Genomic DNA, 54,295 nt, shown 5'->3' on the forward strand with positions numbered 1-54,295 from the left:
TTTTGGTGACCCCGATTGGATTCGAACCAATAACCTGCCCCTTAGGAGGGGGCTGCTCTATCCAGTTGAGCCACGGGACCGCCGTGTCCTGATTAGAATACCTTTAGGCAGTTGTCATGACCCGATCTATCAAATCGCGACAGATGCTTGATACCGGGGTCTGACCTGCGCTACGTTAAGTCAACAATTCAGGATTACCATAGTGACAAGACCAAAGCAGCGCCCGCTGACGCTCCGCGATGTATCTGATGCCTGTGGCGTTTCTGAAATGACCGTCAGCCGGGTTTTGCGAAAACGCGGTGATGTGTCCGAGGCGACGCGCGATCGCGTGCTCGCGGCGGCAAAGTCGCTTGGGTATGTGCCCAATCAGATTGCAGGATCGCTGGCCTCGCAGCGTGTCAATCTGGTTGCGGTCATTATACCATCGCTCAGCAACATGGTTTTTCCCGAAGTCCTGAATGGCGTCAATCAGGTGTTTGAGGACACCCCGTTGCAACCTGTCGTCGGCGTCACTGACTATATGCCGGAAAAAGAAGAACGCGTGCTTTATGAGATGTTATCCTGGCGGCCTTCCGGCGTGATCATTGCTGGCTTGGAGCATTCTGACGCGACCCGTGCGATGCTGCGAAATGCGGGGATTCCAGTGGTCGAGATTATGGATGTCGATGGTACGCCGGTTGACGCTATGGTGGGTATTTCCCATCGGCGGGCGGGCCGTCAGATGGCGGATGCGATCCTGAAAGAAGGGTATGAACGTATTGGGTTCATGGGCACCAAAATGCCGCTGGACCACCGTGCGCGCAAGCGGTTCGAAGGGTTCACGGAAGGCCTTGCCAAGGCTGGCATCGAGATCGAGGACCGTGTCTTTTATTCTGGCGGCTCAGCGCTCGCCAAAGGCCGAGAGATGACCCAGGAAATGCTCGAACGATCGCCTGACCTGGATTTTCTTTATTATTCAAATGACATGATCGGCGCGGGTGGATTGTTATATCTGCTTGATCAGGGCATCGATATTCCTGAGCAAATCGGGCTTGCTGGCTTTAATGGCGTGGAATTGTTGCAAGGCCTGCCCCGGCAATTGGCCACGATGGATGCCTGCCGGATCGAGATTGGTCAGACCGCTGCACATATCATTCTCAACAGCACCTCCGATACCCCTGATCCTGACTTTGCCAATCAGGTGACCTTGAAACCAACCCTATCATTCGGGGATACTCTGCGCCGCAACCGCAGAAAATGACACCAGCGATACTGAGTAACAGAGACGCGCGGCGGATATTTCTGGACCGGCATCATCTGTCCGAGACGCCACAGGGCCCCGCCTCCGGGTCTGAATTGCTGAGCCTAATCAAATCTCTTGGATTTGTTCAACTTGACAGCATCAACACCGTCGCCCGCGCCCACGATCTGATCCTGTTTTCAAGACGCCCGCGATATCGGCCAAAAGCGTTAAAAACGCTTTATGAACGGGACGGGACGCTTTTTGAGCATTGGACCCATGATGCGGCCGTGATCCCGCTTGCGTTCTACCCAAACTGGCATCTGCGCCGACAGCGCGATGCGGAACGGCTCAAAGCGCGCTGGCAGCACGATCGACGTGCAGGGTTCGAGGCGCAATTCCAAACAATCCTTGATCAGATCCGCGAGTATGGCCCAGTCAGCTCTTCGGACGTTGGCAAAGGCGAAGCCCGTGGATCAGGGGGATGGTGGGACTGGCATCCCTCCAAAACCGCGCTGGAATATCTGTGGCGCAGCGGTGCGTTGTGTGTGGTCGGGCGGGAAGGCTTCCAGAAACGCTATGATCTGACTGAACGGGTTTTGGAGGCGCGTCTGCGTGATTCATCCCAGGCACCTGATGTCGAACAAACGATTAACTGGTGTTGTGATCAGGCATTGGCGCGTCTTGGTTTTGCGACGCACGGGGAATTGGCCGCCTTTTGGGCGCATATCACGCCTGCAGAGGCGCGTGATTGGTGTGAAGCCGAAAAGCGCGCTGGCCGACTTGAGCAGATAATGATTACCGGCGCGGACGGCAGGATGAAAATCAGCTACGCCCGTCCGGGAATTGACGAAGACCCTGCTATTGAAGTGGCACCAACCAACCGCTTGCGGGTGCTCAGCCCCTTTGATCCCGCACTGCGGGACCGCAAACGCGCCGAACGGCTGTTTGGTTTTAACTACCGGGTTGAGATGTTCGTCCCCGCTCCGCAACGGACCTTTGGCTATTATGTCTTTCCCATCTTGCAAGGTGACAGGCTGATTGCGCGCGTGGATATGAAAGCTTTCCGCGACGCGGATACATTACGTGTAAAAGCTCTTTGGCCAGAGCCAAAAGTTCGATGGAGCAATGCAAAACAACGCGCGTTCGAGGCGGAGCTGGGGCGGCTGACCCATTTGGCCGGCGTCAACGAGCTTGCATTTGACGACGGGTGGTTGCGCGATCCTGCCTAGCGCAGAACCAGCTCGGACAAATCCGCTGCCGCTTGCCTGAAAAGATCTAGGTGTTGCTCCAAATCCGATAGCGTCACCCGTTGGGTCGGGGCATGAACCGACAGCGTCGACATCAGCCGGCCATGATTATCGTGGATTGGGACCGCAATTGCGACCATACCATCCATAAATTCCTCATTATCAGTTGAGTAGCCCCGCTCGCGGGTCAGTTCAATTTCTTCCAGAAGCGCCTGCGGATCAGTCATGGATTTCGTCGTATGCTGGTCCAGAATTGCCGCCGACAAGTACTTTGCCAAATGACGGGGGTCGAGTGACGACAGGTACATTTTTCCGCTGGCAGTACAGTGGAACGGTACCGTCGTTCCAATAGGCAACTGAATACGCAGCGGCCATTTCGTCTCAACACGGTCAAGATAGACCATACCATCCCGGTCTGGCGTTGCGATATTGCAGGTTTCGCCCACATCTTCGGTCAGCGCATTCAGAACGGCCAATCGCACAGTCCTCACCCGAGAAGAAGACAGCACGTTGACTGACATCTTCCGCAGTCGTTGTCCGGCCGAATAAGATCGCCCGTCAATATCCCGCTGCAAAAAACCTTCTTCTTCGAGGCGATGAAACAACCTGTGTATTGTCGGTTTAGGCAGCCCCAGAACTTCGTTTGCGGCGGTCGGGGTTAGTGGTACCCCGACCCTCGCAATTTCTTCCAGCAGAAACAGCAACCTCAGATTTGTCGGTATTGTGGTATCTGACCTGCCGGCATCTGCCATGTTCCTACACCTTCGAAATAAGTCACTGCAGCAGCCATAAGGCCAATTGCGGTGTCAACGCCACTAAAAACCACACACTGATCAGGGCGATGAGATATGGCACAATATATCGAAGCAGGCGGAAATACGGCACGCCTGTTACGCCACTTGCCACATAAAGGTTCAAACCATAGGGCGGTGTAATGAAACCAATAGACGCACCAACAAGGAAAATCACCGCAAAGTGGATCGGATCAACACCGACTGATGCAGCGATTGGCGCAAGGATCGGTGCCAGAATGATCGTCACTGGAAGGCTTTCCAGGATCATCCCAGCTACAAAAACAATCGCCATCGACGTGAACAGCACGGCATAATACCCACCCATTCCGGTTACGAAATCGCCGATGAATTCCTTGGCACCCAATGCTGACATAACTTGCTGCATCGCGACTGAAACCGCGATAAGAGGAACCAGAATGCCGGTGATCTGTGCGGATCGGGTCACAATTTTGGGCACCTGAAGCAGCGTGAACCCCTCAACCACAAACATGGACATCATGTTTTTTTCAGTCACAGGCGTGTCTTTGTCGCCTCCCATTATTTTGTTGAGCGGATGGCAGATCATACCGACGATGATACAGAAACCCACTGTTACCCCGGCCGCCTCCGTCGGAGAGAATTTGCCCGAATAAATGCCCCAAAGCACCAGACCGATCGCAAAGAAGCCCAACCAGGCACCGATTGCCGTTTTGATGACACGAGAGATGGACAGTTTGATCAGATAACCCCAGCCATTCAATGTGCAGATGATAAACGCCGCCGTCATCATCGCCAGAACCATCAGGCTACCCGGAACGATGCCCGCAACGAACAGTTCCGAAATTGAGAGGTTCATCAAGAACCCATAAACAATGAAGATGATCGACGGTGGGATGATGATCCCTACCGTACCGCCCGCCGCAGCGGTTGCCGCAGAGAACCTTTCGTCATAGCCACCTTTGACCATTTCAGGGTGCAACATTGAACCGATGGTTGCCGTCGTGGCCGAGTTGGACCCTGAGATCGCAGCGAACAATCCGCAGGCGGCAATTGCGGCCATGGCAAGCCCACCACGCAGCCATCCGAGACATGCATAGGCAAAGTCCGATAATCGTCTGGCGATTCCGGATTGGTTAATCAAATCCCCGGTCAGGATGAACAATGGCATCGCAAGAAGGGCAAAGCCCTTGTTGAACACATTCAGCAATTCGTTGCCTGTGTTGTCTAATTGCAGCCCGATCACAAAACTACAGCCAATCACCCAGTAAAAGATGACCAACAGCACTGGCGTGCCAAGCATAAAGACAACCGTTACGCCCAGGGAAATTAGGGTAATCCACGATGCATCAGACATCACGCTTCTCCGCCAATGACAGCTTGTTTAATGATTTCCTGACCGGTCCGGTAATTGTGCCAGTCTTCCAGCCAGTTGCCGACAACGCGGCCTGACATCAGGGTAAAGGCCAGTGGCACGGTCACGTAGAACCACCACTTCATGGTATCATCCACGCCGTCGACGAGTTGGAAGTTGTCGGCGGAATAGGCTGTGAACCGCAAGGATGTGGTAATCGCGATCCAGCAAAAGCCCAGCCATAACAGCGCATCCATTGTCAGCGCGGCCATCTGCGCAGGAGGAGACATCTTGCTGCGAAATTCGCTAAAGCTAAGGTGGGTGCGCAGTTTGACGTTATAAGAGCATCCGAACCACGCCATGATCATAAACAGGAACGGTGGCACTGTGGTTGATCCCGCCCATTGGCGCGAAAACCAAAAGCGGTCGATCACGCCCCAAAAGATGATGCCAGCGATCATCAGATAGGCGACAACCGAAATGCCCCGCTCAAGATGGCGATCAACAAACGGTAGTGCCTTGTAAAAAAGGTTTGCCAGAATGCCGCCGATAACGGTGGCAAAAAAGCTGAACAGCCACATCCCATCCGCGTTAAAAGCGTCCTTCATTTTCCATGCGCTGCCGGAAAACAATGCAGAAAACACTTCTGCTACTTCGGCCCATATCGACATCAAGGCATCCCCCCTTGTTTGAAACGGCTCGTTTCTAGACCCCATGCTGCGCTATCTGCAGCTGTTGGTCGATCCGAAAAGCGTTTTTTGATAAAGAAAAGCCGACCCGCCTGCGCAGGTCGACCTTTGATTTACGAAGCTTCTATCAGCTTTTCCACCAGCGGCGGGGCTCAACGTTTTCTGCCAGCGTATCTTTCGGAATCTGCCGTGCGATGTCGTAGATTTCCTGATATGTGTCGCGGCCACCGGACCAAGCGTTAAGCCGCTCGCGCCAGTCTTCCCACAGCTGTGGCTGGAATTCTGGCGAACACATTTCCTCGGCCATTTTGATCTGGTCATCGGCAAGGAATGCGTTGCGAACCCCGTTTTGTGCAAAGATCGTTCCGGGCAATTGTGGATCAGAATGTCCAACGGTGTTAACCAGCGCCGCTTCGTTCGCCGCTTGCACGTGAACCTGCGCCAGATAGGACGATTCCATCACCGCATCCTGCAAGGCACCATCAAGGCTGTCGAACGCCTTGACAGACATCGCCGTATGCTCAGTGCCGCAGAAGAATTTCAGGTCAACCGACTGTGAAACCACTGGCGACATATTCGCATAAGCAACTGCAGATGCCCATGTTTCCGCACCATCAATGAGGCCCTGCTTCAAGCCATCAAGTGTTTCTTCCCACGCCACCGGCACTGGGTTCAGGTTCAGCGCTTCCATCGCGATGCGGCCCAGTTGAGTCCCTGTAACGCGGTTCTTGGTCCCAAACATTTCCTCAAGAGTCGTGATGGTTGGCGCATCCTTATACTTCAGGCCCATCTGGATGCCGCGCAGTTCGCAATGGCTGAACAGGAATTTCAGGCCGTGGCGCTTTTCGTAGGGGTCCCGCAACAAAGGGACTGATTCGGGAGAATAGAGGAAGTGATACTGGGCCGCGCGTGACGGGAACATGTAGGCATAGTCCAACACGTTCAGATACGGTGCACCACCCGCAGAGTTCTGCGTAGACGCAGCATAGATATCGACAATGCCCTGCTGCGTTTTTTCAACGCAAGACGTCTGGCCACAGATCTGGTTATCGCCGATGAACTCAACCCGGATTTCGCCGTCTGTGCGGCTTTCCAGATCGCGGGCAAATTCCAATGCGCCAGCGCGTTCAATCAACAGGTTACGGGCGTTAAAGCCGGACGCACCGAATTTGAAAGTGAACTTCGCTTCCTTGGCGAAACGCTTTTCATAAGTCGATTCCGCAGCGCTTGCGAGATTTGCAAGGCTCATCGCCCCACCAAAACCGCCCGCAGCCAGCAAGGTCGAACTCATTCCATAACGCCCTGCGACCCGGAATAGATCGCGGCGTGAAATGCCTTTCAGTTTCCGTTGTAAACTCATTTTGGTTCCTCCCAGTTGAGTAGTTTTTTAATTAATGAGACTTATTGTTTCAAAAAAGACTAGTATGGTTTTGTGCTTCTGTATAGAATTTTCTGCAAGCAACCGGGGGAAAGTTGAAATGGAAGCAGATTTCATCGTTATTGGCGCAGGTTCTGCAGGATGTGTTGTAGCAAACCGGCTCAGCGCAGATCCAAAAAACAAGGTGATTCTATTGGAAGCGGGGGGTCGCGATCTGAACCCGTGGATCCATATTCCAGTTGGATATTTCAAAACGATCCACAATCCAAAGGTTGACTGGTGTTATAAAACCGAACCTGATCCGGGGCTGAACGGTCGATCAATTGAGTGGCCCCGCGGCAAGGTTCTGGGCGGATCATCTTCGCTGAACGGATTGCTCTATGTGCGTGGGCAACCACAAGACTATGACCGCTGGCGTCAGATGGGGAATACGGGATGGGGATGGGACGATGTGTTGCCCCTGTTCAAACGTGCGGAAAAGAACGAACGCGGGGCTGATGAGTTTCATGGCGATCAAGGGCCGCTTTCCGTCAGCAACATGCGCATCCAGCGGCCGATCACCGATGCCTGGGTCGCAGCTGCACAAGCGGCGGGGTATAAATTCAATCCCGATTACAATGGTGCAGATCAGGAAGGCGTTGGTTTCTTTCAACTGACCTCAAAGAACGGACGCCGGTGCAGCGCCGCTGTGGCCTATCTTAATCCGGTAAAAAGCCGTGAGAACCTCAAGATTATCACCCACGCCCAAGTGGACAAGCTGGTCATCAAAGACAAACAGGCAACTGCAGTGACCTACACTGACCAAAGTGGCAACGTCCAAACGATTAAGGCCGGACGCGAGATCATCTTGTGTGGCGGTGCGATCAATTCACCGCAGCTCTTGATGTTATCGGGAATTGGCGAAGCGGCCCAATTGGCAGAACATGGCATTGAGGTGCAACAGGACCTCAAAGGCGTTGGCAAGAACATGCAGGACCACCTGCAAGCGCGATTGGTCTATAAGTGTAATGAGCCGACGTTGAATGATGAAGTCAGCAGCCTATATGGCCAGGCCCGGATTGCCCTGAAGTACGCGATGTTCCGGTCTGGACCGATGACCATGGCGGCCAGCCTCGCCACTGGCTTTATGAAAACCCGAGATGAACTGGAGACCCCTGACATTCAGTTTCATGTGCAGCCACTGTCTGCGGAAAACCCTGGCAAGGGTGCGGACAAGTTTTCGGCCTTTACCATGTCGGTTTGTCAGTTGCGTCCAGAAAGCCGGGGTGAAATCAGGTTGGGCAGTGCCGAACCGCGCACATATCCAAAGATAATTCCAAATTACCTCGCCACCGAAACGGATTGCCGCACCGTTGTGGCGGGCGTCAATATCGCGCGAAAAATTGCACGGCATGCGCCTCTGACGTCAAAGATTTCACAGGAATACCGTCCGCATGCGAGCCTTGACATGGATGACTACGACGCGACGCTTGACTGGGCGCGGAACAATACGGCGTCGATTTATCACCCGACGGGGACCTGTAAAATGGGTCAGGGCAAGGATGCGGTTGTTGATGCGCGTTTGCGGGTTCATGGCATCGCGGGCTTACGTGTGGCCGATTGCTCAATCATGCCCGAGATCGTTTCAGGCAACACAAATGCGCCAGCGATCATGATAGGAGAGAAAGCCAGCGATCTGATTCTGGAAGACTTGCGGGGCTAAAAGACACGGGGCCGTAGACCAGCGTGGAACCAACTGAGGTACGTAAATATCGAATAGACGGGCCGCCCCGTTGCTTGCTCAATATCCGGTGCATATGGGACCATATTGGTGCATTCCAAAACGATTGCACCCACATTTGGGTGGTCCGCAATTAATTGCAGGGCTGCACGTACCATGTCCTGTCTGGCAGCAGGAACATCCAAAGTTGTCAGATTGCCAAGGATGGATTTGGAAAAGCTGCTGCCATCGGTCCCTTGCACAGGACAGTGTGGTGGGACGCCTGCGGCCTCCAGATGTGCGGGCGTTAGTGTTGCAGCCGAGATTGTCAAAATACCGACCATCTGATCGGGTGGCAGCATCGCCTGCACCTGAGCGACCTGTTCAAGCGCTGACGCAGCAACCGGGACCTTGAGTGCTGTCGCCAGTCTCGGGCGGATCAAAGCTAGAAATCCACAGGTAGTGGCAATGCCGGTGCAGCCCGAAGCAACCAGATCACGACCTGTTTCAATAAAGGCCTGCACAAATGGTTCGACGTCATCGCATACAATCGCGCTGGGTGTAGCACCGGGAACCACCGCATACCGCACTGGGAACGGCCAACTGTCCGGGTTCCCGACATCCCCAAGGATACGCGGAAACAGCGTATCCAGCATCAGTATACCCAATCTGGCGTGATCCTCTTGGCCCATCGCACTATCCATCCCTTGCTCAGTCAGCCTGCCGTTGATTGAGAGCCGCATCAAGCGCTACAATCCCTACGATAACAATTTACAAACATTTTGTTGACGATTTGTATTTTTGTGCAAGTATACTGGAAAGGAATCAAGCTGTGACACACCCAATAGATATACTGGCGGCCCCATGACGCGACACGTCGTTGTCATTGGTGCGGGAATTGTTGGAGTTTCCACTGCCATTTGGCTGCGCAGGGCAGGTGCAGATGTTACCCTGGTTGAGCGCGCAAAGCCAGGATCCGGAACATCGCATGGCAATGCAGGCGTGCTTGCCGCCTGTTCGATGGTGCCCGTTACGGCCCCCGGCCTGGCCCGAAAAGCGCCCGGTATGCTTTTGGACCGTGATTTCCCGTTGTTCCTGCGCTGGTCCTATCTGCCCCGACTTCTGCCGTGGCTCCGGCGTTACATGAGCAACGCGAACGATGCCGACACCCGCCGGATCGCCAAGGGATTGATCCCGATTGTTTCGGACAGTGTCGAGCAACACAAAAGCCTATGTAATGAATTGGGGCTGGGGGATTGGGTCACTGAAAGCGACTATTGCTTTGCTTACCATGACCGTGCCGCATTTGATGCGGAAAGCTACACTTGGGCGCTTCGGTCTGATGCGGGGTTTGTCCCTGAGATCATCGAAGGAGGCGCAGTGCATGAATACGAACCATCCTTTGGGCCTGACATCACTTTTGTGGCCTGCATGAAAGAACATGGATTTATCCGTGATCCCGGCGGCTATGTTCAGGCACTGGCAAAGGCGTTCACCGAACGTGGTGGAAAGATCATGCAGACGGAAGTAGAGGATTTCGATCTGAGCAGTGGCTCGGTCAAGGGCGTGCACACAACACAAGGTACAATTGCCTGCGATGATGTAGTGCTTGCCACGGGTGTCTGGTCAAGACCGATGATGCAAAAACTTGGGCTGAACGTGCCCTTGGAGGCGGAGCGTGGATATCACATCGTGTTTGAAGGGGCATCGGGCGGTCCTTCACGCCCGTTCATGATCGCCAGTGGAAAATTCGTCGCGACACCTATGGCACAAGGTTTGCGGTGCGCCGGTATTGTCGAATTTGGCGGGTTGGATGCAGGCCCTTCAAAGGCACCGCTTGACCTGTTGCGCAGACAAGTAAAACGGACCTTTCCACGACTGACAGCAAGCAATGAAATTGAATGGCTGGGGCATCGACCCGCCCCCAGTGACAGCCTTCCCCTGATCGGGGAAGTTGGACAATCTCGGGTCTTCACTGCTTTCGGGCATCACCACATCGGGTTGACGGGCGGGCCAAAAACGGGCCGACTGGTCGCCGGATTGATCACGGGTCAGCCAACCAACACCGACCTGACCGCGTATCACCCGCAACGCTTTGGCGCTGCATAAAACCAACTGGGAGAAGATCAATGAAACGAACTGCAAAACTAATGACGGGTGTGGCAACGGCGGCACTTGCATTCACAACCGCACTTCCTGCATTCGCGGCCGAAAAGTGGGACATGCCAATGGCGTATTCGGCATCCAACTTTCACTCTGAGAACGGTGTGACATTTGCCCAATGCGTCACCGATGGCACAAGCGGCGAAATTGAGATTACGGTTCATCCCGGCGGATCGCTCTTTGCTGGTGCGGATATCAAACGGGCCATCCAGACCGGTCAGGTACAGATTGGCGAGCGGCTGTTGTCTGGCCACCAGAACGAAAGCGCCGTCTTCGGCTTTGACAGCATCCCGTTCCTTGCGCCGTCTTTCGATGACAGCGGTAAACTTTGGGAAGCAGCCAAGCCCAAAGTCGAAGCGGTATTGGAGGAGCAGAACCTGCACCTTCTTTATAACGTGCCATGGCCGCCACAAGGCCTCTACTTCAAGAAAGAAGTGAATTCGGTCGCAGATATGGCAGGCGTAAAATTCCGGTCCTACAACAACACTACTGCCCGTCTGGCGGAATTAACCGGCATGGCCCCCGTTACGATTGAGGCTGCAGAAGTCAGTCAGGCCTTTGCCACTGGGGTTGCGGAATCGATGATTTCATCAGGTGCCACAGGATACGATCAAAAAGTCTGGGAAAGCCTGACGCATTATTATGAAGTCGATGCATGGTTGCCACGTAACTATGTGATGGTGAATGCCGATGTCTGGAGCGGTGTTTCTGACGCCAACAAACAGATCATCAATACCTGCGCCACTGAGGCCGAAGCACGCGGCTTGCAAGCCTCCAAGGACTACACCCAGTTCACCTATGACGGTCTGCGCGAAGGTGGCATGGCAGTTGGTCCCGCCAGCGAAGAGCTGATGTCTGGCCTGCGCGAAGTAGGCGCGACCATGACGGCAGAATGGCTTGAAGCCGCCGGAGACGACGGCAAAGCGATTGTCGATGACTTCCAAGCGATGAAGTAATCCCAGAACAAGATGGCGGCGCGGATCACAGCGCCGCCATTTTCAATTGATCCATGCGGGGGCGGGACGATGACAATGCTGCGCAAATTTCTTGATTTTATCTATGTTGCTGCGGGGGCCGTCGCGGCGCTTTGTCTGGTCACCATTCTGCTGCTGATCGTTGCACAAATGGTCGCGCGCTGGACGGGTGCCGTCTTTCCGGGTGCGGCAAGTTATGCGGGCTATGCCATGGCCGGTGCCAGTTTCCTTGCCTTTGCCAACGCATTGAACCGGGGCGCGCACATCCGCGTTTCGATCTTGCTTAATTCACTTTCAGTCGGGCCAAAACGCTTGCTTGAAATCTGGTGCTTTGGCCTTGCGGCGGCAATTTCGGCCTATTTCACCTACTACGCCTATTGGTTTGTCTATTGGTCGTGGAAATTCAAAGAGATCAGCCAGGATCAAGATGCGACGCAACTCTGGATACCGCAATCTGTCATGGTCCTTGGTGGTGCAATCCTGACAGTCGCCCTGATCGACAATCTTGTTTCCGTCATCGTCAAAGGGGATCACCGGATCACCCGGGACATTGTCGATCAAAGTTTTGGGGAATGATGCCATGACCGAGATTTATGCCATCATCCTTTTCCTCTTTGTCCTTTTCTTCCTGCTTGGCACCGGCGTCTGGGTCGGGCTTGCCTTGATGGGTGTTGCCTGGGTCGGGATGGAGCTTTTTACCACACGCCCTGTCGGTGACGCCATGATCACCACGATCTGGGCGTCCTCCTCGAGCTGGACGTTAACTGCGCTGCCGCTGTTCATCTGGATGGGTGAGATCCTGTACCGCACACGATTGAGCGAGGACATGTTCAAGGGGCTATCCCCTTGGCTGGCGCGGTTGCCGGGTGGCCTGGTGCATACCAATATTGTCGGCTGCACCGTGTTCGCCGCCGTCTCTGGCTCATCCGCCGCGACGTTGACCACCGTTGGCAAGATGTCGATTCCTGAGCTGCGCAGCCGGAATTACCCCGAAAAAATGATCATTGGCACGCTTGCCGGTGCGGCGACCCTGGGTCTGATGATCCCACCGTCGCTGGCACTGATTGTCTATGGCGTCACGGTGAATGAAAGCATCACCAAACTGTTCTTTGCCGGCGTGATACCGGGTCTCGTGCTGGCGGCGATGTTCATGGGCTACCTCGCCATTTACAGTTGGACCTCCAAGGATTGGAAACCCCTTGTTGAACCGGCCATGTCATTCGCCGAAAAGCTGCGAAATTCGCGGTTCCTGATACCGGTTTTCGCCCTGATTACCGTTGTCATCGGGTCTATGTACCTTGGCTTTGCCACCGCAACCGAGGCCGCTGCAATTGGTGTAATCGGTTCATTGACGCTCGCGCTCTTTCAGGGGTCACTGAACTGGCTCAGTTTCCGCGACAGCCTGATGGGTGCGATGCGCACCTCTGCGATGATTGCGCTGATTCTGGCGGGTGCTGCGTTTTTGAAACTTTCAATGGGGTTCACCGGACTGCCCCGCGCGTTGGCGGAAATGATCGCAGAGATGGGTCTGACCCGGTTTCAGCTGCTGATGGCTTTGCTGGTGTTCTACATCGTGCTGGGCATGTTTTTGGATGGAATTTCTGTGATCGTGCTGACAATTGCAGTGGTGGAGCCCTTGGTGCGCGACGCCGGTATCGACCTGATCTGGTTCGGTATTTTTGTTGTGATCGTAATCGAAATGGCTCAAATCACGCCGCCGATTGGGTTCAACCTCTTTGTGCTGCAAGGCATGACAGATCACGAGATGGGCTATATCACCCGCGCCGCACTCCCAATGTTTGCGATCATGGTGCTGATGGTGTTCCTGCTGATCTGGTTCCCGGAAATTGCGACTTGGTTGCCCGACAACCTGCGCAAGGGGCCGGTGTAAGGGTGACAAGCAATGCATCGCTTCCTTTGGCTTGCGTCCACCCATGCGCGACTGTGCCTGATCGTGGGCCTGGCGGCGGGGCTGCTTTTGCCGGGACTGGCGCGCGCACTGGTGCCTTGGTTGCCGCATATGGTGGCGGCGCTGCTGACCATCACGGCGCTGCGCATCGGACACCGCGCCGCAATGGGGGCGGCACGCGATCTGCGCTGGGGACTGGCCGCCGTAGCGGTATTGCAATTGGCGGTGCCTTTGGTGCTGCTTTTCGTGCTGACAGTGTTTGGGTTGCAGGATACCCCTGCGGCCCTCGTCATCGTTCTGGCCAGCGCCGCGCCTGCCATCACTGGCAGCGTCAATCTGGCGCTCATCTTACGGCTGGATGGCGGACGCATGATGCAAATTCTGGTTCTTGGGACGGCGGCGTTCCCGCTGACCATTCTGCCAGTTCTGACAGTGCTCCCACAGCTTGGCCCCGCTTCCGAAGTGATCTTGTCTGCGCTGAAATTGCTGGGCGTCATATTGATTTCGACAACATTGGGGTTCTGCCTGCGCGCGTGGATATTTTCCCGGCCCACCGAGGGGCAAGTAAGGGCGCTGGATGGGGCATCCGTTTTGGCGTTTTCCTTTATCGTTGTTGGACTGATGGCAGCCCTCAACCCGGCGCTGCGCAGCGACCCTTTGTCAGTTGCCAAATGGGCAGTACTTGCTTTTGCAATCAGCTATGTTCTGCAGGGGCTTACGTTAGTCGTCCTGCGCCGCACGGCCTTGCGTCCGATCGCGGGCCCGCTGGCAATCGGTGCTGGCAATCGCAATATTGCACTGTTCCTTGTGGCACTTCCTGCGGATGTTCTGGCCCCTCTGATGGTATTTATTGGATGTTGGCAATTGCCAATGTACCTGACACCGATCCTGTTACCTCGTCTTTATGCAAAGGCTCTATCCAATGACTGATTGGCCAAAAATTCGCACTGTGGGGCTGTCTGGCATCCTGGTCAGTTTCGCAGATAAACTGTCCGAACCTGCCAACCGTGCCGCACTGGCATTTCGTGCGGCAGTAGATGGCCAGAACTGGTCCGAGGTGTCAGAAACCAGCACATCCCTTGTCTCGGCATTTTTGCAGGTTGACCTTGCCGCCACACCGTTTGGGGCGATGAAAGAGCGCCTCATCGAGCTTATCAGGCAACAAAACTGGTTTGCAGCGCCACTGCCCGAAGGGCGTACATTATGGCATGTGCCGACGGTTTATGGCACTGATCTCGCCCCACAATTGGAGGAGGCCGCCGAGGTCGCAGGCGTTGACCCTGACACGGCGATCAAACAGCTTTCCCAAGCCCGCGTCCGGGTGCTGACCATCGGCTTTGCGCCCGGCCAGCCTTATTTGGGCGAGTTGAGCGAGACGTGGAACATTCCCAGACAACAAAAACTGACCCAAGCCGTGCCAGCAGGCGCGCTGGTTGTGGCGGTGCGTCAACTTGTTGTGTTTACCAACGTGACACCAACAGGCTGGCGGCACGTTGGGCAGACCGCGTTCAGAACATTTCGACCTGACGCCGCGTGCCCTTTTGCCCTGTCGCCTGGTGACGAAATGACGTTTCCGGCAATATCTGAGGCAGCGCTGAAAGATATCAAAGACAAGGATACATCCGGCAATGGCGGTGCCGAGATGGAGGTTCTGACATGACCGCAACATTGACGATCCTTCAGGCTGGCCCGTCCCTCAGTTTGCAAGATCTTGGGCGGCCCGGATATCTCGCTCAGGGGCTAACGCGCGGAGGAGCTTCTGATCCGACAGCACTTTATGAAGGGGCCGCTTTGCTGCGACAAGCAGTTGGTGGTGCCGCAATTGAGATGGCCGGTACCGGCGGCAGTTTCAGGTCCGACACCGACATTCGCATCGCCATAACGGGGGCCAAGATGGCGGCCAATATTGACGGTGAATCGCTGATCTGGAACGCTAGCCACATGTTGCCCGCCGGGGCCACCCTGACGATTGGCGGCGCACAGAACGGCAGTTATGGCTACCTGCATGTTGGCGGTGGATTTGCCACCGAGCCACAGATGGGTTCCCGCGCCAGCCACCTAAGCGCGGGATTGGGTCAAGCGCTCAAGAGCGGTGATACCCTGCCTGTAGGCAAGGACGGCGGCAAAGATATCGGTATGACAATACCTGCCGACACCCGCTTTGGCGGTGGGATTGTCAGGGTTGTTGCATCAATGCAAACGGAGGCGTTCGCGCCGGAAACCCGGGAAAGGTTCATCCAGACCCCGTTCAAACGGGACAGCCGTGCCAACCGCATGGGGGTCCGCATGGACCATGACGGAACGGGGTTTTCAACCGACGGGCAGCTTAGCATCGTATCGGAAGTGATTGTGCCGGGTGACATCCAGATCACCGGTGATGGTGCCCCGTTTGTGCTGATGTGCGAATGCCAGACCACGGGGGGCTATCCGCGTATCGGCACGGTGATCCCCTGCGACCTGCCGCGCATCGCGCAGGCGCAGACCGGGGCGGCGATCCGCTTTGAATTCATTGAGATGGATCAGGCGGTCGCGTTGCAATCCCGCTATCTCAAGGAGCTTAAGAGCCTTGCGTCGTCTGTAGTGCCATTGGTCCGTGACCCGGCAAACATTCGTGATCTGCTTAGCTATCAATTGGTTGGTGGCGCTGTCTCTGCTGATGCGGACCCATTCCAAGAGGAGTATTGAAATGACTTATGTGGACCTGAATGCCGACATGGGAGAAAGCTTTGGCCCATGGAAGATGGGTGACGATGCCGCCCTGTTGGATATTGTGACGTCGGCCAATATCGCCTGTGGCGGACATGCGGGCGACGCGGATGTGATGGCCGCCACCATGACGCTTGCGCATCAAAACGGGGTGGGGATTGGCGCGCATCCGGGATTTATGGATCTGGCTGGATTTGGGCGCAACCGGATGTCGGTGCCGCGCGCGACGTTGCAAAACCAAATCCGCTATCAGGTTGCCGCAAGCATTGGCATGGCAAAATCGGTGGGTGCAAAAGTGCGGCATTTGAAACTTCATGGTGCGATTGGCAACATGACATCCGAAGATGAAACCATGGCGCGCGACCTGTACGAAGCGGCGCTGAGCGTGGACCCAGACCTGATCATCATGGTTCTTGCGGCCACGGCACAACAGCGCGCCGCGCAATCATTGGGATGTGCATGGGCCAGCGAAATATTCGCCGACCGAGCCTATAACGATGATGCAACATTGGTGGACAGATCAAAGCCCGGTGCGGTGATCCATGATGCAACACTTGCCGGAAAACGCATGGTCGAAATGGTAAAGGCGCGCGCGATCATCACGGAAAGCGGCAAGCATATTCCCACACCGATTGACACGATTTGCATGCACGGGGACACGCCCGAAGCGGTACAAATCGCCGGGTCCGTGCGCAAGGATCTTGAGGCGGCAGGGATCAAAGTGCGCCAGTTCGAGGGGCACTGAACCGGCAGTTACCCTTTACGCAATGCGCAGTTGCGCTGACTGCCTAAAGGCTCTCTTCAAGAGCTGCGAGAATCGCGTCACCCATCTGGCTTGTGCTGATTGGTGTGCCGCCTTCTTCGCCCATCAAATCTGCGGTGCGGGCACCATCTGACAAGACTTTCTCTATCGCTGCTTCGACCCGTGCCGCTTCGTCACCCTGGTCAAAGGAATAGCGCAACGCCATGGCAAAGCTGAGAATACAGGCGATCGGGTTCGCCTTTCCCTGACCCGCGATATCAGGTGCTGAACCGTGCACAGGTTCATAGAGCGCCTTGGGCCGTCCGTCTGCATTTGGCGCGCCGAGACTCGCAGAGGGCAGCATGCCCAGCGATCCGGTCAGCATCGCCGCGCAATCGGACAGAATATCGCCAAAAAGATTGTCGGTCAGGATTACATCAAATTGCTTGGGCGCACGCACCAGCTGCATCGCACCGTTGTCGGCATACATATGGCTCAACTCAACATCAGGATAGTCCGCATCGTGCACGCGCTGTACAACCTCGCGCCACAATATCCCTGATTCCATCACATTCGCTTTTTCCATTGAGCAGACTTTGTTGCCGCGACGGCGCGCCAGTTCAAAGGCTGATCGAGCAACGCGGTCAATCTCGGATTCTGTATAGCGCTGGGTGTTGATGCCAACCCGTTCGTTACCTTCTTCAAATATGCCCCGCGGTTCGCCGAAATAAACGCCAGAGGTGAGTTCACGCACGATCATGATATCAAGACCGGCAACGATATCCTTTTTGAGCGATGAGAAATCGGCAAGTGCGTCGAAACATTGGGCAGGGCGCAAGTTTGAAAAGAGGTCCATCTCTTTGCGCAGGCGCAGCAATCCGCGTTCTGGTTTTACACTGAAATCCAGCGCGTCATATTTGGGTCCACCGACAGCGCCCAGCAATACCGCATCTGCGGCCAATGCCTTGGCCATTGTGTCATCGTGAAGCGGCGTGCCGTGCTTGTCATAGGCAGCGCCACCAACCAGATCATGTTCGATGTTGAACGGCAGATCGCGCTTTTCGCCAAACCAGCCGATCACGCGTGTGACCTGTTCCATGACTTCGGGTCCGATGCCGTCACCGGCGAGGATAAGCAAGGTTGGGTTGGCCATGGGTCGCTCCTGAAAAAACTATCAGATGCGGCGTAGCGTGGCGGGGCCAGAGGGTCAAGAACGCCTAGGGTTTCTTGAGAGCGACCCAGACCAGACTGTGACGGCTGGCCGCCTGATTTACCGGAGCAACCTGCGCGTCGACGATGGCCCAGTCGCGAGATGGCAAAACATAATCGACGCGCATTTTTCCGGTCTGGGGCCATGCAACTGTTGTCGAGGCAGGTGCAGGGTCCTGAAGGGCAGGATGATTGAGTATGTTCTGGATCGCTATGGACCGGCCGTCGCCACGATTCGGATCAAGGTTCGCATCTCCCATCAGGATAAATGCCTCATTTGGAGCAGGGCCAAATGCCCCACCGAGATAATGGGACCAAAACGCGACTTCATCGTGATTTCGTCGCCCATTGCGGTCTTCTGGCCCGTCAAAGACGGGTGGCGAAGCATGAAAGGTCAAAATGTGAATTCGTCCCATTTCAGGATGGTCAATGGGCAGCACCCAAATTCCGTTTGTTGACAAGCGTTGGATCTCATGTGCGGCCACGCTTGGAAATGGGCCAGATTGTGTCATCGGAAACAGGTTGTCGGGAAGTTCTTTCCACAGGATTGTGGAATAATCCTTTACCATGGAGGTGTTGATCGAATGCTGTGACAGGACAGCCATGCTGCCTTGTCCAAAGAAGCGTCCGTACCCCTGTGCATCACCAGGGCCGCTCAGATCGCCATCACCGTCAAGATCGATATCCGTTTGCAGTCCCGCATTGGGCGGTGCCGCGAAATGATATGGGTAGTCCAGCCCACGCTCCTTGAGTCCGTTGGCGAATGCGCTAAGAGCTGCGTTTTCTAAGTCGTAATCAAACCCCTGCAAGGCAATCACGTCAGGCCTCGCTGCGATGATCGTATCCATCACTGCCAGTATCTGAACATCGGATCCTTTGAGAATATCGCGCAGCAGTAATCCCGGACCTTTGCGCGACAATTCAGTATTAAATGTCGCAACGCGCAGTGTTTCTGCAATGGCAGGCAAAGCAGTCGACATCGCGACTGCGACAGCGATCAAGCGGTTTGAAAACCATCCTCGCCTTCGGCGCTTGCATAGGCGCGGCGGCGTTTGTCTTCGATCATGTCTGCAATTTTCGCCATGGCGATGCCCCGCATGATCATGCTTGCAGGAAGGAAGGCCCATGCGGTTATTGTCCAGATCAGTGTTTGCGGATTGCTCAGTGTGATTGGGTCTACCAGATCAGAGGCCGCTTTGACCACAGCGGGAATAATGAAGGGCAGCAGAAAGCCAAGCGCGATGTTAATGCGGGCGTCACGCTGCAATCGATACAAGACATCGCCGCCACCGGTTGGATCAAACAACGGCAGGTTGACCCACACGTTAAAGGCACCGCGACGTGTTGGCCAACCAAGGATGCGGACCAAGACCAAAAAGGCAGTCATAGCCGTCAGTGAAATGAGGTAAGCCAGACCTGCAGACGTTCGCACCGAACGGACGATAGCCAGATCCGACCCTTCCGGTAACATCAGGACGACAAGCCGGACTGGAGAATAGGGGAAATCAATCGCATTGCCCACAATCGTTCCGATAGAGGTCAACGCGCCGGTCATCAACGTTGGCTCCGTCTGGCCCTTGATGATCGCGGACAGCATGACCACAGTCAAAAACAATGCGGTAAAACGCAGGCGGTTAAAGGGCGGGGCGTCTCGGAATTCAACAATGCTGGGAAGCGTGGAGTTGTATTCAACGAAGGTCAAAAAGGCGGCGAGGAGTGCAACCAATACAGTTACTTGGCTTGAATCAGAGGCAACATCGGGCAGCATGAGTGCCGGCGTTGCAATAAGCAGAGCAACCAAAAGGCCACGCAAAGTGGCACCTGTCATCCGTCCAATCAAATCTCTGCCCTTCCAAACTGGCCAGCCACGATGCTTTGTCGCGCGCTTGTTCCAACTTGTTGCATCCGGGTCCCGGAGCGCTGCCTCATTCTTGCCCAATTTGTGCCTTCTTTCGCCTTATTCCTCAAGACCGTTCGTTAAGAAGACTTAAGAGGTGCGGCATTTTGAAGGCGAGGGTGGTGCGTTCTTGCATCATCTTGGTGTCAAGAAAGTGGCACATTCAACATCTTGTGGGTGTACTCACTGCACCCACAAGACGCGCGAAACCTGCGCGTGAGGCTATAGGATTTGGTTGAGCGAAGCTCTTCCGTGCGGTCAGACCCAGGGCCGACTTTGTGCCGCTGCGGCCTCGAACGTGTCGATGGAAGCCACCTTTTCCATGGTCAGACCGATATCGTCCAAGCCATTCATCAAGCAGTGCTTTTTGAACGCGTCGACCTCGAACGCAAAGATGTCGCCATCGGACGTTGTGACGGTCTGCGTTTCAAGATCGACTGTGATCCGGGCGTTAGCGCCTTTCTCAGCGTCCTTCATCACTAGATCAACCTGATCTTGTGGCAGGGCAATCGGCAGGATGCCGTTCTTAAAACAGTTGTTGTAAAAGATGTCAGCAAAGCTGGGGGCGATCACGCAGCGGATGCCGAAATCCTTGATCGCCCAAGGCGCGTGTTCGCGTGATGATCCGCAACCAAAGTTGTCGCCAGCGACCAAAATCTCAGCTTCGCGATATTGTGGCTTGTTCAAGACAAAATCGGGCAGTTCATCGCCATTGTCATCATAGCGCATTTCGTCAAACAGATTTACGCCCAAGCCAGAACGCTTGATCGTTTTCAGAAATTGTTTGGGAATGATCATATCGGTGTCGATGTTGATCATCGGCATTGGCGCAGCAATGCCGGTAAGTGTGTCGAACTTGTCCATTACATCATCTCCCGAACGTCTGTGAGCTTGCCTGTGATTGCTGCTGCTGCTGCCATTGCGGGTGACATCAGATGTGTGCGTCCGCCCCGGCCTTGACGGCCTTCAAAGTTGCGGTTGGACGTTGCCGCACAGCGTTCGCCGGGCGACAGTTGGTCAGGGTTCATTGCAAGACACATGGAACAGCCCGCCAGACGCCATTCAAAACCGGCGTCTTTGAAGATATCAGCAAGGCCTTCCTCTTCGGCCTGCGCACGCACAAGGCCAGAGCCGGGCACGATCATCGCGCGCAGCCCTTCTTTGACTTTCTTGCCCTTCAGGATCGCAGCGGCGGCCCGCAGATCCTCGATACGGCCATTGGTGCAGGACCCGATGAACACAGTGTCGATTTCGACATCGGTCAATGGCGTCCCCGCCGTCAGGCCCATGTAATCAAGTGATCGTTGCGCAGCGTCGACCTTGCCGCCTTTAAAGTCAGATGCGGCCGGTACATTCGCCGTAATGGGCAACACATCTTCGGGTGAGGTGCCCCATGTGACCACTGGCGCGATGTCCTCGCCTTTGAGGGTGACAACCTTGTCCCAGTGCGCATCGTCATCAGAATAAAGGGTTTTCCACCAGTTAAGCGCGGCCTCCCATTGGGCACCTTTCGGGGCGTGGGGGCGGCCTTTGCAATATTCAAACGTTTTTTCATCCGGTGCGATCAGGCCTGCGCGCGCGCCGCCTTCGATTGCCATGTTGCAGACGGTCATCCGCCCTTCCATGCTCAGATCGCGGATCGCTTCGCCACAATATTCGATGACATAGCCGGTGCCGCCTGCGGTGCCGGTCTCGCCTATCACCGAAAGGGTGATGTCCTTGGCTGTCACGCCGGGGCGCAGTTTGCCAGTGATCTCGACTTTCATGTTCTTGCCCTTGCGCTGGATCAGCGTTTGGGTGGCCAGAACGTGTTCAACCTCTGACGTGCCGATGCCATGCGCCAAAGCACCAAACGCACCATGGGTCGCGGTGTGGCTGTCGCCGCACACAACGGTCATGCCCGGCAGGGTCCAGCCCTGTTCCGGTCCCACGATATGCACGATGCCCTGACGAACGTCGGACACAGGATAATAATGCAGGCCGAATTCTTTGGCATTGGTATCCAGCGCCTCGACCTGAATACGGCTGTCTTCGGTCATGGTTTTCGCATTGGCGCGGTCCAGCGTGGTTGGCACATTGTGGTCCGGCACGGCGATGGTTTTGTCCGGCGCACGCACGGTGCGGCCGGTCATCCGCAGCCCTTCAAAAGCTTGCGGGCTGGTAACTTCGTGCACCAAATGGCGGTCAATATAAAGCAGGCATGTGCCGTCCTCGGCCTCGTGTGCGACGTGCGCATCCCAGATTTTATCGTATAGCGTCTTGGGGGACATGGTGGTCCTCTCCCGTATGAGTTTGAATGGGGTGGTGGCGATGTCGGGCCGCTTTTAAAGGCAGGCACGCACAGTATGGGTTGCCCCAAAGAAGCGTTCGCGCAGCCGCGCGCGGTCGTCCAGATCAAACACCTGTATCATGTGCCAAGGGAATACAGCGCCAGTTTGAGTCTATCAAGGGCTGAATGACAGGCATGGCGGGCCGCGCGCACGTGCTGATTGCTTGCCGCCTGAGCACCATTGTGCAATTTTGGCGCAGTTCCCAGTTAGGCACCGCGATGAATCCCGACATAGACCCGTTTACAGAGTTCTTGGCCTCACTGCAGGCGCAGTTTTCAGGCGTCACGGTATTCGTACAAAGCATCGTGACGCCAGGATGGCGGCAAAACCAGATTATCATCCTGATTGTGCTTGCCTCGATTGCATGGGTGCTGCACCGGGTGTCTGGTAACCTGCTTGAAAACTATGTGCGGTCCCGCGAGGGCTGGGCGAAATGGAAGCTGCGCATGGTCGTGCAGGTCAAGCGGCGTCTTGGCCTGATGTGGTTCGCTTTGATGGCCGGTTCGATTTATCTGGTCATGCAGAATATTACCTGGCCATCACGGTCCTATTTGATCGGATTGGCGGCGACCTTGGCGGCGGTTTGGGTCGGCATTGCCTTTGCCGCGCGGCTTGTGCGCAACCGATTTATGCGGCGCATGGTGATGTGGGGATTGTGGATATATGCCACATTCTATTTCCTGAACATCGCCGATGAGGTTTCCGCGTTTTTGGATCGTTTGGCGATTGAGGTCGGTGATTTCCGCCTGTCGATTCTCACGATCATCACCGCTGCAGTGGTCATCGGTGTGCTCTTTACCGGTGCAAGGCTTGTCAGCACAACCACATCGGCCCGTATTCGCAAGAATGAAGACATCAGCCCTTCGATGCAGGTGTTGGCCGTCAAAGGTGTGCAAGTTCTGCTTTATGGCTTTGCCTTTTTCATGGGCGTCAAGGCGGTCGGTATTGATCTGACGGGACTTGCGGTTCTGTCAGGTGCGATTGGTGTCGGCCTTGGCTTTGGTCTGCAAAAGGTGGTGTCAAACCTCGTTTCAGGCGTCATCATCCTGATCGACAAATCGATCAAGCCCGGTGATGTGATCAGCCTTGGCGATACCTTTGGATGGATACAGACCCTGGGTGCGCGGTATGCGTCTGTGGTGACGCGGGATGGCAAGGAATACCTTATTCCTAACGAAGATTTGATCACCGGACAGGTGGTCAACTGGTCGCATTCCAATGATTTTGTCCGCCTCGATATCTATTTTGGCACGGCTTATGGGGATGATCCGCATATTGTGCGCAAACTTGCGATTGATGCCGCCAAAGGCGTTGACCGGGTGCTGAGTTTCAAGGCTCCGGTCTGTCACATTGTGGGGTTTGGCGACAGCAGTGTGGATTACATCCTGCGGTTCTGGATCAAAGACCCTACCGGAGGTCTGACCAACATTCGCGGAAACGTCTATCTGGCCCTTTGGGACACCTTCAAAGAGCACGATATCTCAATCCCATTCCCACAGCGCGAGGTTTTAATGTTGGAAGATAGCAAATTGGCGCTGTCGCGACGTGCCCCTATTCCCGCGCCTGAATAGCGGTTCCAAAGTCGGATTTGCCCTGTTGGGATCGCGCCCTATCTTTTCATCACGCATTGGGGCAAAAGGTGAGAAATGACGGTGGACCGACCAGTTGTCCTGATTTTGGGAAGCGGGCCAAATGTGACCGCAGCGGCACACTGGCCTGACGCATGGTTCGATCACATCGTTGCCATAAACAATGCGTGGCGCGTGCGCCCGGATTGGAACGCCCTCGTCTTTCCCGAAGATTTCCCGCCAAGCCGGCTGCCAAAAAATGTCGACGGGGTCCAAACCTTGGTTGAGGCATCTGATTTTGTACCCGCGCAAAATAAATTCGGAGGATTCGTACATGCGGGGGCAACGATGGCCTTTACCACGGCGTATTGGGCGCTTGCCACGTTGCGGCCAAAAGTGATGGCTTTCATGGGCTGCGATATGGTGTATCCGACCAACGGTCCCACACATTTTTATGGCTCAGGAACGGCAGATCCTTTGCGCCAGGACATCACGCTAGCGGATCTGGGTGCAAAATCGGCGCGCCTTGCTGTTATTGCTGCAGAACGAGATTGTGCCTGTGTAAATCTGTCCAAAGATGAGTCTGCACTGCTTTTCCCCCGCGCCGAGCCGGATGGCCTGCGCAGGTGGATTGTCAGCCTTGATCTTGATCGCGCCAGATATCGGGCAATACGTGAGAAAGAAGATGCACTGGGCTATCAGACGCCGACGGGTCGATATGCCCATTACGAGGACAAGGTTGATCGTGACGCCATGTCAGATATTGATTTGCGTTGGCGGGAACTCTTTTCACAGCAATTCCCAAACTGATCCGCTGTGGCGCAAAAGCGCCTACAGATTTTCGGCCACGGGTCGTCATTGAATTGTCAAACTTGGATGGCTAGTTTAGAGGCATCCTTCAGACCAGAGTCTGAACCTATCCCTAGCGCCAAGGGTCCGACGGCGCGACATAAGGAGGACGATGTCCTGTCAATCCAAGTTAACGCAGTCTCCACTGCGGACACCGGCGCAGCGCTGATGGCTGCTTTAGGTGATACATCCACCAGCGATGCGCTGCTGGCGAGCATTCTCAAAACTCTTGACGAAGACAAGGCCGAAGACATTGTGCAGATTGATCTGCGCGGAAAAACGGCCATTGGCGACTATATGGTCATTTGTTCGGGGCGTTCGACCCGACAAGTGTCGTCCATCGCCGAAAAATTGGCGCAGCACGTCAAGGACGAGTTTGATCGCGTTCCGAAGACAGAAGGCAAAGATGTGGGCGATTGGGTGCTGATCGACACAGGCGATGTCATTGTCCATGTTTTCCGGCCGGAAGTGCGCGAATTCTATCAATTGGAAAAGATGTGGTTGGGCGGCGATACACCCCCAGCCCCCAACTGATCTAAGAGCGGGTTGGCGCAATGCGCGTCCACGTTTGTGCAGTGGGTCGGCTGAGGGCCGGCCCTGAGAAATCCTTGATCGACGATTATCTGACGCGGTTCGACCGCACCGGGCGTGGCCTTGGCCTTGGCCCGGTACGTGTTGTTGAAGTAGAGGATAAAAAGGGTGGTGGCATGGCTGCCGAGGCGGCGCTACTTGATCGCGCCATTCCGGACGGGTCGCTGATCTGCGTATTGGATGAACGTGGCACGGTCGAAAAGTCGCCGGATTTCGCGGCCCGGCTTGGTGGTTGGCGCGATGCGGGCCGAGGTGATTTGGCATTTGTCATCGGCGGTGCCGATGGCATCGACACCGCGTTGCGGCACCGTGCCGATCATGCGCTGTCCTTTGGCAAAATGGTTTGGCCGCACATGCTGGTGCGCGTCATGCTGTCCGAACAATTGTACCGCGCCGCATCAATCTTGTCGGGCGGTCCGTACCACCGCACTTAGATCAGCGTAGCTTGATCTTCTTGATCGGGGATGACCAGCCACCGATGGTATCGCTCGCCTGTATGCCGACTTCTGTCACATCGGCGGGGATGCGAATACCGGAAAGCGACCGCGTGAAGGGTTGTTCATTGACATGTGGATGGGCCAGATTGCGCACGCCCAATTCCTTGCCGTTGTTGTCCAGGATACGCCAGGCGTTTGCATAGTCGTCCCAGCCCGTGTCTTTGTGGGACAGGGTGACATCAAATTTCCATACATCACCGGCTTTTGAGACATTCACGTTGCTCACGACCGGCGCATCCGCCAAAGCGGGTGTTGTCAGGATCGCAAGTGTCGCAACAAGACGTTTCAGCATGATTCCACCGATTGAACGAAAAGCACATATACACCAAGTTGCTATTTTTCCAATAGAATTTCGCGCGATTGTGATGCGAACTCTCTGCGCCATATGACAAACAGTGTTACAAAAGCACCGATAATCAAGGGTACTGCACCTGCGAGCCATGCAACGCTGGCCAAGGCAAAATAAAGCGATCTGAGGCCACGGTTGAAGCTTCGGGCGGCTGTGATGTTCAGTTCAGCAGCCTTTGACGCCATTTTTGCTGAGTCCGGATGATTTGGATCATTGGGGACCGCTGCCATGACAACAGAGCAATAACCGAATAGCCGGTTTGACCATGCGAATTTCAAGAATGCATTTGTCAGAAATATCGCAACAACAAACAGTTTTATTTCCCAAACGATGGCGGGATGCATTTCAAAAGTCAGATCCTCGGCAACCCCTGCCAATTGTTCTGCGTTGCCGATGAGTGCGAGCGTCCCCCCGATCGCGATAACGCTGGTTGAGGCAAAGAATGAGGTGCCTTGGCGCAGCGCAGCAACTGTTTGGGCGTCAAAAATGCGTGGTTCACGGGTGATCATCTGACGCATCCATTCACGACGGTATTCGGCCATGATTTTGGACACAGATGGCTTTGACGCCGCAGAGTGTTCGACACGCCACCCAACAAAGGCCCAAAGGACAAAAATGATTCCGACGGCGGCGAAATCAAGCGGGTGAAAGAGTGCAATGCGGTCCAACCAGATCATGCTATGCTCTTACTCTGACAGGTTTGATCTTGCCAGTCTGATAAATTGGTAATATTAGTTTACCAAAATGGAGGTTTGCCATGGAAATGCCGATTCCCAATGCTGATATTCTTGCGCGAAAAGCACGGGTGGTTGCACGGTTGCAAGAGGTGTTGCCGATTGATGCAGTGATCCATGACGAACGCGAGACACGCGCTTATGAATGCGACGCCCTAACGGCCTATCGGTGCCCGCCAATGGTCGCCGTTCTGCCCAGTACCACAGCAGAAGTTTCGGACGTCCTGCGCATCTGTTTTCAAGAAGGCGTGCCAGTGGTTCCGCGCGGGTCAGGGACATCGTTGGCCGGAGGCGCATTGCCCACGGCAGATTGCTTGATTCTGGGTGTGGCGCGGATGAATGACGTTCTGGAAACGGATTACGACAATCGGATTATTCGCGTTCAAACCGGGCGGACCAACCTCAGCGTGACCGGGGCCGTAGAAGAGAACGGGTTTTTCTATGCACCTGATCCATCAAGCCAGCTGGCCTGTGCAATTGCCGGCAATATTGCGATGAATTCGGGTGGTGCGCATTGTCTGAAATACGGTGTGACGACGAACAACCTGATGGGCGTCACCATGGTAATGATGGACGGCGAAGTCATTGAGGTTGGTGGGGGGCATCTGGATGCCGGTGGTCTGGACCTATTGGGACTGATCTGTGGATCAGAGGGACAATTGGGCGTCGTAACCGAAGCAACCCTGCGGATTTTGCCCAAGCCCGAAGGTGCGCGGCCGGTGCTGATGGGATTTGATGACAACGAAGTTGCCGGGGCCTGTGTGTCCGACATCATCAAGGCCGGTGTTTTACCCGTTGCGATCGAATTTATGGACCGTCCGTGTATCGAGGCAACAGAAGCGTTTGCCAAGGCCGGCTATCCAATGTGTGAAGCGCTGTTGATCGTCGAGGTCGAAGGATCGGATGCAGAGATTGATCATCAGCTATCGCTTATCATGGACATCGCACGTCGGCATAACCCGGTTGAACTGCGCGAAAGTAAATCTGCCGAAGAAAGCGCCAAAATATGGCTGGGCCGCAAGTCTGCCTTTGGGGCAATGGGCCAGATAAACGATTACATGTGTCTGGATGGTACGATTCCTGTGTCGTCGCTGCCGATGGTACTGCGGCGGATCGGTGAGATGTCAGAGCAGTATGGGCTGAAGGTTGGCAATGTTTTTCATGCGGGCGATGGAAACATGCATCCGCTAATTCTGTTTGATGCAAACAAACCCGGTGATCTGGAGCTTTGCGAGGCATTTGGGGCGGACATTCTGAAGCTTTGCGTTGAAGCAGGGGGCTGTCTGACGGGTGAACATGGTGTCGGCATCGAAAAGCGCGATTTGATGCACGTGCAATATGCGGCCCCGGATTTGGAGGCGCAGATGGCGGTGAAAGATGTGTTTGACCCGGCATGGTTACTGAACCCGGCCAAAGTATTTCCATTGGACGCGTCTGAGCATCGGCGGAGTTTGGCGGCATTGGCTGCTGAGTGATCGTGCTGCCGCCCCAGTAGCAAATGGATGAGAGCCGCAGCCTGTAATTCCCTGACAAATTTTTAAGGCCAAATAGACCTATGAAACCTTCGAACGAAAATGAATTGGCGCAAATGGTTGCGGAGGCTGGTGGACCGCTCAGCATCCGTGGTGGCGGTACCAGAGGTATGGCCGGGTCAGGTGAGGTGATGAGTGTGGCTGGCCTGTCAGGCATCACACTTTACGAACCGGGAGCCTTGACGATGGTCGCGCAGGCAGGGACCCCAGTTGCGGATATCGAAAAGGCTTTAGCCAAGGAAAATCAGCGTTTGGCCTTTGAACCAATGGATCATCGTGGCCTTTTGGGAACCAAGGGAAAGCCAACGATTGGCGGCGTCTTCGCAGCAAATGTCAGTGGGCCAAGGCGTATCGCCGTGGGTGCCGCGCGCGATTTCCTGCTGGGGGTCCGGTTTGTTGATGGCCGGGGTAATGTGATCAAGAACGGGGGCCGGGTGATGAAAAATGTCACGGGCTATGATCTGGTCAAGCTTATGGCCGGATCATTCGGGACTTTGGGTGTACTCAGTGAGGTGTCGCTAAAAGTGTTGCCCCGGCCAGAAACCGAGGCAACTCTGGTCCTTCATGGATTGTCGGATGTAAACGCAGTGCAGGCCTTGTCGCAGGCGATGGGCAGCCCGTTCGAGGTCACCGGGGCTGCGCATGACCCGACAACGACCCGAACCATGTTGCGGATCGAGGGGTTCGAAGCATCGGTGGCGTACCGTATAGATAGATTGCGTGACCTTTTATCCGCACATGATGCTCTGACTGAAGTGCTGGCCGCAGAAGCGACAAATAAGTTGTGGGCCAATTTGCGCGATGTGAACGCGTTTCAGCAAGCTCAGGGCGATGTATGGCGCGTGTCATGCAAGCCATCTGACGCCCCCTCTCTGGCCAGCCGCGCAGAAGCAGAAGCACATTATTTTGACTGGGCCGGTGGCCTGATCTGGTTGCGCATGGCACCGGAAAGCGACCTTCGGGAAAGGCTGGGCAAATTTGGTGGTCACGCAACCTTGGTCAGAGGGACAGCAGAGACGTGTCAGAGGTTGGGCGTCTTCCAACCGGAAGCAGCGGGTGTCGCAAGGATCGCTGCCGGGTTGCGGGCTCGATTTGACCCGAAGAGCCTGTTCAATGCGGGCTTAATGGATGCCGCAGCATGACAGTCACTCTGATTGCGTTCTGCACTGTTGTCTTAAGTTTAAGGTCTAAAGGTAAACTTGTTCATCACAATCGGACCGCTTTTTCTTGTGTAGGTCTTTGACCCAACCACCCCGGAGAGACCATGCAAACGACTTTTACCCCAACGCAGCTGAAAGACCCGGCAATTAAGCGCAGCAACGAGATTTTGCGATCCTGCGTGCATTGCGGGTTTTGCACGGCGACGTGCCCCACCTATCAGGTGTTGGGCGATGAATTGGACAGTCCGCGGGGTCGGATTTATCTGATCAAGGACATGCTGGAAAATGACCGTGACCCGGATGCCAAGACGGTCAAACATATCGACCGCTGCCTGTCGTGTCTGGCCTGCATGACCACCTGCCCCTCTGGTGTGCACTATATGCATTTGGTGGACCATGCGCGTGATTATATTGAACGCAGGTACAAACGGCCCTTTAGTGACCGCGCCCTGCGATGGATTTTGGCGCGCATTTTGCCATATCCGATGCGGTTTCGGGTCGCTTTGTTAGGGGCCAAGATTGGCCGCCCCTTTGCGCGTTTGATGCCTGATGCAAGGTTGCGCGCAATGCTGGAAATGGCCCCAAAAGTCATTCCCCCCGTCAGCCGCAATGACGATCCACAGACGTTTGCCTCATCAGGTGTTCGCAAAAAACGGATCGCGCTGATGACGGGGTGCGCACAAAAGGCGCTGAACACCGATATTAATGATGCCACGATCAGATTGCTGACACGGCTTGGTTGCGAGGTGGTCGTGGCGAAGGGGGCAGGGTGCTGTGGTGCTTTGACCCACCATATGGGCAAGACCAGCGAAAGCCATGAAACAGCAGCCAAAAACATCAGGGCATGGTGTGCAGAGATGGACAATGGCGGACTTGACGCAATTGTGATCAACACGTCTGGTTGTGGCACCACGGTCAAGGATTACGGGCATATGTTCCGAAATGAACCTTTGGCCAAGGACGCAGCGCGTGTTTCGGCGATTGCAAAAGATGTTTCAGAAGTTCTGATGGATTTAGAGGCACCAAAAGCCAGCAACGCCCACGACGGCATGGTTGTGGCTTACCATGCCGCATGTTCGTTGCAGCATGGCCAACAAATCAAGACCTACCCCAAAGATCTCTTGCGAAATGCAGGGTTTACTGTGGTTGAACCCAGTGATTCCCATCTGTGCTGTGGGTCGGCGGGGACCTATAATTTGATGCAGCCGGACATTTCCAAAAAGCTGAAGGAGCGCAAAGTGCGCACGCTTGAGGCAAAGAACCCTGATGTGATTGCGGCAGGCAATATCGGCTGTATGATGCAGATCGGATCGGCGGCATCAGTACCGATTGTTCACACGGTTGAATTGCTGGATTGGGCGGCAGGGGGGCCAAAACCACCCGCACTTGACGGTGCAAACACGGCCGATACGGATATCCCCCGTTTGCGTTAGTAAATCGCCCTAATTTCGCCGTAACTCACCTATAGGGCCTATTTAAATGAAATTGTGAGGTGATGAGTTGCGGCGTTGGATGGCTCTTTCTTTGATGGCAACGGTCATTACGACCGTCGCAATCGCGCAAGATGCGAATTTGCGGCGGCTTGATTCAGGCATCGAGGCCCACGCGTGGGAGGCTGTTGGCAGGCTGGATATTGCCGGATCGGGCTTTTGTACCGGTTCCCTGATTGCGCCACGACTTGTCTTAACCGCCGCGCACTGTCTTTTTGACAGCGAAACAAGACAACAAATTGATCATAGCGACGTGCAATTCCTTGCCGGTTGGCGAAATGGCCGCGCGGGTGCCTACCGTGATGTTCGCCGCGCTGTGGTTCACCCGGATTATGTTTATGACGGTGCAGTATCTGCTGAACGGGTGCGTAATGATCTGGCATTGCTCGAACTCGAGCGACCGATCCAAAACACCACAATTGTGCCATTTGCGACCGCAGCCCTTCCGCGGCCGGGTGATCCAGTTGGCGTTGTGAGCTATGCCCGCGACCGTTCAGAAGCGCCGTCATTGCAAGAAGTCTGCACCGTTCTGGCCAAACAGGAAGGAATGTTGGTGACGTCCTGTTCAGTTGATTTTGGATCAAGTGGTGCACCGATTTTTACCTTCCAATATGGCGAGCCGCAGATCGTTTCGGTCGTGTCGGCCAAGGCCATTGTGGACGGAAAAGACGTATCACTGGGAACTGACCTCGCAGCACCATTGGCATTGCTGCAAGCAGAATTGATTGCCGGCAAAGGTGTATTTCTAGAGCCCGGTCCAGGCAGTAAGCGGATAGTTGTGGGGCAAACTGGCCGCGATACGGGCGCGAAATTTGTAAAGCCATGAGGATGCTGAAACGCATAACGGCCACACTGGCGCTCAGCACCATTCTGCTTGTGCCCCCCGGTTTGGCTGAATCGACCAAGCTGCGAAAACTGGGTACGCAGAATGACGCGCTGGCGTGGCAATCAATTGGACGCCTCGACATCGGTAAAGACGGTTATTGCACCGGCACGTTGATTGCTCCTGATTTGGTACTGACCGCGGCGCATTGTGTTTATCAAAGATCAGATGGCGCGCTGGTCAAAGCCGAGAAGCTCACTTTTCAGGCCGGGCTCACAAACGGCCAGGCGGCAGCACGTCGCGTTGTTGCGCAGATTGAGGCCCATCAGGGCTATGACCCTCATTCCGACTATAGCCTGGAAAATGTCCGCCATGATATCGCGCTCGTCCGATTGACCGATCCGATCCCGACACATGAGCTTGACCCCTTTGCAGTATTTTCGAGTTCTCTGCCCCGCGGGTCAGTGAGCGTTGTCTCTTATGGGCAAGGACGGTCTGACGCATTGTCGCGGCAGGACCAATGTGAGGTCCTTGGCCGCCAGCAGGGGTTGATCGCGTTCGACTGCGATGTGACCCACGGGTCCAGCGGCGCGCCTGTGTTCACCCATCTCAATGGTCGCGGTCAGATTGTGTCGGTCATTTCGGGTGGTGGCATTGTTGACGGCAAAAACATTACCCTTGGCATGGAATTGCCGCCGCTGATATCTGATCTAAAGCGGCAGATGTATGCCAATAAATCGGCCCCTGTTGCGCAAGTGCGCCGGCTGGGCGCAGGCCAAAAACGATCCTCAACCGGTGCGAAATTCGTCACCGCGAAAGGGTCTTGAAACCACCGACCATCCTTCCCACATCAATGGTGTCAAGGTGCCTGTTGAGGGCCTTGGCGGAACAAAACCGGGTCTGTCCAATGGTGGAAGGCCTATATGTTTGATCGCTCAAAGATGAGGATGACACTATGCGTAGTTTTGATTTTGCACCACTTTACCGTTCCAGCGTTGGCTTTGACCAAATCGCCAATATGATGGACCGGGTGTTGACCAATGACGGTGCCACACCAAGCTATCCCCCTTACAATATCGAAAAACTTGATGACGATGCTTACCGCATCTCTATCGCCGTCGCTGGATTTTCGGATGCGGATCTGTCCGTTGAAGTGCGTGAAAAGGCGCTGATCGTTTCAGCCCGGAAGACGGAAGAAGCAGAAGGGCGCAAATACCTGCACCGTGGTATCGCCACCCGCGCCTTTGAACGCCGTTTCCACCTTGCTGACCACGTCCATGTGACAGGTGCCGCGCATGCGGACGGCATGTTGCACATTGAACTGGAGCGGCAGGTGCCAGAGGCTTTGAAGCCCCGCCAGATTCAGATCGCATCAGACAACAAAGCGATCGAAAAAGATGTGGTTGATGCCAAATCTGTTAACTAAGGTCTGATCCCCCTCAGATCTTTAAGGCCCGGAGTGTTGCTTCGGGCCTTTTCGTTTTAATTCAGGTTCCTGATCGGTCATTGGCACTGCGACCTAGACCCTACCATCAGACCCGCTAGAAGGGGCATGACATTGCCAAAGGCATCCCGCACATGAACCCTGTTACCCTCAAGGCGCTGACGGACATCGCTGATCTTGGCGTGGATACGATTATTGACGTGCGTGCCCCCTCCGAATTTGCAGAGGACCATGTGCCAGGTGCGATCAATCTGCCGGTCTTGTCCGATGACGAGCGTGCCGAAGTTGGCACGGTCTATGCACAGGTGTCGCCGTTCAGTGCGCGCAAGATTGGCGGGGCGATGCTGGCCCAGAACACTGCCCACCACCTGCGCGGCCCACTTGCTGAGAAACAAGGGGACTGGCAACCACTGATCTATTGTTGGCGGGGCGGTCAGCGGTCCGGTGCTTTTGCAACCATTCTGACACAGGTGGGGTGGCGGGTCTCGCTGCTCGCCGGTGGCTATCGCAGTTATCGGCGTCTGGTTGTTGGCATGCTTTATGACACGCCTTTGCCACACCGGATTACTTTGATCCAAGGGGGGACAGGGACAGCCAAAACACGTCTGTTGCACCATCTCGAACAAGCGGGTGCGCAGATGCTTGATCTGGAAGGCCTCGCACAGCACCGAGGCTCTCTTTTCGGTGCAGTGGCCGGCGGGCAGCCCACGCAAAAGATGTTTGAATCGCGTCTGGCGGCGGCGTTGAACACATTTGACCCGACCAAGATGACTTGGATCGAAGCGGAAAGCAGCAAGGTTGGGGCGCGGTCTGTCCCACCCTCATTGTGGACAGCGATGTGCGCGGCACCTCGGGTCGAAATCCGTGCACCGTTGCCTGCACGCGCTGCTTACCTTTGCAGGGCATATGCTGACCTGACCGAAGACAGGGCCAATTTGCATGAGCAGATTGACCGCCTGCGCCCGTATCACGCAGGCGATACGATTGCACAATGGCAGGCATATGCGGATGCAGGGGATTGGCACAAACTGGCGGAAAACCTGATCGCAGATCACTACGACCCGCGCTACGCGAGATCTGCGGTGCGGCTTCAAAATTACACCCAGGTGATTGACCTGCTAGATTTGGACGATGAAACACTTGCGATTACCGCAGCCCGGTTGACGCCCGAGCTTAAATAAGAGTGACGGTGCCCACACCTGATTCAAGTCGCCCGATAATATGCCCGTCGCAGCCCATTTCTGCTAATGCCGCGACGGCGCGTTCAGCGTCCTTCCGGGGCATCGCCGCCAACAATCCACCAGCCGTTTGCGGATCAAAGAGAAGCGCATCCTCAATGCCTGCAACTGCGGCATCCGCGCGGTTTGACGGCATCAGCGTCGATGCCACGCCACGGTCGGAAAGTGTGCGCGCGCCGGGATAGATCGGGATTGCGGATTGCCAAAGCTCTGCGTCAAGTTCCGAGGCAAGGCAGATCGCACGCACATGCCCGGCAAGGCCAAAACCCGTCACATCCGTCATTGCATGGGCCTGACGCAACACTTCTGCTTCGCGGTGCTGAGGGCGTTCCATGATTTGTAATGCTTTTGCAACGATGCGCCCCTCGGCGCTGCCCTGCATGTGTGCTGCCATGATGACCCCTGACCCAATCGGCCGGGTGAGCACCAGCACATCACCTGTCTGCGCGCCAGCGACGGTAATTGGCATTGTTGGGCAGGTCCCGGTGACCGTGAATCCGATGGTCATTTCCGCGCCCATCGTCGTATGCCCGCCGACCAGTTGCGCCCCGGCAGTGTGGAATACCTCGGTCGCGGATTGGGTTATTTCACGCAGGGTCCGGGCCTGTAATGCGGCAGACATGCGCGGCAAAATCAAGCTGGCCAATGCCACTTGTGGTTTGGCACCCATTGCCCAGACATCGCCAAGCGCATGCACCGCAGCGATCCGCGTCATCTGTACCGGGTCATGCACGATGCTGCGCAGGTGGTCGGTGCTCATCACTTGAAACCCACCGCCCGGGGTCCGCAAAATAGCGGCATCATCGCCGGCCCCGGCCACAACATCACCGCTAATCTTGGGCAGATCACATAGCGCATCCGACAACACGCCACCGCCAACCTTGGCCCCACACCCGCCGCACAGCGGCTTGTCGGCCAATATTTCTTGCACGCCGCTTGCCACCTGTGTCGGAGCAGGCTGCGCTTTCATCACTTGCAAATGTTCCAGACGGTCCATAAACGCCTGATCAATCCGGTTCTTCCAACGCCACAAAAGCGGTCCTGCGAATGCCAACCCGTATTTTTCAGCCATTGCCGACTTGCCGCCCAGCGAAATCAGCTTGAGATAATTTTTCTGCGGTTTGAAGGTGCGCGTGCGGCCACCCGATAGCGCGGCCCGCAAGTTGGCGTGCAGTATCGGTGCAGCGCGTACGGCGAATACGCCTGCTTTGGGCCGGGGGGCAAAGGGCATATGGGCGCAATCCCCGACAGCAAAGAGCGTGTTGTCGCCAGCGATGCTCAGATCAGGTCCGACTTCAATAAACCCATCTTTTTGCGGCAAGTCGGTCTGGGTGATCCATTCATGTGGAAAGGCACCTGCGGCCCCGACGCAAAACCGGGCTGAGACCGGGTCCTGTTCATTCAGCAAAACCTGTTGCGCTTCAATCCGTTCAATGCGGGCATTCAAGCGCAAGCCAATGCCGAGATCGGTCATCGCTGATAACAGCATTGACCGGGCGTGGGGCCCGACGCCTGATATCTGTGGCCCTGCTTCGATGACCGTAACCTGCGGCGATACACCTGCCTGCGTCATGGCAAAGGCCATCGCCATTGCCAGTTCGCAACCCGCCACACCACCGCCAATTACTGCGACCTTTGGCTCTGCCTTGCCAAAAGTAACTTGATCCAGGAAATCCCGCCAGCGGGCTGCATAGACATCAAGCGGCTTTGCCCCCACGGCATGATCCGCAAATCCGGGCAAATCCATCTGTGCTGTAATACCAATGTCTATGGAGGCGATGTCGTAGGCAACTGGCCCGCGGCCGTCGACGATGATCTCATGTGCTTGCCGGTCTATGGCTGTCGCTTTGCTCAGGATCAGTCGCGCACCGGCATGACGGCACAGGCGGACCAGATCAATTTCCAGATCATCACGCCCGTAATGCCCAGCCACATGACCCGGCAACATGCCTGTATAGGGTGCAGTTGGACCGGGATTGATCACCGTTAATCGCGCCCCCGGCAATGGATTCATCCCCCAGGCCTTGAGCACCAGCGCGTGTGCATGCCCGCCGCCAACCAGCACAAGGTCGCGTGTCAAAGGGACGTCATTTAGCATGGACAAGTCTTTCTCTTCTTCTTGAAGCTGAACATCATGGGTGCCTGACACGAAAGCCTCTGATTTCGCAGATAGAACATGTGTGGCACAGCCGTTCTATAGGCTAACAGCCCGACATGGCACCTGCTAATGAAAATCCCGCGACTTTGGAATGACACGCACGTCGCGTGGATGCCTGCGCCCACCGACCTGACCTGCAATGGGATGTGTCGGGTGATCGCCGCGTGCATCCGGCGGCGGCATTGCATCCTCAGACAGAGCATCCAAACGGTCTGTCCGGTTCTCCAATTGATCAGCAACAACATGAATGACGCGCCCATCACTTTGCACGCGCCCGTGGACCACCAACAGACGCGCAGACATGATAACCGGGCGAAAATGGTCAAAAAGCTTTGGCCAGATTACAAGGTTTGCCACCCCGGTTTCGTCCTCCAGCGTGATAAAGCAGACGCCCTTTGCGCTGCCAGGTTTTTGACGCACCAGCACCAAGCCAGCCAGCGATACCTTCTGCCCGTGAAACATTCCCGGCAGTTCATCTGATGCTGCAAACCCCTGGCTGCGCAAACTGGCCCGAAAGAAGCTTAGCGGGTGCGCTTTGAGCGACAGGCGCAGTGTCTGATAGTCTGCCACAACATGTTCCGCCTGTGGCATCGTGGGCAGTGTGACCACAGGTTCTGCGCCCTCATCGCGGGCCTCTGCATGGGTAAAAATTGGCAGTTCGGGCGCGTCTTTTAACCCTTGCGCCTGCCACAGTGCCTGACGCCGATCTATGCCCATATTGCGCATGGCATCCGCCGCTGCCAGACGCCGGATGGTGCCGCGATCAAGGCGTGCGCGTGCTTTTAAATCCGCCACATCCACAAATGGCGCATCTCGGGCCGCCATGATCCGGGCGGCGGCATCCTCGCGCAGGCCATCCACTTGCCGCAGCCCCAGACGCACGGCAAAACCATCCTTGCAGGGTTCCAATGTGCAGTGCCAGTCAGAGAAATCCACATCCACCCCGCGCACCTCGACCCCGTGTTCGCGCGCATCGCGCACGATCTGGGCGGGGGCATAAAACCCCATCGGCTGGCTGTTCAGCAAAGCGGCACAAAAGGCATCGGGGTAATGGCATTTCATCCATGACGACACATAGACCAGCTTGGCAAAGCTGGCGGCATGGGATTCAGGAAACCCATATTCTCCAAACCCTTTGATCTGATCAAAACAGCGCTGGGCAAAGTCAGGGTCATAGCCGCGCTTCACCATGCGCCCCACCATTTTTTCCTGCAATTTCTCAATGGTGCCGCGTGACCGAAAAGTTGCCATGGCTTTGCGCAACTCATTGCTTTCCTGTGCGCTGAAACGGGCCGCATCCATCGCTATTTTCATGGCCTGTTCCTGAAAGATGGGCACCCCCAATGTCCGCCCCAGAATTTTCATCAATTCATCCTGTGGATGGTCCGGACCGGGGGCGGGATAACTGACCCCTTCCAGCCCCTGCCGTCGCCGCAGATAGGGGTGCACCATGTCGCCCTGAATGGGGCCTGGCCGCACGATTGCCACCTCGATCACCAGATCATAAAACTTTCGCGGTCGCAGCTTTGGCAGCATCGCCATCTGCGCGCGGCTTTCGACCTGAAAAACACCAAGGCTGTCGCCCGCACACAACATGTCATAAGTTTCGGCATCGGCCTGTGGGACACTGGCCAGATCGTGATCAATGCTGTGATGGGCACGCAAAAGATTAAAACATTTGGCGATACAGGTCAGCATCCCCAGCGCCAGAATGTCGACCTTGAAGATGCCCAAGGCATCAATGTCGTCCTTGTCCCACTCAATAAAAGACCGCTCTGGCATCGCGCCATTGCCGATCGGGACCATCTCGGTCAGCGGCCGCTCGGTCAGAATGAAACCGCCCACGTGCTGTGACAGATGGCGCGGCATCCCGGTCATTTGCCGCGCCAGAGTGATCACCCGGCGCAGATATGGATCAGACAAATCCATGCCCGCCTCCTGCACGCGTTTGTCGCCCACATCGGCCTCAAAACTACCCCAGACGGTGCCGGCAAGTTTGCTGGTCACATCTTCGGAAAGACCCATCGCCTTGCCCACCTCGCGGATCGCAGAACGTGGGCGATAGTGGATCACGGTGGCGCAAAGCCCCGCACGGTCCCGGCCATATTTGTGATACATGTACTGGATCACTTCCTCGCGTCGCTCGTGTTCAAAATCGACGTCGATGTCGGGTGGTTCGTCACGCTCTTCGCTTAAGAAACGTTCAAACAGAACGTCATGTTCGGCGGGGTCCACAGATGTGATGCCAAGGCAGAAACAGACTGCGGAATTGGCGGCCGACCCACGACCCTGACACAGGATCGGAGGTTCCGCCTCCTGACGGGCAAAGCGGACGATGTCATTGATGGTCAGGAAATAGCGGGCAATTTTCTTGGACCGGATCAGAGCAAATTCTTTTTCGATGATTGCGCGGATGTCGTCAGGCACGCCAGCAGGATACCGCGTCTCTGCCCCTTTCCATGTCAGGCGCTCCAATTCTTCCTGTGCGGTGCGCCCTTCAGGCTCAATCTCGTGCGGGTATTCATATTTCAGATCATCCAGCGAAAAGGCACAGGTATCCGCCACCTGGCGTGTGGCGCGGATGGCATGGGGCCAGCGGTCAAAAAGGCGGATCATTTCATGTGGTGGTTTGAGGTGGCGTTCGGCGTTGGCCTCAAGCAGAAATCCTGCCCTTTCAACTGTCGTCCCTTCGCGAATACAGGTCATCACATCCTGCAGGGGCCGCCGCTGTGGTGTGTGATAAAGCACGTCATTGGTGGCGAGTATGCCCAAGCCATGCGCGCGCGCGATGCTGTCCAACCGATTGATCCGGGCCACGTCATCGCCGCGATAGAGATACGTCGCCCCAATATGGCGCAGCCCGGGCACCGTGCGAACCACGCGGGGCAATCCCGCTTCGAATAGGTCCAGATTGGGACCGGGCATTATGATCAGTTGCACGCCCTCGGCATGGGATGCCAGCATTTCAAGCGTCAGATGAGTTTCACCCTTTTCCTGCCAGCCGCCATTCACATCGGCCATCTTGCCCTTGGACAGCAACATTGACAGCCGTGCATAGGCATCGCGGTCCATCGGATAGGCCAGCAGTTCGACACCGCACATCAACACCAGCCGCGTGCCAATTATGGGCCGCACCTTGGCTTTGCGCGCCTCGGTATGCATGCGCACGACCCCGGCCAGCGTGTTGTGATCGGCAATGCCAATGCTGTGATAGCCCAACAGGTTTGCCGTGGCGGTCAGGTCAACGGCATCAGACGCGGCACGCAGGAATGAAAAACAACTGGCAAGCCCCAATTCCACATATGGGCCGGGGTCGTGCCATTGAAACGGGTCATTGGTGTCTAGCGTGCGGCGTTTATGTCCTTCTTGCTGGGGCATTATTCAAACACCCCATGCAGAAACCATCGCGGCGCATCCCCGCGTCCATCGCCCAGTATGCCCTCGCGGTAGATCCAGAACCGCCGCCCATCTGTGACCTCGATCTTGTAATAATCGCGCAGCCGGGTACCGGGGCGGTCGCGCCACCATTCCGGCGCGATGCGTTCGGGTCCCTCGTGACGCGCGGTGAGATAGGCCACCCGCCGCCAGCGGAACCGGGCGGGTGGCCCTTCGGGCACCGCATAAAGCACAGTGATTTCTTCGGGCGGGGCCAGCAGGCGCAAGGGGCGGTCGCGGCTGAGTACGGGCGCATCAGCAGGGCCATGTGACAAAGCGGGGCGTGTGTGTTCGACCCGTTCGGGCAAATGGCTTTCGCACCACGCTGACCATGTGATTTTTTCCGGGCCCAGCCGGGCGGTTAGGCGGTCCAGCAAGGCGGCCACATCCGCCGACGTATCGCGGCTGCCATCTAGTCGGTCCTGGTGTTGTGACAGCGGTTCCACCCTGAGCGCCTCAAGGGTGAGTAGATCAAACCCAAAGCCGGGGTCGATTCCATCAAGCTTGCCTGTCAGGAGACGCAACATATGCGCGGCATCACGGCTTGCGCTGGCTGTGGCCACATCGCGGCTGCGCCATTCGCCGTCGACGCGGTAGATGGTCAGCCGCAACAGGCGTGCGCCCTGTTCTGCCTTGGCAAGCTGCGCGCACAGATCATCCGCCAGTGCATTCAGATGTGGTATGGGGTCAATCACCGGTTCCGGTAGACGCGCACGCACCAACCAGCGCTGTGCATCTGCGGGCGCGTTCAGCGGATCGGCACTGCGCCCCAAGGCGCGGTCGAGCAGGATCAGCGGATTGCGATCCTCAGTCATCTTGCCAAACCGCCGCATCATTGCGACACGCGGCACCGCATCAAGTGCACCAATGGTCTTGAGGCCCAGGCGCTGCAACAGGCGTATGGTATCGGCATCAATACGCAGGGCCGCAGCGGGCAAAGGGGCAAGGTGCGCCGCACTTTCATCCACACCGCAGATCGTGCTGGCTTTGCCATAGCGCGCCAGCATTTGTGCGGCACCACGTGTGGGCGCGATGGCCAGCCGCGCGGTCAGTCCCTGCATTTTGAACCGCACCCCCATATCGCGCAGCAATGCGGGCTCGCCCCCAAACAGATGTGCGGCCCCGGTCACGTCCATCACAATTCCATCGGTACCATCACGCACGGTCCAAGGGCACCAACGCCGCGCCCAATGCGCCACCTGGGTCAGCAACGCCTGATCGCCCTGCACATCGGCCTGTTCCACATGCAGGTCGGGATGGATAGCCTGTACATCAACCACCCGCGCGCCTTGTGTGATACCGCGTGCACGGGCGGCTGTACTTAGAGCATAGATGATCGGGCCGTGGCTGCCTTGCTGTGCCAGAACCACTGGCACATCATCCCCCGGCAGCGTCCGCTGTTGCGCCGTGATCCGCCGCCATCTGTCCATCGACAGGTCGGGGAAGTAGGCGGAGACGATCCGCTGCTGTGCGTGCCTTTGGGTCATATTCGGCCACCCACAGCCCCGGTGCGCGGCCCCGTGCCCGGAACAATTCCGCCTCCCACAATGGTACGCCGGGGGCCCCGGCATCGTGCGGATGTTTTTGCGATGAAACGGAGGACACCCGCCAGCGTTCGCGCGCCGCAGAGAGCGCGCCGGGATCGCCTGATCGGATCAGCCAGATGGGTACCTTTGAGGCTTCGGCGCGCAGGGCCAGCCGTTTGGTTGCGGTAAAGCTGAGCACCTCGGGCGCGCCATGAATTTCGCCGACCACAGCGGCCAATCCGGCACAGGCTGCCCCTTCCTCCATCGCCCAAAGGACGTCGCGGGGATGGCTGACTTCGACCCGCAGCACGCGCCCCTTGAAGCCAAACCTGCGCAGGGCAGCACCATAAAGCCGCCCGTTTTCGCGGCGTGACATGCGGTCGCTGACCCATAGAACAGGGGACGCAGTGTCGGGCAGGCAGGCCAGCACAAAACCTGTCACCGCAGCATCGAACGGCCCCCCTGCCAGCACATCGCGCAGCACCGCATCGCCCCCGTTTGGGGCGGGCACGTCCCTGACAAGACGTTTTGCGGACAGGGAGATCACCTGCCCAAAAGGGGAATCGGTTGGCATGCATGCCTCCAGTATGTTCACTTTTTGTTCTACATGAAAAGGTTGCAGATGGCGAGACACATTTATGGGGTGGGTTCGTCAGGTAAAGCGGGTACATAAAGCGCTTCAAGGCGGACCTGATGTGGCCCGCCTTGAAAATATCACTCTCTCCAGAGGATGCTCAGTTTTGTGACAGGCTTGCCGCCAACCGCATCAATTGGACAGCTTCAGCGCGATAGCCAAACGGATCGTTACCCTTGGTGCTGTTCGCAAGGGCGATGGCATCGGCATACGACCAATCACCCAGATAGGGGCTGCCGCGCAGCAGTTGACCAAAGCCCGCGATGGCGGTGGCAAACCCCGCGTCCGCTTGCGCGGTGTCCGTGCTGATCGGGGCCTCGATCAACTGGCTGGTCGCAGCCCCAGGGGCCTTGTACCGCAGACGCAAAAAGCCAAGTTCATCATTGCTGTCGGTCGCGGTGTCCGATGTGCCATAGCGCAACGGATCACTGAGTTGCGCAGGTGAGCCAACGGGCGTGACTTCATAAAGCGCCGTCACCTGATGGCCCACGCCAATGTCACCCGCATCCACCTTGTCGTTGTTGAAATCCTCGCGGCGCAGGGCGCGCGTTTCATACCCGATCAGACGGTATTCGGCGACTTGGGCGGGGTTGAATTCAACCTGAATTTTGACGTCATTGGCGATGGGGAACAACGCACCTCCCAATTGATCCACCAGCACCTTTTGCGCCTCTGACAATGTGTCGATATAGGCCGCCTGGCCGTTGCCGTTCTGGGCCAAGGCCTGCATGGTGGCGTCGTCAAGGTTGCCGCGACCAAAGCCAAGAACACTGAGATAGGTGCCGGTTTCGCGCTTGTCAGCAATATAGTTTTTCAGCGCTTCAGGGTCAGAAAGCCCCACATTGAAATCGCCATCCGTGGCAAGGATAACGCGGTTTACATCGCCGTCTTCGGCCATGGCTGCAGCGGTAGCATAGGCCTGCTGCAGACCTGCCTGACCCGCTGTGGACCCACCCGCGCCAAGATTGTCGAGGGCGGCGAGAATCGTGGCGCGCTCTCCTGCCGGAGTGGGTGCCAGCACCTGTCCGGCACTGCCCGCATAGGTGACGATGGCGATCTGATCTTCGGGACGCAATTGGCCCAACATCAGGCGAAAGCTCTGTTTGAGCAGGGGCAGCTTGTCAGGGTTGTTCATTGACCCGGAAGTGTCGATCAGGAACACGAGGTTTAGGGGTGGGCGATCAGTGGCATCCGGCACCGCACCTTGGATGCCGATTTGCACAAGCCGGGTGTCGGGGTTCCATGGGGTCTGGGTGATGGAGACGGTCGGGCGAAAAGCCGCGTCCGCATCGGGAGTAGGATAGTCGTAGGGGAAATAATTCACCATTTCCTCTATCCGTATCGCGTCGGTATTGGGTAGGTATCCGTTCGTCAGTGAGTTACGGATCACCGCATAGGATGCGGTGTCGACGTCGATAGAGAAAGTCGAGACAGGTTCCTCAGTGACAATGTGCACCGGGTTGGTATCGGCATTGGCAAATTCCTCGGTGTTGGGCAATTCCAATTGTGGCGCTTCATCCGCCACAAGGCCGCCCACTACGTACCCCTCGGTCTGCACCCGGGAGCGTGTCAATTCGACTGGGGAAGAGGGAACGGGCGCGGGCAGAGAATTAAGACTGGCGACCCCACCACTTTCAGTTTGGAACGTAGCACCATCAGACAGGCTTTCTGAATCCGCTTCGGTCAGGTCCAAACTCGGCGTTATAGACAGGGACTGTTCCTCACGCACTTCGCGCTTTGTGGTGTCAGTCCGCTCAGCCAAAATGGGTCCAGCCGCTTCGGGCTTGGGTACCTGTTTGCTCGCTGGAATACTGCCGTAATCAGCTTCGTTGATGCCGCCGGGGTTCAGCAGGTTGTCGCCAATTTGCGTAAAAGCAATAAGGCCAATGGCGATCAATGCGGTTGATGCGGTCAGACCCGCGCGGGATGTCAGTGTATTTAGCATAATCTTCGCTCCTGTCCAAAGGCCCGTCATCGGGCGATTGGAAGTAGGACGCGCGTCCTTATGCGATCCTTGGAGGGTTTCGAAATTTTTCTGCGCCAGCGCGATATTTTCGGCCCGACGTGCGGCATCGGGGCGCGGGGTAACGGCGTTCATCATGTTTTTCAGTTCTTTGAGGTCGCCGCTCATTGCTCTTCCTCCTTGCGCATCTGCGCGAGTTGTTTCTTGGCCTGAGATATCCGCCAGCTGATAGTGCCTTCGGATACGCCCAGAATGTCGCCCGCTTGGGCATGTGTCATGTCATCCAGCACCAATGCCAATGTGTCGCGCAGGTCGTCGGGCAGGACGCGCATGGCGCAGGTCAGCCAATCGACGGCCTTTGCTGTTTCTGTATCGGCGGCGCGACGGTTCACTTCCCAATCTCCCCAGCCAGATGCCGCTTTGGCATGGGTTGCCGCACGGCGGCGGCGGTCGTGGGCAGCGTTGACGCACAGACGGTAGAGCCACGTGGTGAGCGCCGCGTCGCCCCGGTAGCTGCGCAGTTTTGCGGGCAGGGCGGCGCAAATATCTTGGGTCAGATCCTCTGCGTCTGCTTGTGATCCGGTCAACCGAAAGCACAGGCGAAACAGCCGGTCATACTGCCGCTCCAACAGATTGGAGAATGCCGCCGCATCGCCCCCTGCTGCGGCAAGCGCCAGAGTTTCATTGCTGGTTTTCATCAACATCACGTAAGTTGGACGCTGGGCAGGCGTCAATCCTTGGTGGAACCTCGAAAAAATCCTCTGATTGTTTCAAACAAACGAATTATCAACTGTTTTGGGTGAGTTTGAAGCAACTTGAAATGTGCTGGGGCCTGAATGCTGCGATTGAGTTTTGTGATTTTGGGGCTGCTTGCTGCCCCCGGCCTTGTGCTGGCCGAGGCTGGGTCACTCTTTTCAGGAAGCACGATGGCGGTGGCGCGTGGCGGGGTCATCCCAGTCAGGGGGACGGTGTTCACCGCGCCACGTTCCAGTCTTTTCATCGGACGTGCAGAAATGGGCCTGTTCGCTGATCCGCCTGCGCATGAACCTGTCTATGACGATGCGTCCTATCAGGGGGTCGGTGGCGCGGATGCTGTGCATATCAGACATCTGATTGGACAGGCGGAATCGCGGCGGGACGGGTATGATGCGGTGCAGCACGGCGCGCGTATCAAACCCGCCAAGCAACCAACCAAGATGACACTCGGTGAAATCTATCAGTGGATTGAAGACACGCCCGGTCAACCCCACGCCATCGGACGCTATCAGTTTATTCCAAAGACGCTGTTGCGCGTGGCGCGCAAGATAGGGGCGCTGCCGGATCAGCGCTTTTCCCCGCAACTTCAGGACAGGCTTGCTGATGTGTTGCTGGCAGAGGCAGGATTGCACGAGTTTCGCGCAGGCAAGCTGTCGCGCGTGTCGTTTATGAACAACCTTGCAAAAATATGGGCCGGTTTGCCGACGTCATCCGGGAGGTCTTATTATGATGGATATGCAGGGAACAAGGCGTCAATGACCTGGGCGAGATTTGACGCCGAAATGGCGCGCGTGGAACCGGGCTGATGCCGCAACATGACAAAGGGCAGCAAGTGAGGCTGCCCCTTGAGTTTGTGTATTTTTTGAACAATGAAATGTCGGTTCAGACACTCATGCATATGTATTTCATTTCCAGGTAATCTTCGATCCCGTGGTGTGATCCTTCGCGGCCCAGACCGGATTGTTTGACGCCACCAAAGGGCGCAACTTCTGTCGAGATGATCCCTGTGTTGACGCCGACGATGCCGTATTCAAGTGCTTCGGCGACCTTGTAGACACGGCTGAGATCCTTTGCATAGAAATAGGAGGCAAGGCCAAAGATCGTGTCATTGGCCATGGCGATCACGTCGTCTTCGGTGTCAAATTTGAACAGCGGTGCGAGGGGTCCGAATGTTTCCTCTGTCGCGACTTTCATGTCCTGGGTCACGCCGGTGACAATGGTCGGGGCGAGGAAGTTGCCCTGCATGTCACCACTATTGCCCAACATTACCGTGCCGCCCTTGGCAATGGCGTCTTCGATGTGTTCTTTGACCTTTTCGCCGGCCGCAGGGTTGATCAGCGGGCCAAGTTCGACGCCTTCTTCAAAGCCATCGCCAACTTTCATTTTCTCGACCCGTGCTTTGAGTTTCTGAGCGAAAGCGTCATAGACACCGGCTTGAACGTAAATGCGGTTTGCACAGACACATGTCTGGCCGTTGTTGCGGAATTTGCACAGGATCGCTCCTTCAACGGCTGCATCCAGATCGGCATCATCAAAGACAATGAAGGGGGCGTTTCCACCCAGTTCCATTGAGCATTTCATAACCTGATCGGCGGCTTGTTTCAGCAAGATGCGCCCGACTTCGGTTGAGCCCGTGAAGGTGATCTTGCGTACTGCAGGGTTTTCGCAGAATTCCTTGCCCACGGCAGAGGAAGACGAGGATGGCACGACGTTGAACACGCCCGCAGGGATGCCTGCGCGTTCGGCCAGCACGCCCATCACGATGGCCGACAGTGGCGTTTCCGCAGCAGGGCGTGCCACGAACGCACAACCAGCGGCCAATGCCGGGGCTGCCTTGCGGGTGATCATCGCGTTGGGAAAGTTCCACGGCGTGATGGAGGCCGCGACGCCGATAGGTTGTTTGATCACGGTGATGCGTTTGTCACGCTGGTGACCGGGGATTGTTTCGCCGTAGATGCGTTTGGCCTCTTCGCCAAAAAATTCGATGAAGGACGCACCATAAGCGATCTCGCCTTTGGCTTCTGCCAGTGGTTTGCCTTGTTCGGCGGTCAGGATGACGCCCAGATCGTGCTGGTTTTCCATCATCAGATCGAACCATTTGCGCAAGACGCCCGCGCGTTCCTTGCCAGTCCATGTTGCCCAATCCTTTTGCGCGGCTTCTGCCTGAGCGATGGCTCCGGCAACCTGTGCACGGCTCAGGTTTGCGACTTTGGCGATCACGTCACCGCGCGCCGGGTTGGTCACGTTAAACGTCCCATCATCGCCATCGACCCATTTTCCGCCTATATAGGCGCGGGTTTCAAGAAGGCTGGGGTCGTTGAGCATGGATTTCAGGTCAGTTGTTGCGTCAGTCATTTTGGTGTCTCCGCTTTTGGTTATGGCACCCAAAGCAACAAAGGCTATGATTGTCCAGTTCGAGTTTGCTATGTAACCCTTTTAGGAGACCGCTGAATGACGCTTGATGATGCTTACGCCAACGCTGCTTATATCCCCCAAGCAGAGGATTACCCGCCGCGCTGGGCCGCGCAAGCAGCAGCGTTTCGCGATGCGCAAGGTGCGCGGGGACAGATCGGTGTGCGGTATGGGCCAAGTGACCGACAGGTGTTTGATTTCTTTCAGCCGACGGGTGTGTCGCGCGGCACAATGATGTTTGTGCATGGCGGTTATTGGAAAGCATTTGATGCGTCGTCTTTTTCGCATCTTGCTGCAGGTGCCCTGGCGCGGGGGTGGGCTGTGGCGTTGCCGAGCTATGACTTGTGTCCCGATGTCCGGATCTCTGAAATCAGCACGCAAATTGCGGCGGCACTGACCGAAGTGGCCAACCGGACGCAGGGTCCGATTGCGTTGGCGGGACATTCGGCTGGCGGGCATTTGGTCGCCCGTATGACCGACCCGTTGTTGGTTTCGGGCGACGTGCGCGACCGTATCGAACAGATCGTCGCAATTTCACCGGTTGCAGATCTGACGCCTTTGCTGCAAACGTCGATGAATGAGATCTTGCAATTGGACGCGGCTGAGGCAGAGGCGGAAAGCCCGGTGAATATGAGCCCGCCACATGGGGTGAATGTCGCGGTTTGGGTCGGATCAGAAGAACGGCCTGTGTTCCTTGAACAGGCCGAAGCCTTTGCCAGAACCTGGGGCGCGCGGCATGTCGTGGTCGAAGGCAAACACCATTTTGATATCATTGATGGGTTGGCAGACCCTGAAAGTGATCTGGTTGCCGCGCTGTTGGGGCTGAAATAACGTGTGAATCTTGAAGCATATTCTGGCGTGGTCAGATGAGGGTGGTATAAGATGACGGCGTCGATGCATGGTGCGGACATGACGCGGAATGTCGCGCTTTACCCATGGTTCAAGTTTTTCCAAAACCTCATATTCTGGCAAGCGGTATGGTTCCTGTTTTTCCAGTCGCAGTTGTCAGCGGCTGAGGCGCTTTTGCTTTATGCCATTTATGATGTGGCAACGACGGCGCTTGAGGTTCCGTCGGGATATATGTCGGACAAATGGGGGCGCCGCCCAACCTTGATTGCGGCCGCGGTTGCGGGATGTGCGGGGTCGGGGCTGATTGCGCTGGGCGGTGGGTTTTGGGCTTTTGCCCTGGCTCAGGTCTTGCTGGGGGCAAGCGCCGCTTTTGCATCGGGGACAGACAACGCATTACTGTATGAATCACTGGCTGGGACGGGGCGTTCAGACGAAGTTGAGGCGCAAGAAACCCGCGGCTGGCAGTTCACCTTAACGGCGCTGGCATTGTCGGCGTTCTTTGGTGGGATCATCGCGCAATACAGCTATGGTGCCGCTTTCGCGGCGGCGGCCGTTGCCATGGCGATTGCCTGTTTGATTGCCTTTCGATTTCACGAACCCCCCCACGATGCCCAGCACGTGGGCAGTGTCGCAGACAGCACGCAATGGCATTTGTTTCGCAGCGCGATGAAACAACCCGTGCTGGTCTGGTTGTTCTCGTTGTCGGTGCTGATGTACGGGTTCAGCCATATCCCATTTGTCTTTGGTCAACCCTTTATCCAGGAAGCATTGAACAGTGTGGGTTGGCATGCAGAGGCCCCTCTGGTCAGCGGGTCGGTTTCCGCCCTGATGATGATGGTGTCCGTTGTTGCATCGCTTTTTGCAATACGGCTGCGACAGCGCATTGGCCTTCCTGCCATTCTGGTATTGGCATTTGGCATCCAGATCGCGCTTATTGCCACGCTGGCCGTGACCAACAGTATCCTTGCCATCGCGGTCCTATTCTTGCGAATGGTGCCCAATTCGCTGGCCCGGCCGTTTATCATCGCCCGAATGCAGCCCTTGCTGAGCGATGCGGGACGGGCGACATTCTTGTCCGTGCAAAGCTTTTTCGGGCGACTGCTGTTTGCGGCAACGCTTTTGTTGGCCTCTGCAAATGTGCCAGACGGGTCTGAATTTGCATATGGCGATATTCAACAGACGTTGGCGTGGTATGTGATTGCAGGATGTGCATTCTTCTCGATCCTTCTGGCCACCGTCCGACGTGCGAAGATTGCGGTCAAGCAAGAGGGTCAGAGCCGGATCACGTAGTCCTTGGTGGTTGTTTCGAGCACTTCCCAGGTTCCCGCGAAACCAGGACGAATGATAAAGCTGTCACCAGCGTTCAGCGTGACAGGGTCAGCACCGTCCTGGGTGATCACGGACACCCCGGACAGGATGTGGAAATATTCCCATTCGTCATAGACGACGCGCCATTTTCCCGGCGTTGACTGCCAAATACCGCAGCAAAGCCCCTCGATTTCTTCGACGTTCCAGGTCTTGAACTCAGGATCGCCAGAGATCAGTCTATTGGTAGCAGGCCGGTCATTTTCAACATCGCCTCCAGGTGTCAGGCGGAATAATTTTTCAGACATGCAAAGGCTCCTCGTACTTTGGCTCTGGGTAGCGTTCCCCCTTTTCAATGGTCAAGGCATTTGTCACACTGTTCAAAAATTCGCAGGGCATGGATGTAAATCATCATAACATTCCCTATGTAATTGTTAACGTATTGAAAGACAGGAGCGTTTCATGGCTAATTTGGATGCACAGGTTAAGGAATCTCAGACACAGGTTGCCGAGGCACAAAGCAAAATTGCCGAGTTGACCAGCCGGATCGAGACGGCGCGCGCCAAACTCAAGACTGGCGACGATGCGATGATCGACATCGAAAATGCCTCGCTTGAGGATGTGCATGCCCATACGGACGTGATGAACGCCAATATCGCCGAGTTGATTATGGGGCTTGATGATGTGACCGCCGGGTTCAGCCGTGACTTCGACGAAATGCGCAACAAGACTGGCATGGAAAGCATCATCGGGATCTTTTCCAAGGCCAAGTCGGACAGCATGCGTCAAGAACGGGTACGGTCGGCGTCAATCGATGACAAGTTGCAGGACTTGATTTCAAAGTCCGACATCATTGTGCAACTGCTCGAAGGGCAGTTGGCAATGCTGGAGGAGCAAAAGACAAAGGTTGAGGCCAACCTGACCGAAACGCTGGATGAGCGTGAAATGACTGTGGGAGAGTTGGAAACCATCCGCAGCGATGTTCAGGCCATGGACCCGACGATTATCAAAGTTGAGAATGCGATTGCATCCGAGACAGACGCGGCGAAACGGACCAAATTGGAAACCGAATTGGCTGACCTGAATACCAAGTACAATGCTTTGGTTCAGGACGAGCAGGTCAAACTGGCCAAGTCGCAGACTCTGGAACGCTATATTGAAAAAGGCAAAACCTGGATCGATTCACTGCAGAACCAAGCGGCGACGCAGATGGTTTTGATTAACAAATTGCAGACTGACACCAAACAGCGTGTGGTTTTGTATGACGCGCTGACCAAGTCTTTGAAGACGGCGCAGCAGCAGGATGTGGCCCACCGGATCAATGAGATCGGCGTCAAAACGGACCAAGAGGCGCAATCGGCGATGGCGGGTATCGGGTCGGCCACGAATGCACGCATGGCCGAGATGATGGAAAAGCACGAAGACCATATGGTGTTTGCGCGGGAGGTGCTTGAGGCGAAGGCGAAGGCGGATGAACGGTTCGCACGGCGGTTTGCCAAGATCATCGAGAAGCATGACAGCAATCAGTATGGGGCGTGAGGCCTCCTTGTATATCCGATTCCCGAACGGGAAATATTGAATGACTGACAACACCCCCAACAAAGACCACGTCGGCCTGACCGACACCTTTGCCTCGCGCCGGTATTTCCGAAAATTCGAAGGCATCATGCGACACATGCTGGATGTTGCGGGCGTGATGGAGGCCGAGCAAAAGCTGAACCGGGACGAGGTCGCGATTCTGACCCGCTATGCGGCCAAGTTGACCCATACTTTCCGTGCGCTGAGCCTTAAATACCTGCTGGTTGGGCGCAACACCGGGCGGTTTTTTGGATCTCTGACGATGGACGACCGCGATAGTGGATTTCCTGTGGCAGCGGAGATCATGACGATGGCCAATGATGCGCAGCAAGCGGCCACGCATCTGGAGAATATGGCGTCTGAAACAACCCTGAAAAACGAGATGGTGCAGACGATTTTGGGCGACCGGGAGGTGCCGACGAAACTGCAATTCGCTTTGTCACAGCGACTTTATTACGAAGAGCTGGCGAAGGGCGATCTGTTCTGGGTTCAGAATGATCCGCAGGCGGATTGGACTGGGAACAAGTCAGAACAGCGGCGCACCTTTCGGCTACACTGGGCGACGTACGATTCACAGGTCAATCTGCCGGTGATCTATCTGATGGAGCTTGAGGACACGGGCAGTGTTGCTCTGCCCAAGGACGAACGGCGTTGGCCGGAAGTGCAGGCGCACCTGAGTGCGCAGGCGCTGGGCGGATTGAAGTTGGTCACTATCGCGCGCGGATTTGATCAGGACTTTGACGATCTGCATCCAAAGCGGTTGCGGCGGTTCCATCTGGGACCGATGTACAGCCATGCCTTTACCCGGCAAGCTGGACCCCTGCGCGAGGTATTGGCTGATGCAAAAGCACCTGTGGGGCAAGACTGGGCGCTGGTCTGGACAGAAGAGGAACTGTTGTCGGACCGGGTGATTGAAGAGAAATCGGGCTGGTTTTCGACGGTCGAACGGGAGGTCTTTGCGCTGGATCCCTTTGGAGCGCAAGGCCCGGACCTTGGGGCGACACGGTCAGAGCGCAGCATCATCCTGCCGCAGCGGCCCTTTCAGGTTTTAGAGGAAAAGAACCTGCCGGGTTTTGGATCGGTGCGCAAATTTGTCGTCAGTCCACAGGGGCGGGTGTTGCAGTATTAGCTGCGTAGTACCGAAGATGTATATTTTAAGAACAATGAAGATGAGTTGAAAATATGAGCCAGACCTCAGACGCCATGGAACTCCGAGAGGAGGACATCAAGAAACATATTTCGGTGGCCGGTGCGCTGTTGGAAGGGTTTGATCATGCGCCGCGGATTGGCACGCCTTTGGCGGCGGATGCCCCTGCCGAGAAGTCCAGCGGCATTGGAACGCGGCGGCGGTTCCGTTCGACGACGCCGGGGCTGGTGACGCAACGCAACGTGGCCAGCGCAGGTGTACAGCTGATTGGGCGCATTGCCCGGGCGGATGATGGCGATATGCTTGTTTCCCCGGTGCAAGCGACCGTCATGCACGCCTTGCGCCGGGCGGTGGCGATTGCGCTGGCGGTGGCAGAGAATTATGCGGATCAGTCCGGACTGGGCGATTTGAAGCGGGCTAATCTGGAAGGCAGTTTGCCTGCTGCGCGGAAGACCGAATTTTCGGAGTTGCTGGCCGGTGAGGCGTTGGTGACGCTTTATGTCTTTGGCAATGCTGTGGCCTATCTGTTGTCATCGCATTTGACCGAAGTGACTGTCGAAGTGGGCGATGTGGACGAGGTGCTGACCGACAACGGTCAGGTTGCCCTGCACGGCGCGCTGTGGGAGCTGGATCAGGATATTGCATCCCATGCGAGCGATGATGCGCGGCTGGTGGGGACTGTCTGTGCCTTTGCTGAGATGCTGATGGAGAAAGTTGCGTTGCGTGCGCAGACTGCGCCGCGATTGGAAAGTTTCAAGGGGGCCGCGTGGCGGGTTGAGGCGGATGATTTTACCGTGCGCGGGTTCAGCCCGGCGTCCAAGGCGAAGTCGACCAAGCTGACCATGACATTCAAAAAGCCCAACGAGGTTGTCGGCAACCACATCGCGAAATATCAGGCGATGAAGCTGGCCAAGATGCTGATGGCCTATGACTTTGACCGTCGCTTGAACCCGTTTGCGGACCTTGGCGGGTTCATCTTTACCTTCATGGGCGATGGCGCGCCGGGGACGGGGAAGACAACGCTGATCCAGATGATGGCAGGCTTGGTGAATGAATATTGCCTGAACGCGGGCTATCCGTTTCGGTATCAGAACCTTTCGACGGACAATATTGACAGCTATCAGGGCAAGTCGGGCCAGAACGCCAAGGCGTTTATCAACAACATCATTGATCCCTCGGTGATCGGCTTTGGCACCATTGACGACATTGACCAACTGGCGGGCAAGCGTGGGGATCGGCAGTCGTCAGCGGGGCAGTTGGAGATCACTGCGGTGCTGATGGAATCGTTTGCCGGGGCCAATACCGTGGTGCGCGGAAATTGTACGTTTGGGATGTTCTCGAACTATCCTGAGAACGTCGATGATGCCCTGCGCCAGCGGGCCGGGGCGCGGTTTCTGGTCGATGGGCCACAGACGCGGGATGATTACATCGACATCCTGAACCTGCTGATGGGCAAGAACCACGATATTCCGCTGGGCGATCATGAACCCTTTGCCGCGCAGGAGATCAAGAAGGCGGTGGCAGCATCGTTTGAATCGCATTCCCGACCGCATGAGGAGGGGCTGATGCGCGTGTTTGATCAGGTGTCAAAGGACATCGGCGCGCTGGATACGATTGCCAAGCTGGGGACGTATTTGAAGGGCATTCAGGAGGCGGATGAGCGCTTTACCGGCCGCGCGATCAAGAACATCACGGACGCGGTCAAGGTGCGGGCGATGGACTTTGAATTGCCGGACGAATGGATGGAGCAGCCAGACCTGTTCCTGTTCAAACCCTACGATGAAAAGCTGGCGATGATCAAAGACATGCGCAAGCCGATCACGGTGGAAATGGTGATTCAAGAGATCAACCGGTACGCGGATTCCGAGTTTAGGTATGCTGACAAGTCGGATGAGATCGCGATTGAGAATGCGGTGCGGGACATGCAGCGGATGGAGGCGGCGAAGAAGCGGTATTTGAGTGGGGGTG

At 56.1% G+C, this 54,295-nt stretch carries 48 protein-coding genes and 1 tRNA gene; 28 read left to right on the top strand and 21 right to left on the bottom strand.

Features of this window, described 5'->3' with window-relative positions; genetic code table 11:
- Positions 1–3: 3 nt before the first annotated feature.
- A tRNA-Arg gene (locus ACEWL3_RS09745) sits at positions 4–80 on the bottom strand.
- A 122-nt stretch (positions 81–202) separates the two neighbouring features.
- Here ACEWL3_RS09745 and ACEWL3_RS09750 point away from each other — a divergent pair.
- Both ACEWL3_RS09750 and ACEWL3_RS09755 read left to right on the top strand, forming a co-directional pair.
- Positions 203–1,240: a LacI family DNA-binding transcriptional regulator gene (locus ACEWL3_RS09750; protein WP_386182319.1), complete on the top strand. Its 1,038-nt coding sequence runs from the start codon at positions 203–205 to the stop codon at positions 1,238–1,240.
- On the top strand, positions 1,237–2,451 hold the full coding sequence (locus ACEWL3_RS09755; protein ID WP_386182317.1) for a winged helix-turn-helix domain-containing protein: 1,215 nt from the start codon (positions 1,237–1,239) through the stop codon (positions 2,449–2,451). The genes ACEWL3_RS09750 and ACEWL3_RS09755 overlap by 4 nt, the downstream gene beginning before the upstream one ends.
- Here ACEWL3_RS09755 and ACEWL3_RS09760 read toward each other — a convergent pair.
- The 4 genes from ACEWL3_RS09760 to ACEWL3_RS09775 all read right to left on the bottom strand — a co-directional run bounded on the left by ACEWL3_RS09760 (position 2,448) and on the right by ACEWL3_RS09775 (position 6,642).
- Positions 2,448–3,221: an IclR family transcriptional regulator gene (locus ACEWL3_RS09760; RefSeq protein WP_386182315.1), complete on the bottom strand. Its 774-nt coding sequence runs from the start codon at positions 3,219–3,221 to the stop codon at positions 2,448–2,450. The genes ACEWL3_RS09755 and ACEWL3_RS09760 overlap by 4 nt on opposite strands.
- A 22-nt stretch (positions 3,222–3,243) precedes the next feature.
- Complete coding sequence (locus ACEWL3_RS09765) at positions 3,244–4,596, bottom strand: TRAP transporter large permease (protein WP_114880117.1); 1,353 nt, start codon at positions 4,594–4,596, stop codon at positions 3,244–3,246.
- Positions 4,596–5,264 carry a TRAP transporter small permease gene (locus ACEWL3_RS09770; protein WP_386182312.1) on the bottom strand — a complete coding sequence of 223 codons (669 nt, stop codon included), beginning with the start codon at positions 5,262–5,264 and terminating at the stop codon, positions 4,596–4,598. The genes ACEWL3_RS09765 and ACEWL3_RS09770 overlap by 1 nt, the downstream gene beginning before the upstream one ends.
- 145 nt (positions 5,265–5,409) lie before the next feature.
- Positions 5,410–6,642, bottom strand: coding sequence for a TRAP transporter substrate-binding protein (locus ACEWL3_RS09775; protein WP_386182310.1), 1,233 nt, complete (start codon positions 6,640–6,642; stop codon positions 5,410–5,412).
- Between the two features lie 118 nt (positions 6,643–6,760).
- On the opposite strand from ACEWL3_RS09775, the gene ACEWL3_RS09780 reads away from it, so the two are divergent.
- Positions 6,761–8,362, top strand: coding sequence for a GMC family oxidoreductase (locus ACEWL3_RS09780; RefSeq protein WP_386182308.1), 1,602 nt, complete (start codon positions 6,761–6,763; stop codon positions 8,360–8,362).
- Here the strand turns inward: ACEWL3_RS09780 and ACEWL3_RS09785 are convergent.
- Positions 8,359–9,051 (bottom strand): aspartate/glutamate racemase family protein, encoded by a 693-nt coding sequence (locus ACEWL3_RS09785; protein ID WP_386182510.1) that lies wholly within the window; start codon positions 9,049–9,051, stop codon positions 8,359–8,361. The two genes, ACEWL3_RS09780 and ACEWL3_RS09785, sit on opposite strands and share 4 nt — an antisense overlap.
- Positions 9,052–9,160: 109 nt before the next feature.
- On the opposite strand from ACEWL3_RS09785, the gene ACEWL3_RS09790 reads away from it, so the two are divergent.
- The 8 genes from ACEWL3_RS09790 (at position 9,161) to ACEWL3_RS09825 (ending at position 16,856) form a co-directional block, all read left to right on the top strand.
- Positions 9,161–10,468, top strand: coding sequence for an NAD(P)/FAD-dependent oxidoreductase (locus tag ACEWL3_RS09790; RefSeq protein WP_386182306.1), 1,308 nt, complete (start codon positions 9,161–9,163; stop codon positions 10,466–10,468).
- 20 nt (positions 10,469–10,488) lie between these two features.
- Complete coding sequence (locus ACEWL3_RS09795) at positions 10,489–11,478, top strand: TRAP transporter substrate-binding protein (RefSeq protein ID WP_386182304.1); 990 nt, start codon at positions 10,489–10,491, stop codon at positions 11,476–11,478.
- 69 nt (positions 11,479–11,547) lie between these two features.
- A complete protein-coding gene (locus ACEWL3_RS09800; RefSeq protein ID WP_386182302.1) occupies positions 11,548–12,072 on the top strand; it encodes a TRAP transporter small permease in 525 nt (174 codons plus the stop codon).
- A gap of 4 nt (positions 12,073–12,076) precedes the next feature.
- Positions 12,077–13,387: a TRAP transporter large permease gene (locus ACEWL3_RS09805; protein ID WP_386182299.1), complete on the top strand. Its 1,311-nt coding sequence runs from the start codon at positions 12,077–12,079 to the stop codon at positions 13,385–13,387.
- 12 nt (positions 13,388–13,399) lie between these two features.
- Positions 13,400–14,335 (top strand): hypothetical protein, encoded by a 936-nt coding sequence (locus ACEWL3_RS09810; protein ID WP_386182297.1) that lies wholly within the window; start codon positions 13,400–13,402, stop codon positions 14,333–14,335.
- The gene (locus ACEWL3_RS09815) at positions 14,328–15,065 is read left to right on the top strand and encodes a 5-oxoprolinase subunit B family protein (protein ID WP_386182295.1); all 738 of its coding nucleotides are present in this window, start codon (positions 14,328–14,330) and stop codon (positions 15,063–15,065) included. The genes ACEWL3_RS09810 and ACEWL3_RS09815 overlap by 8 nt, the downstream gene beginning before the upstream one ends.
- Entirely contained in the window at positions 15,062–16,090 is a 1,029-nt protein-coding gene (locus tag ACEWL3_RS09820; protein WP_386182293.1) for a 5-oxoprolinase subunit C family protein, read from the top strand. The genes ACEWL3_RS09815 and ACEWL3_RS09820 overlap by 4 nt, the downstream gene beginning before the upstream one ends.
- Before the next feature lies 1 nt (position 16,091).
- Entirely contained in the window at positions 16,092–16,856 is a 765-nt protein-coding gene (locus ACEWL3_RS09825; RefSeq protein WP_386182291.1) for a LamB/YcsF family protein, read from the top strand.
- Positions 16,857–16,899: 43 nt separating this feature from the next.
- Here the strand turns inward: ACEWL3_RS09825 and leuB are convergent, their stop codons facing one another.
- The 5 genes from leuB to leuC all read right to left on the bottom strand — a co-directional run bounded on the left by leuB (position 16,900) and on the right by leuC (position 22,229).
- Positions 16,900–18,006, bottom strand: a complete 1,107-nt coding sequence (gene leuB, locus ACEWL3_RS09830; protein ID WP_386182289.1) for a 3-isopropylmalate dehydrogenase — start codon at positions 18,004–18,006, stop codon at positions 16,900–16,902.
- Positions 18,007–18,070: 64 nt separating this feature from the next.
- Entirely contained in the window at positions 18,071–19,063 is a 993-nt protein-coding gene (locus ACEWL3_RS09835) for an endonuclease/exonuclease/phosphatase family protein (RefSeq protein WP_386182287.1), read from the bottom strand.
- Positions 19,060–19,890 carry a hypothetical protein gene (locus ACEWL3_RS09840; RefSeq protein WP_435000798.1) on the bottom strand — a complete coding sequence of 277 codons (831 nt, stop codon included), beginning with the start codon at positions 19,888–19,890 and terminating at the stop codon, positions 19,060–19,062. The genes ACEWL3_RS09835 and ACEWL3_RS09840 overlap by 4 nt, the downstream gene beginning before the upstream one ends.
- 327 nt (positions 19,891–20,217) lie before the next feature.
- Positions 20,218–20,823, bottom strand: coding sequence for a 3-isopropylmalate dehydratase small subunit (leuD, locus tag ACEWL3_RS09845; protein WP_386182283.1), 606 nt, complete (start codon positions 20,821–20,823; stop codon positions 20,218–20,220).
- A complete protein-coding gene (gene leuC, locus ACEWL3_RS09850; RefSeq protein ID WP_114880103.1) occupies positions 20,823–22,229 on the bottom strand; it encodes a 3-isopropylmalate dehydratase large subunit in 1,407 nt (468 codons plus the stop codon). Before leuC ends, leuD begins: the two co-directional genes overlap by 1 nt.
- Before the next feature lie 278 nt (positions 22,230–22,507).
- Here leuC and ACEWL3_RS09855 point away from each other — a divergent pair, with 278 nt between their 5' ends.
- The 4 genes from ACEWL3_RS09855 to rlmH all read left to right on the top strand — a co-directional run bounded on the left by ACEWL3_RS09855 (position 22,508) and on the right by rlmH (position 25,731).
- Positions 22,508–23,860, top strand: coding sequence for a mechanosensitive ion channel family protein (locus tag ACEWL3_RS09855; RefSeq protein WP_386182280.1), 1,353 nt, complete (start codon positions 22,508–22,510; stop codon positions 23,858–23,860).
- Between the two features lie 75 nt (positions 23,861–23,935).
- Positions 23,936–24,667, top strand: coding sequence for a hypothetical protein (locus tag ACEWL3_RS09860; protein ID WP_386182278.1), 732 nt, complete (start codon positions 23,936–23,938; stop codon positions 24,665–24,667).
- Between the two features lie 207 nt (positions 24,668–24,874).
- Positions 24,875–25,240 carry a ribosome silencing factor gene (rsfS, locus tag ACEWL3_RS09865; protein WP_114880101.1) on the top strand — a complete coding sequence of 122 codons (366 nt, stop codon included), beginning with the start codon at positions 24,875–24,877 and terminating at the stop codon, positions 25,238–25,240.
- 20 nt (positions 25,241–25,260) lie between these two features.
- A complete protein-coding gene (gene rlmH / locus ACEWL3_RS09870; protein WP_386182276.1) occupies positions 25,261–25,731 on the top strand; it encodes a 23S rRNA (pseudouridine(1915)-N(3))-methyltransferase RlmH in 471 nt (156 codons plus the stop codon).
- Position 25,732: 1 nt separating this feature from the next.
- On the opposite strand, the gene ACEWL3_RS09875 is transcribed toward rlmH, so the two are convergent.
- Positions 25,733–26,086, bottom strand: coding sequence for a hypothetical protein (locus ACEWL3_RS09875; protein ID WP_386182275.1), 354 nt, complete (start codon positions 26,084–26,086; stop codon positions 25,733–25,735).
- Between the two features lie 41 nt (positions 26,087–26,127).
- Positions 26,128–26,820 (bottom strand): DUF599 domain-containing protein, encoded by a 693-nt coding sequence (locus tag ACEWL3_RS09880; RefSeq protein ID WP_386182273.1) that lies wholly within the window; start codon positions 26,818–26,820, stop codon positions 26,128–26,130.
- A gap of 80 nt (positions 26,821–26,900) precedes the next feature.
- Here ACEWL3_RS09880 and ACEWL3_RS09885 point away from each other — a divergent pair, with 80 nt between their 5' ends.
- The 7 genes from ACEWL3_RS09885 to mnmH all read left to right on the top strand — a co-directional run bounded on the left by ACEWL3_RS09885 (position 26,901) and on the right by mnmH (position 34,507).
- Complete coding sequence (locus ACEWL3_RS09885; RefSeq protein ID WP_386182271.1) at positions 26,901–28,352, top strand: FAD-linked oxidase C-terminal domain-containing protein; 1,452 nt, start codon at positions 26,901–26,903, stop codon at positions 28,350–28,352.
- An 80-nt stretch (positions 28,353–28,432) separates the two neighbouring features.
- Entirely contained in the window at positions 28,433–29,551 is a 1,119-nt protein-coding gene (gene glcE / locus ACEWL3_RS09890; protein ID WP_386182269.1) for a glycolate oxidase subunit GlcE, read from the top strand.
- 122 nt (positions 29,552–29,673) lie between these two features.
- The gene (glcF, locus tag ACEWL3_RS09895) at positions 29,674–31,002 is read left to right on the top strand and encodes a glycolate oxidase subunit GlcF (RefSeq protein WP_386182267.1); all 1,329 of its coding nucleotides are present in this window, start codon (positions 29,674–29,676) and stop codon (positions 31,000–31,002) included.
- A gap of 79 nt (positions 31,003–31,081) precedes the next feature.
- Positions 31,082–31,885: a trypsin-like serine peptidase gene (locus tag ACEWL3_RS09900; protein WP_435000800.1), complete on the top strand. Its 804-nt coding sequence runs from the start codon at positions 31,082–31,084 to the stop codon at positions 31,883–31,885.
- 2 nt (positions 31,886–31,887) lie between these two features.
- Positions 31,888–32,709: a trypsin-like serine peptidase gene (locus ACEWL3_RS09905; RefSeq protein WP_386182264.1), complete on the top strand. Its 822-nt coding sequence runs from the start codon at positions 31,888–31,890 to the stop codon at positions 32,707–32,709.
- 128 nt (positions 32,710–32,837) lie between these two features.
- Positions 32,838–33,308, top strand: a complete 471-nt coding sequence (locus ACEWL3_RS09910; protein WP_386182262.1) for an Hsp20 family protein — start codon at positions 32,838–32,840, stop codon at positions 33,306–33,308.
- A 152-nt stretch (positions 33,309–33,460) separates the two neighbouring features.
- Positions 33,461–34,507, top strand: coding sequence for a tRNA 2-selenouridine(34) synthase MnmH (mnmH, locus tag ACEWL3_RS09915; protein WP_386182260.1), 1,047 nt, complete (start codon positions 33,461–33,463; stop codon positions 34,505–34,507).
- Here the strand turns inward: mnmH and selD are convergent.
- The 6 genes from selD to ACEWL3_RS09945 all read right to left on the bottom strand — a co-directional run bounded on the left by selD (position 34,500) and on the right by ACEWL3_RS09945 (position 44,978).
- Positions 34,500–36,662, bottom strand: a complete 2,163-nt coding sequence (gene selD, locus ACEWL3_RS09920; RefSeq protein ID WP_386182258.1) for a selenide, water dikinase SelD — start codon at positions 36,660–36,662, stop codon at positions 34,500–34,502. The two genes, mnmH and selD, sit on opposite strands and share 8 nt — an antisense overlap.
- Positions 36,663–36,788: 126 nt before the next feature.
- Positions 36,789–40,100: an error-prone DNA polymerase gene (locus ACEWL3_RS09925; RefSeq protein WP_386182256.1), complete on the bottom strand. Its 3,312-nt coding sequence runs from the start codon at positions 40,098–40,100 to the stop codon at positions 36,789–36,791.
- On the bottom strand, positions 40,100–41,644 hold the full coding sequence (locus tag ACEWL3_RS09930; RefSeq protein WP_386182254.1) for a Y-family DNA polymerase: 1,545 nt from the start codon (positions 41,642–41,644) through the stop codon (positions 40,100–40,102). Before ACEWL3_RS09930 ends, ACEWL3_RS09925 begins: the two co-directional genes overlap by 1 nt.
- Positions 41,535–42,257 (bottom strand): ImuA family protein, encoded by a 723-nt coding sequence (locus ACEWL3_RS09935; RefSeq protein WP_386182252.1) that lies wholly within the window; start codon positions 42,255–42,257, stop codon positions 41,535–41,537. Before ACEWL3_RS09935 ends, ACEWL3_RS09930 begins: the two co-directional genes overlap by 110 nt.
- Before the next feature lie 160 nt (positions 42,258–42,417).
- Positions 42,418–44,448: a vWA domain-containing protein gene (locus ACEWL3_RS09940; RefSeq protein WP_386182250.1), complete on the bottom strand. Its 2,031-nt coding sequence runs from the start codon at positions 44,446–44,448 to the stop codon at positions 42,418–42,420.
- Positions 44,445–44,978: an RNA polymerase sigma factor gene (locus ACEWL3_RS09945; RefSeq protein ID WP_386182248.1), complete on the bottom strand. Its 534-nt coding sequence runs from the start codon at positions 44,976–44,978 to the stop codon at positions 44,445–44,447. Before ACEWL3_RS09945 ends, ACEWL3_RS09940 begins: the two co-directional genes overlap by 4 nt.
- Before the next feature lie 138 nt (positions 44,979–45,116).
- Between ACEWL3_RS09945 and ACEWL3_RS09950 the strand changes: the two genes are divergently transcribed.
- The gene (locus ACEWL3_RS09950) at positions 45,117–45,842 is read left to right on the top strand and encodes a hypothetical protein (RefSeq protein ID WP_386182246.1); all 726 of its coding nucleotides are present in this window, start codon (positions 45,117–45,119) and stop codon (positions 45,840–45,842) included.
- A gap of 76 nt (positions 45,843–45,918) precedes the next feature.
- On the opposite strand, the gene ACEWL3_RS09955 is transcribed toward ACEWL3_RS09950, so the two are convergent.
- Entirely contained in the window at positions 45,919–47,391 is a 1,473-nt protein-coding gene (locus ACEWL3_RS09955; RefSeq protein ID WP_386182244.1) for an NAD-dependent succinate-semialdehyde dehydrogenase, read from the bottom strand.
- A 96-nt stretch (positions 47,392–47,487) separates the two neighbouring features.
- Here ACEWL3_RS09955 and ACEWL3_RS09960 point away from each other — a divergent pair, with 96 nt between their 5' ends.
- Both ACEWL3_RS09960 and ACEWL3_RS09965 read left to right on the top strand, forming a co-directional pair.
- The gene (locus ACEWL3_RS09960) at positions 47,488–48,279 is read left to right on the top strand and encodes a hormone-sensitive lipase (protein WP_386182242.1); all 792 of its coding nucleotides are present in this window, start codon (positions 47,488–47,490) and stop codon (positions 48,277–48,279) included.
- Between the two features lie 51 nt (positions 48,280–48,330).
- On the top strand, positions 48,331–49,587 hold the full coding sequence (locus ACEWL3_RS09965; protein WP_386182240.1) for an MFS transporter: 1,257 nt from the start codon (positions 48,331–48,333) through the stop codon (positions 49,585–49,587).
- On the opposite strand, the gene ACEWL3_RS09970 is transcribed toward ACEWL3_RS09965, so the two are convergent.
- Positions 49,569–49,910, bottom strand: coding sequence for a cupin domain-containing protein (locus tag ACEWL3_RS09970; RefSeq protein WP_386182238.1), 342 nt, complete (start codon positions 49,908–49,910; stop codon positions 49,569–49,571). The two genes, ACEWL3_RS09965 and ACEWL3_RS09970, sit on opposite strands and share 19 nt — an antisense overlap.
- A 154-nt stretch (positions 49,911–50,064) precedes the next feature.
- Here ACEWL3_RS09970 and ACEWL3_RS09975 point away from each other — a divergent pair, with 154 nt between their 5' ends.
- The 3 genes from ACEWL3_RS09975 to ACEWL3_RS09985 all read left to right on the top strand — a co-directional run.
- Positions 50,065–51,141, top strand: a complete 1,077-nt coding sequence (locus tag ACEWL3_RS09975; RefSeq protein WP_386182236.1) for a coiled-coil domain-containing protein — start codon at positions 50,065–50,067, stop codon at positions 51,139–51,141.
- 40 nt (positions 51,142–51,181) lie between these two features.
- Positions 51,182–52,309 (top strand): hypothetical protein, encoded by a 1,128-nt coding sequence (locus tag ACEWL3_RS09980; protein WP_386182234.1) that lies wholly within the window; start codon positions 51,182–51,184, stop codon positions 52,307–52,309.
- A 53-nt stretch (positions 52,310–52,362) separates the two neighbouring features.
- On the top strand, positions 52,363–54,295 hold a 1,933-nt coding region (locus ACEWL3_RS09985), incomplete at its 3' end, for an AAA family ATPase (protein WP_435000803.1).

The sequence above is a fragment of the Sulfitobacter sediminivivens genome, assembly GCF_042611115.2.
Taxonomy (GTDB): Bacteria; Pseudomonadota; Alphaproteobacteria; order Rhodobacterales; family Rhodobacteraceae; genus Sulfitobacter; species Sulfitobacter sediminivivens.

Coding starts and splice junctions, on each gene's coding strand:
- ACEWL3_RS09755 (WP_386182317.1), top strand. CDS start 1,237: ATGACACCAGCGATACTGAGTAACAGAGACGCGCGGCGGATATTTCTG.
- ACEWL3_RS09760 (WP_386182315.1), bottom strand. CDS start 3,221: ATGGCAGATGCCGGCAGGTCAGATACCACAATACCGACAAATCTGAGG.
- ACEWL3_RS09765 (WP_114880117.1), bottom strand. CDS start 4,596: ATGTCTGATGCATCGTGGATTACCCTAATTTCCCTGGGCGTAACGGTT.
- ACEWL3_RS09770 (WP_386182312.1), bottom strand. CDS start 5,264: ATGTCGATATGGGCCGAAGTAGCAGAAGTGTTTTCTGCATTGTTTTCC.
- ACEWL3_RS09775 (WP_386182310.1), bottom strand. CDS start 6,642: ATGAGTTTACAACGGAAACTGAAAGGCATTTCACGCCGCGATCTATTC.
- ACEWL3_RS09780 (WP_386182308.1), top strand. CDS start 6,761: ATGGAAGCAGATTTCATCGTTATTGGCGCAGGTTCTGCAGGATGTGTT.
- ACEWL3_RS09785 (WP_386182510.1), bottom strand. CDS start 9,051: ATGGGCCAAGAGGATCACGCCAGATTGGGTATACTGATGCTGGATACG.
- ACEWL3_RS09795 (WP_386182304.1), top strand. CDS start 10,489: ATGAAACGAACTGCAAAACTAATGACGGGTGTGGCAACGGCGGCACTT.
- ACEWL3_RS09800 (WP_386182302.1), top strand. CDS start 11,548: ATGACAATGCTGCGCAAATTTCTTGATTTTATCTATGTTGCTGCGGGG.
- ACEWL3_RS09805 (WP_386182299.1), top strand. CDS start 12,077: ATGACCGAGATTTATGCCATCATCCTTTTCCTCTTTGTCCTTTTCTTC.
- ACEWL3_RS09810 (WP_386182297.1), top strand. CDS start 13,400: ATGCATCGCTTCCTTTGGCTTGCGTCCACCCATGCGCGACTGTGCCTG.
- ACEWL3_RS09815 (WP_386182295.1), top strand. CDS start 14,328: ATGACTGATTGGCCAAAAATTCGCACTGTGGGGCTGTCTGGCATCCTG.
- ACEWL3_RS09820 (WP_386182293.1), top strand. CDS start 15,062: ATGACCGCAACATTGACGATCCTTCAGGCTGGCCCGTCCCTCAGTTTG.
- ACEWL3_RS09825 (WP_386182291.1), top strand. CDS start 16,092: ATGACTTATGTGGACCTGAATGCCGACATGGGAGAAAGCTTTGGCCCA.
- leuB (WP_386182289.1), bottom strand. CDS start 18,006: ATGGCCAACCCAACCTTGCTTATCCTCGCCGGTGACGGCATCGGACCC.
- ACEWL3_RS09840 (WP_435000798.1), bottom strand. CDS start 19,890: ATGACAGGTGCCACTTTGCGTGGCCTTTTGGTTGCTCTGCTTATTGCA.
- leuD (WP_386182283.1), bottom strand. CDS start 20,823: ATGGACAAGTTCGACACACTTACCGGCATTGCTGCGCCAATGCCGATG.
- leuC (WP_114880103.1), bottom strand. CDS start 22,229: ATGTCCCCCAAGACGCTATACGATAAAATCTGGGATGCGCACGTCGCA.
- ACEWL3_RS09855 (WP_386182280.1), top strand. CDS start 22,508: ATGAATCCCGACATAGACCCGTTTACAGAGTTCTTGGCCTCACTGCAG.
- ACEWL3_RS09860 (WP_386182278.1), top strand. CDS start 23,936: ATGACGGTGGACCGACCAGTTGTCCTGATTTTGGGAAGCGGGCCAAAT.
- rsfS (WP_114880101.1), top strand. CDS start 24,875: ATGGCTGCTTTAGGTGATACATCCACCAGCGATGCGCTGCTGGCGAGC.
- rlmH (WP_386182276.1), top strand. CDS start 25,261: ATGCGCGTCCACGTTTGTGCAGTGGGTCGGCTGAGGGCCGGCCCTGAG.
- ACEWL3_RS09875 (WP_386182275.1), bottom strand. CDS start 26,086: ATGCTGAAACGTCTTGTTGCGACACTTGCGATCCTGACAACACCCGCT.
- ACEWL3_RS09880 (WP_386182273.1), bottom strand. CDS start 26,820: ATGATCTGGTTGGACCGCATTGCACTCTTTCACCCGCTTGATTTCGCC.
- ACEWL3_RS09885 (WP_386182271.1), top strand. CDS start 26,901: ATGGAAATGCCGATTCCCAATGCTGATATTCTTGCGCGAAAAGCACGG.
- glcE (WP_386182269.1), top strand. CDS start 28,433: ATGAAACCTTCGAACGAAAATGAATTGGCGCAAATGGTTGCGGAGGCT.
- glcF (WP_386182267.1), top strand. CDS start 29,674: ATGCAAACGACTTTTACCCCAACGCAGCTGAAAGACCCGGCAATTAAG.
- ACEWL3_RS09900 (WP_435000800.1), top strand. CDS start 31,082: ATGGCTCTTTCTTTGATGGCAACGGTCATTACGACCGTCGCAATCGCG.
- ACEWL3_RS09905 (WP_386182264.1), top strand. CDS start 31,888: ATGCTGAAACGCATAACGGCCACACTGGCGCTCAGCACCATTCTGCTT.
- ACEWL3_RS09910 (WP_386182262.1), top strand. CDS start 32,838: ATGCGTAGTTTTGATTTTGCACCACTTTACCGTTCCAGCGTTGGCTTT.
- mnmH (WP_386182260.1), top strand. CDS start 33,461: ATGAACCCTGTTACCCTCAAGGCGCTGACGGACATCGCTGATCTTGGC.
- selD (WP_386182258.1), bottom strand. CDS start 36,662: ATGCTAAATGACGTCCCTTTGACACGCGACCTTGTGCTGGTTGGCGGC.
- ACEWL3_RS09925 (WP_386182256.1), bottom strand. CDS start 40,100: ATGCCCCAGCAAGAAGGACATAAACGCCGCACGCTAGACACCAATGAC.
- ACEWL3_RS09930 (WP_386182254.1), bottom strand. CDS start 41,644: ATGACCCAAAGGCACGCACAGCAGCGGATCGTCTCCGCCTACTTCCCC.
- ACEWL3_RS09935 (WP_386182252.1), bottom strand. CDS start 42,257: ATGCCAACCGATTCCCCTTTTGGGCAGGTGATCTCCCTGTCCGCAAAA.
- ACEWL3_RS09940 (WP_386182250.1), bottom strand. CDS start 44,448: ATGAGCGGCGACCTCAAAGAACTGAAAAACATGATGAACGCCGTTACC.
- ACEWL3_RS09945 (WP_386182248.1), bottom strand. CDS start 44,978: ATGAAAACCAGCAATGAAACTCTGGCGCTTGCCGCAGCAGGGGGCGAT.
- ACEWL3_RS09950 (WP_386182246.1), top strand. CDS start 45,117: ATGCTGCGATTGAGTTTTGTGATTTTGGGGCTGCTTGCTGCCCCCGGC.
- ACEWL3_RS09955 (WP_386182244.1), bottom strand. CDS start 47,391: ATGACTGACGCAACAACTGACCTGAAATCCATGCTCAACGACCCCAGC.
- ACEWL3_RS09960 (WP_386182242.1), top strand. CDS start 47,488: ATGACGCTTGATGATGCTTACGCCAACGCTGCTTATATCCCCCAAGCA.
- ACEWL3_RS09965 (WP_386182240.1), top strand. CDS start 48,331: ATGACGGCGTCGATGCATGGTGCGGACATGACGCGGAATGTCGCGCTT.
- ACEWL3_RS09970 (WP_386182238.1), bottom strand. CDS start 49,910: ATGTCTGAAAAATTATTCCGCCTGACACCTGGAGGCGATGTTGAAAAT.
- ACEWL3_RS09975 (WP_386182236.1), top strand. CDS start 50,065: ATGGCTAATTTGGATGCACAGGTTAAGGAATCTCAGACACAGGTTGCC.
- ACEWL3_RS09980 (WP_386182234.1), top strand. CDS start 51,182: ATGACTGACAACACCCCCAACAAAGACCACGTCGGCCTGACCGACACC.